This is a genomic window from Vogesella facilis, assembly GCF_042648525.1.
Lineage (GTDB): Bacteria > Pseudomonadota > Gammaproteobacteria > Burkholderiales > Chromobacteriaceae > Vogesella > Vogesella facilis.
The window spans coordinates 231,982-286,809 of sequence record NZ_JBHRXN010000030.1; the positions used below are offsets into that span (position 1 = coordinate 231,982).

General features: G+C 66.9%; 54 protein-coding genes and 1 pseudogene (1 of these 55 only partly in view). 27 read left to right on the forward strand and 28 right to left on the reverse strand.

Annotated elements, in window-relative coordinates; translation table 11 throughout:
- From ACFOLG_RS10885 to bioB, 3 genes and pseudogenes are all read right to left on the reverse strand, one after another.
- A pseudogene (locus ACFOLG_RS10885) lies at positions 1–329 on the reverse strand (diguanylate cyclase); the annotation flags it as partial.
- 104 nt (positions 330–433) lie between these two features.
- Entirely contained in the window at positions 434–1,585 is a 1,152-nt protein-coding gene (bioF, locus tag ACFOLG_RS10890; protein ID WP_386091629.1) for an 8-amino-7-oxononanoate synthase, read from the reverse strand.
- A 110-nt stretch (positions 1,586–1,695) separates the two neighbouring features.
- Positions 1,696–2,679 (reverse strand): biotin synthase BioB, encoded by a 984-nt coding sequence (bioB, locus tag ACFOLG_RS10895; RefSeq protein ID WP_386091631.1) that lies wholly within the window; start codon positions 2,677–2,679, stop codon positions 1,696–1,698.
- 57 nt (positions 2,680–2,736) lie between these two features.
- Here bioB and ACFOLG_RS10900 point away from each other — a divergent pair, with 57 nt between their 5' ends.
- The 4 genes from ACFOLG_RS10900 (at position 2,737) to ACFOLG_RS10915 (ending at position 5,355) form a co-directional block, all read left to right on the forward strand.
- Complete coding sequence (locus ACFOLG_RS10900; RefSeq protein WP_386091633.1) at positions 2,737–3,456, forward strand: ComF family protein; 720 nt, start codon at positions 2,737–2,739, stop codon at positions 3,454–3,456.
- 38 nt (positions 3,457–3,494) lie between these two features.
- The gene (trmL, locus tag ACFOLG_RS10905) at positions 3,495–3,959 is read left to right on the forward strand and encodes a tRNA (uridine(34)/cytosine(34)/5-carboxymethylaminomethyluridine(34)-2'-O)-methyltransferase TrmL (protein ID WP_386091634.1); all 465 of its coding nucleotides are present in this window, start codon (positions 3,495–3,497) and stop codon (positions 3,957–3,959) included.
- Between the two features lie 43 nt (positions 3,960–4,002).
- Positions 4,003–4,860, forward strand: a complete 858-nt coding sequence (locus ACFOLG_RS10910) for a septal ring lytic transglycosylase RlpA family protein (protein ID WP_386091636.1) — start codon at positions 4,003–4,005, stop codon at positions 4,858–4,860.
- Positions 4,861–5,049: 189 nt separating this feature from the next.
- The gene (locus ACFOLG_RS10915; protein WP_386091638.1) at positions 5,050–5,355 is read left to right on the forward strand and encodes a panthothenate synthetase; all 306 of its coding nucleotides are present in this window, start codon (positions 5,050–5,052) and stop codon (positions 5,353–5,355) included.
- A gap of 274 nt (positions 5,356–5,629) precedes the next feature.
- Here ACFOLG_RS10915 and prfA read toward each other — a convergent pair whose 3' ends face one another.
- Together prfA and hemA are read right to left on the reverse strand one after the other, a co-directional pair.
- Positions 5,630–6,706: a peptide chain release factor 1 gene (prfA, locus tag ACFOLG_RS10920; RefSeq protein ID WP_386091640.1), complete on the reverse strand. Its 1,077-nt coding sequence runs from the start codon at positions 6,704–6,706 to the stop codon at positions 5,630–5,632.
- The gene (gene hemA, locus ACFOLG_RS10925; RefSeq protein ID WP_386091642.1) at positions 6,706–7,959 is read right to left on the reverse strand and encodes a glutamyl-tRNA reductase; all 1,254 of its coding nucleotides are present in this window, start codon (positions 7,957–7,959) and stop codon (positions 6,706–6,708) included. Before hemA ends, prfA begins: the two co-directional genes overlap by 1 nt.
- Before the next feature lie 259 nt (positions 7,960–8,218).
- Between hemA and pdxH the strand changes: the two genes are divergently transcribed.
- The 8 genes from pdxH (at position 8,219) to ACFOLG_RS10965 (ending at position 14,311) form a co-directional block, all read left to right on the forward strand.
- Complete coding sequence (gene pdxH / locus ACFOLG_RS10930) at positions 8,219–8,860, forward strand: pyridoxamine 5'-phosphate oxidase (RefSeq protein ID WP_386091644.1); 642 nt, start codon at positions 8,219–8,221, stop codon at positions 8,858–8,860.
- A 223-nt stretch (positions 8,861–9,083) separates the two neighbouring features.
- A complete protein-coding gene (locus ACFOLG_RS10935; RefSeq protein WP_386091646.1) occupies positions 9,084–9,563 on the forward strand; it encodes a YehS family protein in 480 nt (159 codons plus the stop codon).
- Positions 9,563–9,889: a hypothetical protein gene (locus tag ACFOLG_RS10940; RefSeq protein WP_386091648.1), complete on the forward strand. Its 327-nt coding sequence runs from the start codon at positions 9,563–9,565 to the stop codon at positions 9,887–9,889. The genes ACFOLG_RS10935 and ACFOLG_RS10940 overlap by 1 nt, the downstream gene beginning before the upstream one ends.
- A gap of 96 nt (positions 9,890–9,985) precedes the next feature.
- Entirely contained in the window at positions 9,986–10,795 is an 810-nt protein-coding gene (locus ACFOLG_RS10945; protein ID WP_386091649.1) for a helix-turn-helix transcriptional regulator, read from the forward strand.
- A gap of 91 nt (positions 10,796–10,886) precedes the next feature.
- Positions 10,887–11,423, forward strand: a complete 537-nt coding sequence (locus ACFOLG_RS10950; RefSeq protein WP_449369286.1) for a YbhB/YbcL family Raf kinase inhibitor-like protein — start codon at positions 10,887–10,889, stop codon at positions 11,421–11,423.
- Between the two features lie 74 nt (positions 11,424–11,497).
- Positions 11,498–12,679 (forward strand): aminotransferase class I/II-fold pyridoxal phosphate-dependent enzyme, encoded by a 1,182-nt coding sequence (locus ACFOLG_RS10955; protein WP_386091651.1) that lies wholly within the window; start codon positions 11,498–11,500, stop codon positions 12,677–12,679.
- 52 nt (positions 12,680–12,731) lie between these two features.
- Entirely contained in the window at positions 12,732–12,995 is a 264-nt protein-coding gene (locus ACFOLG_RS10960; RefSeq protein ID WP_386091653.1) for a GIY-YIG nuclease family protein, read from the forward strand.
- 89 nt (positions 12,996–13,084) lie between these two features.
- Positions 13,085–14,311, forward strand: coding sequence for a D-serine ammonia-lyase (locus ACFOLG_RS10965; protein WP_386091655.1), 1,227 nt, complete (start codon positions 13,085–13,087; stop codon positions 14,309–14,311).
- A gap of 155 nt (positions 14,312–14,466) precedes the next feature.
- Here the strand turns inward: ACFOLG_RS10965 and ACFOLG_RS10970 are convergent, their stop codons facing one another.
- The 4 genes from ACFOLG_RS10970 to ACFOLG_RS10985 all read right to left on the reverse strand — a co-directional run bounded on the left by ACFOLG_RS10970 (position 14,467) and on the right by ACFOLG_RS10985 (position 17,539).
- The gene (locus ACFOLG_RS10970) at positions 14,467–15,018 is read right to left on the reverse strand and encodes a hypothetical protein (RefSeq protein ID WP_386091657.1); all 552 of its coding nucleotides are present in this window, start codon (positions 15,016–15,018) and stop codon (positions 14,467–14,469) included.
- Positions 15,015–15,557 (reverse strand): metal-dependent hydrolase, encoded by a 543-nt coding sequence (locus ACFOLG_RS10975; RefSeq protein WP_386091659.1) that lies wholly within the window; start codon positions 15,555–15,557, stop codon positions 15,015–15,017. The genes ACFOLG_RS10970 and ACFOLG_RS10975 overlap by 4 nt, the downstream gene beginning before the upstream one ends.
- A gap of 277 nt (positions 15,558–15,834) precedes the next feature.
- On the reverse strand, positions 15,835–16,707 hold the full coding sequence (locus ACFOLG_RS10980) for a LysR family transcriptional regulator (protein WP_386091660.1): 873 nt from the start codon (positions 16,705–16,707) through the stop codon (positions 15,835–15,837).
- A 10-nt stretch (positions 16,708–16,717) separates the two neighbouring features.
- On the reverse strand, positions 16,718–17,539 hold the full coding sequence (locus ACFOLG_RS10985; protein ID WP_386091662.1) for a class I SAM-dependent methyltransferase: 822 nt from the start codon (positions 17,537–17,539) through the stop codon (positions 16,718–16,720).
- 99 nt (positions 17,540–17,638) lie between these two features.
- Between ACFOLG_RS10985 and ACFOLG_RS10990 the strand changes: the two genes are divergently transcribed.
- The 4 genes from ACFOLG_RS10990 (at position 17,639) to ACFOLG_RS11005 (ending at position 20,553) form a co-directional block, all read left to right on the forward strand.
- Positions 17,639–18,289: an MBL fold metallo-hydrolase gene (locus ACFOLG_RS10990; RefSeq protein WP_386091663.1), complete on the forward strand. Its 651-nt coding sequence runs from the start codon at positions 17,639–17,641 to the stop codon at positions 18,287–18,289.
- Complete coding sequence (locus ACFOLG_RS10995; protein WP_386091665.1) at positions 18,289–18,618, forward strand: MGMT family protein; 330 nt, start codon at positions 18,289–18,291, stop codon at positions 18,616–18,618. The genes ACFOLG_RS10990 and ACFOLG_RS10995 overlap by 1 nt, the downstream gene beginning before the upstream one ends.
- Positions 18,619–18,814: 196 nt before the next feature.
- Complete coding sequence (locus ACFOLG_RS11000; protein WP_386091667.1) at positions 18,815–19,597, forward strand: outer membrane protein OmpK; 783 nt, start codon at positions 18,815–18,817, stop codon at positions 19,595–19,597.
- 185 nt (positions 19,598–19,782) lie between these two features.
- Entirely contained in the window at positions 19,783–20,553 is a 771-nt protein-coding gene (locus tag ACFOLG_RS11005; protein WP_386091669.1) for a DeoR/GlpR family DNA-binding transcription regulator, read from the forward strand.
- 85 nt (positions 20,554–20,638) lie between these two features.
- Here ACFOLG_RS11005 and ACFOLG_RS11010 read toward each other — a convergent pair whose 3' ends face one another.
- Complete coding sequence (locus tag ACFOLG_RS11010; protein ID WP_386091671.1) at positions 20,639–22,195, reverse strand: GGDEF domain-containing protein; 1,557 nt, start codon at positions 22,193–22,195, stop codon at positions 20,639–20,641.
- A gap of 134 nt (positions 22,196–22,329) precedes the next feature.
- On the opposite strand from ACFOLG_RS11010, the gene ACFOLG_RS11015 reads away from it, so the two are divergent.
- Positions 22,330–24,213: a ribonuclease catalytic domain-containing protein gene (locus ACFOLG_RS11015; RefSeq protein ID WP_386091673.1), complete on the forward strand. Its 1,884-nt coding sequence runs from the start codon at positions 22,330–22,332 to the stop codon at positions 24,211–24,213.
- Positions 24,214–24,289: 76 nt separating this feature from the next.
- Here ACFOLG_RS11015 and ACFOLG_RS11020 read toward each other — a convergent pair whose 3' ends face one another.
- The 10 genes from ACFOLG_RS11020 to edd form a co-directional block, all read right to left on the reverse strand.
- Positions 24,290–25,114 (reverse strand): HDOD domain-containing protein, encoded by an 825-nt coding sequence (locus ACFOLG_RS11020; protein ID WP_386091675.1) that lies wholly within the window; start codon positions 25,112–25,114, stop codon positions 24,290–24,292.
- 163 nt (positions 25,115–25,277) lie between these two features.
- Positions 25,278–26,174 carry an aldo/keto reductase gene (locus ACFOLG_RS11025; protein ID WP_386091677.1) on the reverse strand — a complete coding sequence of 299 codons (897 nt, stop codon included), beginning with the start codon at positions 26,172–26,174 and terminating at the stop codon, positions 25,278–25,280.
- Positions 26,174–27,283, reverse strand: coding sequence for an ABC transporter ATP-binding protein (locus tag ACFOLG_RS11030; RefSeq protein WP_386091679.1), 1,110 nt, complete (start codon positions 27,281–27,283; stop codon positions 26,174–26,176). The genes ACFOLG_RS11025 and ACFOLG_RS11030 overlap by 1 nt, the downstream gene beginning before the upstream one ends.
- A 4-nt stretch (positions 27,284–27,287) precedes the next feature.
- Positions 27,288–28,145 (reverse strand): carbohydrate ABC transporter permease, encoded by an 858-nt coding sequence (locus ACFOLG_RS11035; protein ID WP_449369287.1) that lies wholly within the window; start codon positions 28,143–28,145, stop codon positions 27,288–27,290.
- Positions 28,138–29,037: a carbohydrate ABC transporter permease gene (locus ACFOLG_RS11040; RefSeq protein WP_386091681.1), complete on the reverse strand. Its 900-nt coding sequence runs from the start codon at positions 29,035–29,037 to the stop codon at positions 28,138–28,140. The genes ACFOLG_RS11035 and ACFOLG_RS11040 overlap by 8 nt, the downstream gene beginning before the upstream one ends.
- A gap of 127 nt (positions 29,038–29,164) precedes the next feature.
- Positions 29,165–30,409, reverse strand: coding sequence for an ABC transporter substrate-binding protein (locus tag ACFOLG_RS11045; protein ID WP_386091683.1), 1,245 nt, complete (start codon positions 30,407–30,409; stop codon positions 29,165–29,167).
- Between the two features lie 309 nt (positions 30,410–30,718).
- Entirely contained in the window at positions 30,719–32,143 is a 1,425-nt protein-coding gene (locus ACFOLG_RS11050) for a sensor histidine kinase (RefSeq protein ID WP_386091685.1), read from the reverse strand.
- Positions 32,144–32,181: 38 nt separating this feature from the next.
- On the reverse strand, positions 32,182–32,859 hold the full coding sequence (locus ACFOLG_RS11055; protein WP_386091687.1) for a response regulator transcription factor: 678 nt from the start codon (positions 32,857–32,859) through the stop codon (positions 32,182–32,184).
- Positions 32,860–34,039: 1,180 nt separating this feature from the next.
- On the reverse strand, positions 34,040–34,666 hold the full coding sequence (locus tag ACFOLG_RS11060) for a bifunctional 4-hydroxy-2-oxoglutarate aldolase/2-dehydro-3-deoxy-phosphogluconate aldolase (protein WP_386091689.1): 627 nt from the start codon (positions 34,664–34,666) through the stop codon (positions 34,040–34,042).
- 122 nt (positions 34,667–34,788) lie between these two features.
- A complete protein-coding gene (gene edd / locus ACFOLG_RS11065; RefSeq protein ID WP_386091691.1) occupies positions 34,789–36,633 on the reverse strand; it encodes a phosphogluconate dehydratase in 1,845 nt (614 codons plus the stop codon).
- 252 nt (positions 36,634–36,885) lie between these two features.
- Between edd and zwf the strand changes: the two genes are divergently transcribed.
- The 5 genes from zwf to pgi all read left to right on the forward strand — a co-directional run bounded on the left by zwf (position 36,886) and on the right by pgi (position 42,812).
- A complete protein-coding gene (gene zwf / locus ACFOLG_RS11070) occupies positions 36,886–38,358 on the forward strand; it encodes a glucose-6-phosphate dehydrogenase (protein ID WP_386091693.1) in 1,473 nt (490 codons plus the stop codon).
- Between the two features lie 190 nt (positions 38,359–38,548).
- Positions 38,549–39,235 carry a 6-phosphogluconolactonase gene (pgl, locus tag ACFOLG_RS11075; RefSeq protein ID WP_386091695.1) on the forward strand — a complete coding sequence of 229 codons (687 nt, stop codon included), beginning with the start codon at positions 38,549–38,551 and terminating at the stop codon, positions 39,233–39,235.
- A gap of 14 nt (positions 39,236–39,249) precedes the next feature.
- Positions 39,250–40,230, forward strand: a complete 981-nt coding sequence (locus ACFOLG_RS11080) for a glucokinase (protein ID WP_386091697.1) — start codon at positions 39,250–39,252, stop codon at positions 40,228–40,230.
- On the forward strand, positions 40,223–41,074 hold the full coding sequence (gene hexR / locus ACFOLG_RS11085) for a transcriptional regulator HexR (RefSeq protein WP_386091699.1): 852 nt from the start codon (positions 40,223–40,225) through the stop codon (positions 41,072–41,074). The genes ACFOLG_RS11080 and hexR overlap by 8 nt, the downstream gene beginning before the upstream one ends.
- 88 nt (positions 41,075–41,162) lie before the next feature.
- A complete protein-coding gene (gene pgi, locus ACFOLG_RS11090; protein WP_386091701.1) occupies positions 41,163–42,812 on the forward strand; it encodes a glucose-6-phosphate isomerase in 1,650 nt (549 codons plus the stop codon).
- 88 nt (positions 42,813–42,900) lie between these two features.
- Here the strand turns inward: pgi and ccsB are convergent, their stop codons facing one another.
- The 3 genes from ccsB to ACFOLG_RS11105 form a co-directional block, all read right to left on the reverse strand.
- Positions 42,901–44,037 (reverse strand): c-type cytochrome biogenesis protein CcsB, encoded by a 1,137-nt coding sequence (ccsB, locus tag ACFOLG_RS11095; RefSeq protein ID WP_386091703.1) that lies wholly within the window; start codon positions 44,035–44,037, stop codon positions 42,901–42,903.
- On the reverse strand, positions 44,034–46,052 hold the full coding sequence (locus ACFOLG_RS11100; protein WP_386091705.1) for a cytochrome c biogenesis protein ResB: 2,019 nt from the start codon (positions 46,050–46,052) through the stop codon (positions 44,034–44,036). Before ACFOLG_RS11100 ends, ccsB begins: the two co-directional genes overlap by 4 nt.
- 75 nt (positions 46,053–46,127) lie before the next feature.
- Positions 46,128–46,748 (reverse strand): c-type cytochrome, encoded by a 621-nt coding sequence (locus tag ACFOLG_RS11105; RefSeq protein ID WP_386091707.1) that lies wholly within the window; start codon positions 46,746–46,748, stop codon positions 46,128–46,130.
- 91 nt (positions 46,749–46,839) lie between these two features.
- Here ACFOLG_RS11105 and yihA point away from each other — a divergent pair, with 91 nt between their 5' ends.
- Both yihA and ACFOLG_RS11115 read left to right on the forward strand, forming a co-directional pair.
- Entirely contained in the window at positions 46,840–47,496 is a 657-nt protein-coding gene (yihA, locus tag ACFOLG_RS11110) for a ribosome biogenesis GTP-binding protein YihA/YsxC (RefSeq protein WP_386091709.1), read from the forward strand.
- 192 nt (positions 47,497–47,688) lie between these two features.
- Positions 47,689–48,558 (forward strand): DMT family transporter, encoded by an 870-nt coding sequence (locus tag ACFOLG_RS11115; RefSeq protein ID WP_386091710.1) that lies wholly within the window; start codon positions 47,689–47,691, stop codon positions 48,556–48,558.
- Here ACFOLG_RS11115 and ACFOLG_RS11120 read toward each other — a convergent pair whose 3' ends face one another.
- Entirely contained in the window at positions 48,559–49,860 is a 1,302-nt protein-coding gene (locus ACFOLG_RS11120; protein ID WP_386091712.1) for an ATP-binding protein, read from the reverse strand.
- Complete coding sequence (locus tag ACFOLG_RS11125) at positions 49,857–50,588, reverse strand: response regulator (RefSeq protein ID WP_386091714.1); 732 nt, start codon at positions 50,586–50,588, stop codon at positions 49,857–49,859. Before ACFOLG_RS11125 ends, ACFOLG_RS11120 begins: the two co-directional genes overlap by 4 nt.
- Before the next feature lie 209 nt (positions 50,589–50,797).
- Between ACFOLG_RS11125 and ACFOLG_RS11130 the strand changes: the two genes are divergently transcribed.
- From ACFOLG_RS11130 to ACFOLG_RS11140, 3 genes are all read left to right on the forward strand, one after another.
- The gene (locus ACFOLG_RS11130) at positions 50,798–51,394 is read left to right on the forward strand and encodes a hypothetical protein (protein ID WP_386091716.1); all 597 of its coding nucleotides are present in this window, start codon (positions 50,798–50,800) and stop codon (positions 51,392–51,394) included.
- Between the two features lie 66 nt (positions 51,395–51,460).
- A complete protein-coding gene (locus tag ACFOLG_RS11135; protein WP_386091718.1) occupies positions 51,461–51,820 on the forward strand; it encodes a hypothetical protein in 360 nt (119 codons plus the stop codon).
- A gap of 83 nt (positions 51,821–51,903) precedes the next feature.
- Positions 51,904–52,362: a hypothetical protein gene (locus tag ACFOLG_RS11140; RefSeq protein ID WP_386091720.1), complete on the forward strand. Its 459-nt coding sequence runs from the start codon at positions 51,904–51,906 to the stop codon at positions 52,360–52,362.
- Positions 52,363–52,518: 156 nt separating this feature from the next.
- Here the strand turns inward: ACFOLG_RS11140 and ACFOLG_RS11145 are convergent, their stop codons facing one another.
- The 3 genes from ACFOLG_RS11145 to ACFOLG_RS11155 form a co-directional block, all read right to left on the reverse strand.
- Positions 52,519–53,493, reverse strand: a complete 975-nt coding sequence (locus ACFOLG_RS11145) for a quinone oxidoreductase family protein (RefSeq protein WP_386091722.1) — start codon at positions 53,491–53,493, stop codon at positions 52,519–52,521.
- A gap of 114 nt (positions 53,494–53,607) precedes the next feature.
- Entirely contained in the window at positions 53,608–54,189 is a 582-nt protein-coding gene (locus tag ACFOLG_RS11150) for a YqiA/YcfP family alpha/beta fold hydrolase (RefSeq protein ID WP_386091724.1), read from the reverse strand.
- 49 nt (positions 54,190–54,238) lie between these two features.
- Positions 54,239–54,828 carry the 3' portion of a substrate-binding periplasmic protein gene (locus tag ACFOLG_RS11155; protein ID WP_386091725.1) on the reverse strand. Its footprint extends 166 nt past the window's final position, so only the last 590 of its 756 coding nucleotides appear in the window; its start codon lies off the right edge, out of view; its stop codon occupies positions 54,239–54,241.

Sequence of the window (54,828 nt, forward strand, 5' to 3'; positions counted from 1 at the left end):
GCGCCGAGCAGATGGCCGGACAGCAGGTAGGCCAGCCGCGAGGTGAGTTCGTCGGCCGCCTTGTGACCGTGCCAAAGCAGCCAGCCCAGCGGGGCGCTCTCGCTGCCCAGCCGGTGCAGGCGGACGTGGTCCGGCAGGCTGGCAGCGGCGTGCAGCTTGTCCGGCTTCGGCAGACAAGCGGTATCGCCCCGTCTGGCCAGGCAATGCCAGACGGTGCCTATCTTCCCCCAGACTGTTGCACCGTCAGGAGCCTGCAAGCGCGCCAGAAAATCCAGCGCCGCTTCGGCAGCTTCTTCCGGTGTAAACAGGAAATCAGCCGTACTGTTCATACAGTTCGTGTAGACCCACTCGTGAGCGTTTGCATGAGGCATCCCCCCATGCACAGTGGCTGTTTTTATATTGGCAGTTTTTTACAACAAATGAAGCAGCAGTTTTAACTAATTACTGATAGTAATGCGGCTAACAACTCTGCGACGTCGTCGCGTGTATGCCCGGCGGACAGCGATACGCGCAAACGCGCGCTCCCTGCCGGCACCGTGGGCGGTCTGATCGCCGGCACCCAGATCCCGCGCGCACGCAGCTGTTCCGCCAGCTTCAAGACTTCCTTATTGCTGCCAATAATAATCGGTTGAATTGGCGAACGGGAAGAGCACAACGACAAAGAAGTTGCCCGCAGCCCGGCGCGCAGCGTTGAAATATGCTCTTCAATTAAATGACGACGCCATTTATCGTCGGCAATCAGCTGCAGACTGCGCAGAATCGCCGCCGCCTGCGCCGGAGGATGCGCGGTGGTGAAGATATAGGTGCGCGCGCTGTTGACCAGCCAGTCGATCAGCTGGCGGCTGCCGGCCACGAAGGCGCCGGCCACCCCGGCCGCCTTGCCCAAGGTGGCCATGTACACCACCCGCGGGTGGTGCAGCGCGTACTCCAGCAGCGCGCCGTGGCCGTCGCCCAGCAGGCCGAAGCCGTGCGCGTCGTCCAGATACAGCCAGGCATCGTAGCGCTCGGCCAGCTGCAGCAGTTCGCGCAGCGGCGCCTCGTCGCCGTCCATGCTGTACACCGCGTCCACCGCGATCAGCCGGGTCTTCGCCGGCGTGTCGCGCAGCAGCTGTTCCAGCTGCGCCAGATCGTTGTGGCGAAAGCGCTTGAACGCGGCGCGCGACAGCAGGCAGCCATCATTCAGCGACGCATGGTTGAGGCGGTCGGCAAACACCGCGTCGCCGCGCCCCACCAGGCTGGTGATCACCCCCAGGTTGGCCGCATAGCCGGAGCCGAACAGCAGCGCCGCCTCGCAGCCGACGAAAGCGGCCAGCGCCGCCTCGGCCTGCTGCTGGATCTCGAAATGCCCGGCCACCAGCGCCGAGGAACCGCCGCCGACGCCCCACTGCTCGATCGCCTGCTGCATCGCCTCACGGATGGCCGGATGGTTGGCGAGGCCGAGGTAGTCGTTGCTGGCGAACGCCAGGTAGTCGCGGCCGTCGATGCTCACCCGCGGCCCCTGCGGCGACTGCAGCGTGGCGCGGCGGCGCAGGCGGTGCTCGGCGGCCAGCGCGCTCAGGGCGGAATCGAGTTCGTCGGGACGCATGCGGCCAACCTTTCAGGGCGATAGTCGATAAAAAAGCACCCGCCGGCGGCAAGGTGCTTGTTCGGTGGCGCAGTGTAGCGCCAACAGCGGCATCTAAGATTGCCGCCGTGTTACAGCGGCTGCAGGCCCAGCTTGTCCATCAGCGCACGGTCGGCGTCGACATCCGGGTTGCCGGTAGTCAGCAGCTTGTCGCCGTAGAAGATGGAGTTGGCGCCGGCCAGGAAGCACAGCGCCTGCATCGCTTCCGGCATCTCGCGACGGCCGGCAGACAGGCGGATGTAGCTCTTCGGCAGCGTCAGGCGCGCCACGGCGATGGTGCGCACGAACTCGGTCCAGTCCAGCGCCTCGGCGCCGTCCAGCGGCGTGCCGGTCACCTTCACCAGATTGTTCACCGGCACCGACTCCGGCTGCGGGTCCAGGTTGGCCAGCTGCAGGATCAGCCCGGCGCGCTGCTCGCGCGTCTCGTTCAGGCCGACGATGCCGCCACAGCACACCGACAGCCCGGCGCTGCGCACCTTGCCCAGGGTATCGAGGCGGTCTTCGTAGTCGCGGGTCTGGATGATGTCGGCGTACTTGTCCGGCGCGGTGTCCAGGTTGTGGTTGTAGTAGTCGAGACCGGCATCCTTCAGCTTCTCCGCCTGGCCGTCCTTCAGCAGGCCGAAGGTGGCACAGGTCTGCAGCCCCAGCGCCTTCACCTGCTGCACCATGTCCAGCGTCTTTTCCAGATCGGCATCCTTCGGCCCGCGCCAGGCGGCGCCCATGCAGAAGCGGCCGGCGCCGTTGGCCTTGGCGTGGCGTGCCGCTTCCACCACCTCGTCCACCGTCATCATCGGCTGGTTTTCCACCGGCGTTTCATGATGCGCCGACTGCGGGCAGTAGCCGCAGTCCTCCGGACAGCCGCCGGTCTTGATCGATACCAGCGTGGACAGCTGCACCCGGCTGGGATCGAAATGCTGGCGATGCACCTCGGCGGCGCGGAACACCAGTTCCATGAATGGCAAGTCGTACAGCGCCTCGACCTCCTGCTGGCTCCACAGAGCTTGTTCCGGGTGCAGTTTGGGCGGGCGCTGGAAAGCGATGGAGGCCTGGGTCATCTGTGCTACCGTCATAAATTAGAGTAAAAACTAGGCAATGTTGCCGGGGGCCGCCGCATGCTGTCAAACCAACTTCGCCAGCTTCTTGACAACTGCGTATTATTTGAGCAGCACTGCCTGCTGTGCGGCCAACGTCCGGCGCCCGCCGGCCTGTGCCCGGCCTGCCGCCCCAGCCTGCGCTATCAAACCGCCGCCCGTTGTCCGCAATGCCAGGCGCTGGTGCACAGCGGTAACGCGCCCTGCGGCGACTGCCAGCGGCTGCAGCCGGCGTTCGAGCGCCTGCTGGCCGCCTACGATTACGACTACCCGCTGGATGGCCTGATCGGCCGCTGCAAATACGGCCCACAGCCGGCGCTGCAGGGCGCGCTGGCCAGCCTGATGCCCAGCCTGCTGCAGCGCCATCCGGCCCTGCCAGCGCCGGACCTGATCGTGCCGGTGCCGCTGGCCGCCGCCAGGTTGGCCGCACGCGGCTTCAACCTGCCGGATGCGCTGGCGGCCAGCCTGGCTGTTACAATGCGCGCTCCCGTGGCTCGCGAGCTGTGTTGGCGCAAACGCAACACCGTGCCGCAAGCGGGTCTGGACCGTGCCGAACGGCTGGCCAACCTGCGCGATGCCTTCGGCGTAAAACACCGCTGTGACGGCCTGTTCCTTGTCATCGTCGATGACGTGGCAAGCACCGGCGCCACCTTGCACGCCCTGTCCAAAACCCTGAAAAAAGCAGGGGCAAAACGGGTGGAAGCATGGGTGCTGGCGAGGGCACATTTTCGTCATGCTTGACCAACCTGTTGATTTACTAGAATATTCGCCCCGCAACGATGTTTACCGTTGTTCTCTACCAGCCGGAAATACCGCCCAATACGGGCAATATTATTCGACTCTGTGCCAACACCGGCTGTGAATTGCACCTGGTCAAGCCACTGGGTTTTCCGCTCGAAGACGCCAAACTGAAACGCGCCGGACTCGACTATCACGAGTACGCCCGCATGGTGATCCACGAGAACTGGGAAGCCTGTCTGGCTCACCTTGGCGAGCGCCGCATCTTTGCGGCCACCACCAAGGGTGCCACCCGGCATGACCGCATCGCCTTCCAACCCGGCGATGTACTTTTGTTCGGTCCCGAATCCCGCGGCCTGCCCGCCGAGATTCTCGACACGCTCCCGTCTACGCGGCGGGTGCGACTGCCGATGCGGCCCGAATCGCGTAGCCTGAATCTCTCCAACGCCGTCGCCGTGCTCGTGTTCGAAGCCTGGCGCCAGCATGATTTTGCCGGAGGAAACTAGCGCGCACGCAACTCACCGTTGGCACAACAGCATAGGAGAGGTGATGAAACCTTTTTACCGATGGCTGTGGCTAGTGTTCATCAGTGCTTTGCTGGTGGCTTGTACCACCGTCAGACCGGCGACTGCCACGCAGACCGCCAAGGTCAGTTACAAAAAATCCGCCGTCAACACGGGAGCCTACTTCCAGAACGACGGCCCGGCTCAGCAAACCCCGGTCAACTTGGACTTGATACCGGACGCCATCCCGCAAAATGAGCCGCTGATCGCCTCGGCGAACAAACCGTACTCCGCGCTGGGCATGAGCTTCCGCCCGGATGCCTCGGACAAGCCCTACCGCCAGGCTGGCAAGGCTTCCTGGTACGGCAAGCAGTTCCACGGTCGCAAGACCAGCTCCGGCGAACGCTACGACATGTTCGCGATGACCGCCGCGCACCCGACGCTGCCGATTCCGAGCTACGCCCGCGTCACCAACCTGAAGAACGGTGAATCGGTGATCGTGCGCATCAACGACCGTGGCCCGTTCCACAAGAGCCGCCTGATGGACCTGAGCTATGCCGCCGCGCACAAGCTGGGCATCGTCAACAGCGGCTTCGGCAAGGTGGTGGTGGAGCGCGTGTTCCCGGTGGAAGGCAGCGAGCGCATCGCCACCAAGCCGCCGGCGCAGCAGCGTGCGGCCAACGGTGACAACTTCTACCTGCAACTGGCGTCGTTCAGCCGCCTGGCCGCCGCCGAGGCCGAGCTGAAGACCCTGCTGGCCGATCCGGCCAACGTGCATGACGAAAAGCTGGGCATCGTGAACCAGGACGGCCTGTACCGCGTCCGCATGGGCCCGTTCGGCGACGACCATGAAGCGCTGCAGGCCGCAGTGGCGCTCAACGTCTCCCCCGTCATCACCCGCTAGGCCGGCTAGCGACACGGTAAACAACAACGCGAGGCAGCTGCCTCGCGTTTTTTATTTGCCCGCCGCCTCGGGTTTCGCCGATGGCATACGACAACCCCGGAAAATACCCCGCCGCCACGCGGCAAATGGCCTATGCCTCTAGCACGGGCGGGCAGCGCTGCCCGCCGTTAGCCACACTGGAGACAAGCCATGAAGATGCTACTCACCGTGGACATCCCCCACGAACCGTTCAACTCGCTGGTGCGCAGCGGCCAGGCCGGCGCCATCCTGGAGCGCATCATGGACGGCATCCGTCCGGAAGCGGCCTATTTCACCGAGCAGGACGGCCACCGCTGCGGCCTGTTCGTGGTGGAGGTGGCCAAGCCGTCCGACGTGCCGGCGCTCGCCGAGCCGTTCTTCCTCAGCTTCAACGCCGACTGCAAGTTCCGTATCGTGATGACGCCGGCCGATCTGCAGCAGGCCGGGCTGGCGGATATCGGCAAACGCTGGGGCTAGCCGCGCGTCAGCACGCCCTTCCGTTACGCGCCAGGTCTTGGCCAAAAGCACCAGGCCAAACCGCATGGCTTGCCGGCTGCAAACACCGGCCTTGACCGCTACCCGCCGGACCCGGCCAAGCCGGGCCGCTGCTGCCGGGTCATGGCGTCGGCAGCCTCACCATTCACACCACCAAGCCCTGGCGCTGCGCGCCACAACTTTGCCAAAAGCACAAGGGCAAGCCGCATGGCTTGCCCTTGTTGTGTCCGCTGGCGGCCAACGTTGGCCGCAACGCTTACTCCGCCAACTGCGCCAGCAGCTCGGCCTGGCGTTCGGCCAGCAGCGCTTCGGTCAGCTCCACCATGTCGCCGTCCATCACGTAGTCCAGCTTGTACAGCGTCAGGTTGATGCGGTGATCGGTGATGCGGCCCTGCGGGTAGTTATAGGTGCGGATGCGCTCGGAGCGGTCGCCGGAGCCGATCAGGCTCTTGCGCTCCGCCGCCTCCTTCTGCTGCTGCGCGCGCAGCTGGATATCGTAGATGCGCGCCGCCAGCACGCGCATGGCGCTGGCCTTGTTGGCATGCTGCGAGCGGCCGTCCTGGCACTCGGCCACGATGCCGGTGGGCAGGTGGGTGATGCGCACCGCGGAGTCGGTCTTGTTGATGTGCTGGCCGCCGGCGCCACTGGCGCGGTAGGTATCGATGCGCAGGTCGGCCGGGTTCAGCACCACCTCGGCAATCTCGTCCGCCTCCGGCATCACCGCCACGGTGCAGGCGGAGGTATGGATGCGCCCCTGGGTTTCGGTGGCCGGCACGCGCTGCACGCGGTGGCCGCCGGATTCGAACTTCAGCCGCGAATAGGCGCCGTCGCCGGCGATGCGCACGATCACTTCCTTGTAGCCGCCGAGGTCGGATTCGCTGGCGGACAGGATCTCCGCCTGCCAGCGGTTGCGCTCGGCGTAGCGGGTGTACATGCGCAGCAGGTCGCCGGCGAACAGCGCCGCCTCGTCGCCGCCGGTACCGGCGCGGATTTCCAGCAGGATGTTCTTGTCGTCGTTCGGGTCCTTGGGCAGCAGCAGTTTCTGCAGCTCCACTTCCAGCGCCGCCATGCGCTCGCGCGCTTCGTCGATCTCGGCCTGGGCGAACTCCTTCATCTCCGGGTCGGCCAGCAGCTCGCCGGCGGTGTCGATATCGGCCTCGCACTGGCGGAAGGCCTGAAACGCCTCTGCCACCGGGGTAAGCTCGGCATGCTCGCGGGTGAGCTTGCGGAACGCGTCCATATTGGCGGTGGCGTTTTCGGCGGCCAGCAAATGGGTGACTTCTTCCAGCCGCTCGCAAAGCGTGGCCAGTTTCGCCGCAATCGACGGTTTCATTACTGCTCCGGGTGTAAGCGATACAGACGCGCGATCAGTTCGACCTGCGCATCGTGCGCCGCGCCGCTGCCGGTGGACAGCGCCTGCGTCGGCGGGTGCATCAGTTTGTTGGTGAGCTGCAGCGACAACGCTTCCAGCACTTTTTCGGGGGCGTCGCCACGCGCCAGTTGCTTCAGCGCCGCGTCCAGGGTGTGGCGGCGGATGCGTTCGGATTCATCGCGCAGCGCGCGGATCAGCGGCACCGATTCGCGGCGCTTGAGCCAGTCGACGAACTCCACCACGCGGTGGTTGATGATGGCCTCGGCCTCTTCCGCCGCCTGGTTGCGCGCCTGCTGGCCCACTTCCACGATGCTGGCGATGTCGTCCACGGTGTACAGGAAGACATCGTCCATGCGGCCAACTTCGGCCTCGATGTCGCGCGGTACCGCCAGATCGAGCATGAACATCGGCCGGTGGCGGCGAGCCTTGATGGCGCGCTCCACCATGCCCTTGCCGATGATGGGCAGCTGGCTGGCGGTGGAACTGACCACCACGTCGTAGTGCTGCAATTGCTCGGGCAGCTCGGACAGGGTGATGGCATTGCCGCCGAACTCGGCGGCCAAACGTTGGCCGCGCTCCAGCGTGCGGTTGGCCACGGTGATCTTTCTGGGCTGGCGGGCGGCGAAGTGCGTCGCCACCAGCTCGATCATCTCGCCGGCGCCGATGAACAGCACGTTCAGCTCGCTCACCGAGGCAAAGATCTGCTCGGCCAGCTTCACCCCGGCGGCGGCCATCGATACCGAACTGGCGCCCACCGCGGTCTGGCTGCGCACGTCCTTGGCCACCGCGAAGGTCTTCTGGAACAGGCCGTTGAGCAGGCTGCCCATGGTGCCGGCGCGCTCGGCGCTGCGCACCGCGTCCTTGATCTGGCCCAGGATCTGCGTCTCGCCCAGCACCATGGAATCCAGCCCCGAGGCCACGCGGAAGGCATGGCGCGCGGTTTCGGCGGCATCCAGCTGGTACAGGTACGGCGCCACCTCGCCCAGCGCCATATCGTGATAGCCCACCAGCCAGCGCAGCACTTCCTCCGGCTGGGTGGTGGCACAGTACAGCTCGGTGCGGTTACAGGTGGAGACGATGGTGGCTTCGCGCGCGGCATGCGATTCCACCAGCTGCGCCAGCGCCGCCGTCAGCGTCTCGGCCGGAAAGGCCAGACGCTCGCGGATGGCGAGCGGAGCGGTGTGGTGGTTCAGACCGATGGCAAGCAGCTGCATGGGCAGGGTATAGAGCTATCCACGATCTCGCGAGCTAGAGCGAGACAAGGCGAAAACGACTGAGGGAGCGGAGTTTACAGATAGTAAATGAGCATCCCGAAGGCGTTTTTAACGCCGTATCGCCGAAGCGCAGCAGATCGTGAACGCACTCATTGAGGCGCGCAATTGGAAAGCGGGCATTCTATACCAGCTAGCGCGCCGGGGCGACGTGCCGGCATGCCCGCCTGCAGGTATCATGTCGCCAGTCAAGGAGATGCCCATGCCGCTGAATCTCGCCGATATCCGCCTGGAATACAGCAAGAAAGAACTATCCCCCGACGACTGCCTGCCCGATGCGGTGGCGCAGTTCGAACTGTGGCTGCACGAAGCCATCGCCGCCGAAGTCATCGAGCCCACCGCCATGCACATCGCCACGGTGGACGAACACGGCCGCCCGTCGGCGCGCATCGTGCTGCTCAAGGGCGTGGAAAGCGGCCAACTGGTGTTCTACACCAACTATCACAGCCGCAAGGGTCGCCAGCTGGCGGCCAACCCCTATATCGCCGTCACCTTCTTCTGGCCGGAGCTGGAACGCCAGGTGCGCATCGAGGGCAAGGTACAGCCGGTGGCGCCGGAGGTTTCCGACGAGTATTTCGCCAGCCGCCCCTACACCAGCCGCATCGGCGCCTGGGCCAGCGAGCAGAGCAGCGAGATCGACGGCAAGAGCGTGCTGGTGACCCGCGCCGCCACCTTCGGCCTGAAACACCCGCTGAACGTGCCGCGCCCGCCGCACTGGGGCGGTTACGCCATCGTGCCGGACCGGGTGGAATTCTGGCAGGGCCGCCCCAGCCGCCTGCACGACCGCGTGCTGTACACGCTGCAGGAGGATGCCGGCTGGCGCCGCAGCCGGCTGGCACCCTGAGAACCTGCTTACGATCTGCTGAGCTTTTTTCGATCAGCTACGCTGGGGCGATACCGCGTTGAATTCGACTCAGTGATGCGCATTGACCTCATGTCAATTCCGCGCCCCTCACGTTTTCGCCTTGTCTCGCCCTAGCTCGCGAGATCGTAAACAGGTTCTACAAATCATCCGGTGCCCCGCACCCTGGCCGCACTCGCGGCCTGTTTTCATTGAACGGACCCCCATGCTCAACAACGACATCCTGCGCAGCGTGCGCTTCATCCTCAATATCAGCGATGCGCACCTGCTGGCCATCCTGCAGCACGTGGAGCCGTATGCCGACGACGACTTTGCCGCGCTGCTGAAAAAGGAAGACGAAGCCGGCTTCCTGCCCTGCAGCGACGAGCTGCTGTCCGCCTTCCTCGACGGCCTGATCATCGAGCGCCGCGGCCGCCGCGACGACGCGCCGCCGCCGGCGCCGCTGCTGCGCCTGGCCAACAACGACATCCTGAAAAAGCTGCGCGTGGCGTTCGAGCTGAAGCAGGACGACATCGAGGCGCTGCTGGCACTCACCGGCTTCAAGGTGTCCAGCGCCGAAGTGGGCGCGCTGTTCCGCAAGCCCGGCCACAAGAACTACCGCCAGTGCGGCGACCAGTTCCTGCGCTACCTGCTCAAAGGCCTGGCCATCAAGCTGCGGCCCGGCGCGCAACCCAAGGGCGCCTGATGCTGCCGCTGGCCTGCCTGTACGGTTTTCATGGCGCCGGCGGCACCCTGCTGGAGGTGAAACGGCTGGACTTGCCCGCCGGCAGCGAGCCGGACGCGGTGTACCACTGGCTGTGGCAGCCGGCGGGTGCTGGCGGCTGGCAGAAGCTGAGCTTCGCCGCCATGGCCAGCGAGCCGCAGCCGTACCGCCGCTTTGCCGAGGGCGAGCTGTGGTTCGATGCCGATTCCGCCCGCCTGCAACTGGGCGGGCAGCTGCACACGCTGGCCGCAGGCCGCCCCGATGACTGGCAAGCCTCGGTCTCGGCGTGGCTGCAGCGGCAGCACTGAACCGCAACGCGCAAGCACTGCCCCCGAACGCTCACGCCACTGGCCGCGCACCGGCCGCTGCGGCAGCATGAGCGCATTCCCGCCCGAGGCCGCCCCATGTCCGACCTGCCGCTGTTCATCTTCCGCTGCCTGCAGCGCCAGCGCCTGGCGCAGGTGCCGGTGCTATCCACCCTGCTGATCGCGGTGGAGCACGGCGAGAAACAGCTGGTCACCCGCAGCGGCAGCTGGCATTGCCCGGCCGGCAGCTGGCTGATTATCCCCGGCGGCCAGACGGTGGAGATCATCAACCAGCCGGGCGCCGGCAGCGGCTACCGCGCCTGGACCCTGGTGCAGCCGCAGCACTGGCTGCAGCGGCTGCTGGCGCAATACGGCCCGCAGCTGCCAGCGCTGCCATGGCCGGACAACGGGCCGGTGTTCCAGCCAGACAGCGAAGCACGCCAGGCGCTGGCCCGGCTGCAGGCGCTGCTGCCGGCGGCACAGGCCGGCACCTTGGGCGCGGCGCAGGCCGAGCATGCCTGGCAGGGGCTGATGCTGGCGCTGGCCGCGGCGCGCCAGGGCGCCGAACTGTTCCGCCTGCCGCGGCAGGATGTCCGCGCCAAGGTGCAGAGCCTGCTGGCCTTCGACCCGGCACGCGACTGGCAGGCCGGCGACATCGCCAGCGGCCTGGCCATGAGCAGCGCCACGCTGCGCCGCAGGTTGGCCGCGGAGGCCACCTCGTTCTCCACCCTGCTCAATGAAGTGCGCATGGAGCGCGCGCTGGGCATGGTTAATGCCGGCGAGCAGCCGCTGACCCTGGTAGCCGCCGCCTGCGGCTACCAGTCGCCGTCGCGCTTTGCCGCCGCCTTCCGCCAGCGCTTCGGCGTCAGCCCCAGCCGGCTGCGGCTGCAGCGCGACAGCGCAGGCTGAGCATTTGCGCACAGCCGCTGCACCCTCGCGGCGCGCCAGCGCGCTTGCGGCCAACCATACTGTCCTTGTCACCACCACAAGGAGCCGCATCATGACCCGCCTTCTGCTTTCCACCCTGCTGCTGGCCGCGCTGCCGGCCATGGCCTTCGAAGTCGACAGCCCGCAGCTGCAAGCCGGCCAACCGATGGCCAAGGCGCAGGAATACAACGGCTTCGGCTGCAACGGCGGCAATGTGTCGCCGGCACTGCACTGGCAGCACGCGCCGGCCGGCACCAGGAGCTTCGCCGTTACCGTCTACGACCCGGATGCCCCCACCGGCAGCGGCTGGTGGCACTGGGTGCTGTTCAACCTGCCGGCCGGCACCAGCAGCCTGCCCGCCGGCGCCGGCAACCCGGGCGGCGCGCTGCCCGCCGGCAGCATGCAAAGCCGCACCGACTACGGCACACCGGGCTTCGGCGGCGCCTGCCCGCCGCCGGGCGACAAGCCGCACCGCTACATCTTCACCGTGCATGCGCTGAAGGTGGACAAGCTGGAGCTGGGCGCCGACAGCAGCCCGGCGCTGGTGGGCTATATGCTGAACGCCAACAGCCTGGGCAAGGCCACGCTTACCACGCTCTACGGCCGCTGAGCACGGCGGCGCGGCTTGACAGCCCGCCGTCACGCCACCAGCATGCGGCACGATCCCCCACGCCGGAGCCTGCCATGCCCCACGCCCCCCTGCACCCCGCCACGCTGGCCGTCCGCGCCGGCGAGGATGCGCACCGCCCGCACGACGCGCTGGCGGTACCCATCGAATTCGGCATCGCCCACGGCTACCCGGACGTGGACAGCTGGGAGCAGGTGGCGCGCGGCGAGGCCCCCGGCCCGCTGTACGCACGCAACACCGCCCACCCCACCACCCTGGCGCTGGAAGCCAAGCTGGCGGTACTGGAAGGCGCGGCGGCGGCGGTAGCTTTCGGCAGCGGCATGGCCGCCATCAGCAGCACCCTGCTGGCGCTGCTGCAACCCGGCGCCCGCGTAGTGGCCGGCAAGGACACCTACGGCGGCAGCCATTACCTGTTGCAGCACACCCTGCCGCAGTGGGGCGTGCAGGTCACGCTGTGCGACACCACCGATGCCGACGCTTTCGAGGCGGCACTGGCCGGCGGCTGCCAGCTGCTGTATCTGGAATCCCCCACCAACCCGCTGCTGAAGGTACAGGACATCCGCCGCCTGGCCGCCGCCGGCCATGCCGCCGGGGCGCTGGTGGTGATCGACAACACCTTTGCCACCCCGCTGAACCAGAACCCGCTGGCACTCGGCGCCGACCTGGTACTGCACAGCGCCACCAAATTCCTGGGCGGCCACGCCGACGCCATGGGCGGCGTGGTGTGCGGCAGCCAGGTGCTGACCGGCCGCATCCGCCACTACCGCGAGATCCACGGCGCCTGCCTGGACCCGATGAGCGCCTTCCTGCTGCTGCGCGGCATCAAGACCCTGGCGCTGCGCATGCGCCAGCACAACGACAACGCGCTGGCGCTGGCACAGTGGCTGGCACAGCAGCCGGCGGTGGCGCGGGTGAACTACCCCGGCCTGCCGACCCACCCGCAGCACGCCATCGCCCGCGAGCAGATGCAGGGCTTCGGCGGCGTGCTCAGCTTCGAGCTGGCCGGCGGCGACGCCGCGGTACGCCGCCTGCTGCCGCGCTGCCGGCTGCTGATCCGCGCCGCCACCCTGGGCTCGGTGGACACCCTGCTGGGCGTGCCCAGCACCACCAGCCACGTGGAATGCAGCGAGGCGGAACGCGTGGCGCTGGGCATTCCCGGCGGGCTGGTACGCTGCTCGGTGGGCATCGAGGACATCCGCGACATCATCGCCGACCTGCAACAGGCACTGGCCGAGTGAGCCCCGCAGCACAAAACGTTGGCCGCACGCCTTGCGGCCAACCTTTCGCCTCATGAGCTGGTTCCTGTACGTGCTGGAATGCCGTGGCGGCAGCCTGTACACCGGCATCAGCAACAACGTGGACAAGCGCTACGCCGCGCATGTGGCCGGCAAGGGCGCGCGCTACACCCGCAGCTTTCCGCCGGAGCGCATCGCGCTGGTACTGCCGTTTGCCGACAAGGGTGCCGCGCTGCGCGCCGAACTGGCGGTAAAGGCGATGAGCGCGGCGCAGAAGCGCAGCTGGCTGGCGGCGCAGCTGAGCACAGCAACCTATTAGCCAGGCTAATCAAACGCAGCAGTAATGCTGGCTTGCCGCCGGCGTGCCGGCGGCCCACACTGCCAGCCATTGCCGAACCGGAGTCCGCCATGTCCCACCTCGACACCCTGCCCGCCGGCCTGCGCCAGGCGCAGCCGCTGCTGTGGCACAACCCCACGCTGCGCCCCGCCGCCGACGCACTGGCTGCCTGCGCCTATGGCCGCGCCGACATCGAGGCCGCCATCGCCCGCTGGCAGCGTTTCGCGCCGCTGCTGGCGCGACTGTTCCCGGACAGCGTGGCCGCCGACGGCCGCATCGATTCGCCACTGCTGCCGCAAACCGATACTTGCGGCCAACCCTTGTGGGTGAAGGCCGACCACGCGCTGCCGATCACCGCCTGCATCAAGGCGCGCGGTGGGGTGTATGAAGTGCTGTGCCATGCCGAGGAGCTGGCGCTGGCCGCCGGCCTGCTGCCACCCGGCAGCAGCTACACCGTGCTGGCCGGGGCGCCGGCGCGCGCACTGTTCGCGCGGCACCGCATCCTGGTGGGCAGCACCGGCAACCTCGGCTACAGCGTGGGGGTGATGGCGCGCGCGCTGGGACTGGGGGTGGAAGTGCACATGTCGCACGACGCCAAGGAGTGGAAAAAGCAGCGCCTACGCGCGCTGGGCGCCGGCGTGGTGGAGCACCAGGGCGACTACGCGCTGGCGGTGGCCGCCGCCCGTGACAGCGCCGCCAGCGATGAGCACGCCTATTTCATCGACGACGAAAGCTCGCTGCTGCTGTTCTTCGGCTATGCCGCCGCGGCCTGGGATCTGGCGCCGCAACTGGCCGCCGCCGGCCTGCGGCCAACGCCCGAGCAGCCGCTGCGCGTCTACCTGCCCTGCGGCGTGGGCGGCGCGCCGGGTGGCGTGGCCTTCGGCCTGAAATGCCTGTTCGGCGACGCGGTGCAGTGCGTGCTGGTGGAACCGGTGGCCTCGCCCTGCTTCCTGCTGCGCCTGGCCAGCGGCGACGATGCGCTGTCGGTGTACGACATCGGCCTCGACAACCGCACCGTGGCCGACGGCCTGGCAGTGCCGCGCGCCTCGGCCACCGTGGCCGGCATCGTCGGCCCGCTGATCGACGCGGTGGTCACCGTCAGCGATGCCAGCCTGCTGGCCGAACTGCGCCACCAGTGGCGCCAGCACGGCCTGCGGCTTGAGCCGTCCGCCGCCGCCGGCTTCGTCGCCCACCAGCTGGCAGCGGCGCAATGGCCGGGCGCGGCGACCCCGGTGGTATGGACCACCGGCGGCAACGGCCTGCCGGACGAGGTGTTTTTACCGCTGCTGGCGGAGTAGACACCGCCCCCGAAGGAGACGGCATGAAAAAGGTTGGCCGCAAACCGTTAGGGGCTTGCGGCCAACCTTTTGCCGTTTGATCGTGGCCAACGCCCGCTTGCATGCTTCCCGGCGGCGCATCACAGCTGGCCCCCTGTGTGGCGGCGAAAGTCTCGTCAGTCGACAAACGACAGACAGTGCAGACCACAAGCCTGCGCCAGATCGACCAGCTTCTGTACCTTGTCGCGCGAGTGGAAAAAGGCCACGTTGGTATCGTCCCACGACTCGCAGTAGATGCAATCAAATTCGGGCAGCAGCACCAGCTGACGAGGGGCAAGCAGCGGGTTGAAGCGGCATTGCTGCAGAAAGAACGCCCGGTCCCGGTACTGTTTCAGCTGCAAGCGCTGCTTATGCGGCCAACGTCCGCGAGGCCGCACGGTATACACCTCGGAGGCATCAAACAGCGCCTGCCAGTGCGCCTGCCATTTGCGGTCGCGAGCAATCCGTTCCGGCCCGTGAGAGCAATCAAGCAGCGGCCACTCGTGGCTGGAGCGCAGCCAATGGTCGAACACCGAGATGGCCAGGCGCGCCATGCCGCTATCCCCGTTTTCCCGCACGTGCGCCAGCGCCGGGAACTGGGCAAGCATGGCCTCCGCTTCGGCCTTGGGCAGCGTGCGCAGCCTTTTTTCTTTCCCTTGCATCCTGTCCGCCTCCTCCACCGTTTTCAATCAATCGCCCCCCGCAACAGGCGCCGCCGCCACAACGCGATCAGCAGCCCCAGCGCAATGGCGGGCAGCCATACCCACTGCAACTCGGAGATCAGCACCGCCAGGCCGCGCTCCGACAAGAAGCGGCCCACGCCGATGGGCGACACGCGGATGAACTGCAGCGGCGCGAAGAAGCGCTGGTCGCTGAACGGCCACAACAGCGCCACGCCCTTGCCGCCGGTGGTCAGCGTATCCAGCAGGCCGTGCGAGGCCATGGCGACAAACTGATAGCCAGCGGCCAGCCAGGCGTTGGCCGCATGGCGCCGGCAATACCAGCCGAGCAGCAGCGCCAGCAGCGCCGAGGTGAACAGCGCGTGGCTGAAACCGCGATGGCCGAAGGCATCACCGTAGGGAATGCCGAGGCGGAAGGCGAGCACATCCAGATCCGGCAGTATCGACAGCAGCACGCCGGCCAGCAGCAGCGGCCGGGGAATGATGCGGCTACCCAGCCCCAGGCCGATGGCCAGCGGCACTGCGGGGTGGGAAAGAATGGAAGGCATGCGGACTCCTTGGGTTATCCGGTCAAACAAGCCGTTGGCATGTTAGCAGAGCACCCTGGCCTCGCAGCGGCATGCATGCGTCGCCCGGATAAGCCAACGCCACATCCGGGGCCGACATACCCACCGTTTCCCCGGATGCGCTGCGCTTGTCCGGGCTACCCGCCCCTCATTGTGGGGTCAGTCAAAAAAAGGTTGGCCGCAAGCGGTAAACAGCTTGCGGCCAACCTTTGCCATGTCATTGCAGCTAACGCCGGACGTAGGGTGGGCAAAGGCCACCCTACCCCCGCTGCATCTCGCCGCACAGCCAGTCCGCCAGTATTTGTGCGGCTTCGCTCGCACCAACTGGATACAGCGCGTAGTAGCCCAGCAGCAGCGGCGGATGCTCATCCAGTCGGCACAGGCTGCCATCCTGCAGGTAGCGCGCCACCAGCAGCTGGCGCCCCAGCGCCACGCCCTCGCCGGCCTGGGCGCTGCGGTAGGCGAGCTGTGCCTGGTTGAAGTGGCGCTCGCCGGCAGTGCTGCCGCGTGGTCGGCCGTATGCGGCCAACCATAGCGCCCATTCGCTGCCGGCCGGCGCCGGGCTGCTCCATGGCGCATCGTCGTGCAGCAGCTGGCCAGCAATCAGGCCTGGCGCCGCCACCGGAAAACCGTATTCGGGCAGCACGAAGGCGGCATCCTGCGGCGCCTGCGGCAGGTAGCGCAACGCCAGGTCGATGCCGGCCTGGCGCATGGCGCTCTGGCTATACGGCTGGTTGTCGGCCAGCAGATCGACGCTGATTTCGGGGTGCAGGCGGGCGAAACGCCCCAGCCGCGGCAGCAGCCATTCCAGCGCCAGCGACGGCGGTGCCGCCAGCCGCACGCTGGCCGGCGCCGCCTCGCGCTGCAATGCGGCCAACGTGGTGGCCACGGTATCGAAGCCGCTGTCACAGGCGGCAAACAGCTGCTGCCCGGCGGGGGTGAGCTGCAGCGTGCGACCGCCGCGCTGCAGCAGGCGCAGCTGCAGGCGGGCTTCCAGCCGCTGCACGCGCTGGCTCACCGCCCCCTGGGTGACGGCCAGCTGTTCGGCGGCACGGCGAAAGCCGCCGCACTCCGCCACGGCGTGGAAGAACCACAGGTCGGCCAGCAGGCTGGCATCCAGTCGGCGCACCATTACTGCCGCCTCAGTAGGCGAAGCGCTCGCGCAGCTCTTCCAGGTTCAGCTCACGCAGGATGCTTTCCTGCCGTTCGCGCGCGCTCTTTTTCGCGCCGCCGACCTTCTTGGCGATGATCAGCTCGTTCTTCATCGAGTGCTCCCAGCCCACCAGCTCGGTAACGGTTACCTGGTAGCCGCGCGCCTCCAGCTGCAGGCAGCGCAGCACGTTGGTGAGCTGACTGCCGAATTCGCGGGTGTGGATCGGGTGGCGCCACAGCTCGGACAGCGGCGTCTTGCCGAAGGTCTCGTTCTTCTTCTGCCGCAGCACGGCGGCCACCTCGGCCTGGCAGCACGGCACCAGCACGATGTACTTGGCGTCCTTGGCCAGCGCGAAGCGGATGGCGTCGTCGGTAGCGGTGTTGCAGGCGTGCAGCGCGGTGATGATGTCCACCTGCGCCGGCAGCTCGTCGGAAGTAATCGACTGCTCCACGCTGAGGTTGAGGAAGCTCATGCCGGCAAAACCCAGCCGCTGCGCCAGGTCTACAGATTTATTCACCAGCTCCTGCCGCGTTTCCACGCCGTAGACGTGGGCGGCCGCCTTGTCCTTCAGGAACAGGTCGTACAGGATGAAGCCGAGGTAGGACTTGCCGGCGCCGTGGTCGGCCAGCGTCAGGCTGCCCTTGCTGGCCAGCACGTCGGCCATCAGCGGCTCGATGAACTGGTACAGGTGGTACACCTGCTTGAGCTTGCGGCGGGTGTCCTGGTTGATCTTGCCGTCGCGGGTGAGGATGTGCAGTTCTTTCAGCAGTTCGATGGACTGCTGCGGTTTGATTTCCGGGATCAGGCTCATGATGTTTTCTCGATTTTCACTGCCGCTATTGTAGCGCCTTGGTCAAGGGGCCGGCCGGCTGGCTTACAATGCGCTATTCCCGTTTTCAGGTAGCAGATCATGGCCTTGCAGCTTCACGTCATTCCGGTCACCCCGTTCCAGCAGAACTGTTCCGTGCTGTGGTGCGATGTCAGCAATGAAGCGGCGGTGGTGGATGCCGGCGGCGACATCGCCCGCATCCGCGCCTTTATCGACGCCAAGGGCCTGAACGTGAGCAAGCTGCTGCTCACCCACGGCCATATCGACCATGCCGGCGGCGCCCGTGCGCTGGCCGATGCGCTGGGGGTGCAGATTGAAGGCCCGCAGCGCGCGGAAAGCTTCTGGCTGGACCAGCTGCCGCAGCAGGGGCAGATGTTCGGCTTTGCCCCCAGCCCGGCGCTGACGCCGGAGCGCTGGCTGGAGGAAGGCGACACCGTCAGCATCGGCAACGAGGTGCTGGAGGTGCTGCACTGCCCCGGCCACACCCCGGGCCACGTGGTGTTCGTCAGCCGTGCGGCCAACCTGTGCGTGGTGGGCGACGTGCTGTTCCAGGGCAGCATCGGCCGCACCGATTTCCCGATGGGCAACCATGAGCAGCTGATCGCCGCCATCCGCGGCAAGCTGTTCGCGCTGCCGGACGACATGACGGTGGTGCCCGGCCACGGCCCGTTCACCACCATCGGCGACGAGCGCCGCAGCAACCCCTTCGTGGCCGACCGCCGCTACGGCTGATGGACGCCGCCTTCGAACGCGCGGTGCTGGCGCAGCTGCTGGCGATTCCGCCCGGCCAGGTCAGCACCTATGGCACGCTGGCGGCGCTGGCCGGCTACCCGCGCCATGCCCGCCACGTGGGCAAACTGCTGGGTAATGCGCCGGCAGGTAGCGGCTGGCCGTGGTTCCGCGTCCTCAGCGGCAGCGGCAAGGTGGCGCGCCCCGGCACGGCGGAGGCGGATTACCAGATCCTGCTGCTGGAAGAGGACGGCGTGGAAGTCGGCGCCGGCGGGCGGGTGAACCTGAAACGCTACGGCTGGCTGGCACAATTTTTTATTCCAAAATCATGAAACATTGTCATTAAATGTCTGCTTCACGACAGTAATGCGACAGTTTTCATGCAAAAACCGGCCAATAGCGCCGGTTTTTTGCTGGCTTCTGCTATGCTCCGCGCCCCGCGGCGCCAGGCAAACAAGTGTTTGCCCATCAAACATCATGCTCTGGCGCCGCGCGTTTTCTCCACCACGCAAGCAATAGAAGCACACCATGAACACTCGCACTACCCTGCTCGCCCTGGCACTGGCCTCCTGTGCCGGCTTCGCCCACGCCGACTACTCCTTCAGCAACATCAGCGCCAACTGGCTGGACTGGTCCGACGGCACCCAGGAACGCACGCAAAAAGGCCCGTTCGGCGGCAAGAACGATTTCGGCTACCTGGAAGCCGAAGGCGGCATGGGCGGCAACTGGGGTGAGCTGTACGGTTTCGTCGACATCGAGAACCCGGACAAGAGCACTCACGAAGACGCCGGCCAGAACCGCCGCTACGCCTCCAAGCTGGTGGCGCGCGCCAACCTGGCGCAGATCGGCCAGCTGCCGGTGCAGCTGTACGCCCACGTCTACGACTTCCGCGATGCCGACTTCTACGACCAGAACCGCGTGCTGGGCCTGGGCACTGCGCTGTCCAGCGGCAACTTCTGGATCAAGCCCTTCCTCGGCGCGCACCAGGAGTTCAAGCAGGGCGTCGGCGCCCACCGCAACGGCATGATGGGCGGCTGGGTGCTGGGCTACAGCTTCCAGCTGGCCGGCCAGTCGCTGATGCTGACCCAATGGCACGAGATCGAATTCGCCCGCGAAGACCAGTACCTGGCCATGGCCAAGGACGGCGAAGTGGTGCGCGCCCGCAAGCTGGCCAACAACGGCGCGGTATCGCTGTGGTGGAACGCCAGCCAGGCGATCACCGCCGGCGTGAGCTACCGCTACGCCGACCACAAGCTGGGCGCCGCCAGCTACCAGAACGCGCTGATCTCCACCCTGAAGTACAACTTCTAAGCGCCGACAGGCCGCGAAAACCACAGCTGCTTGCTTTTATTTTGCAATGCAACAAAAACGCCAGTGCCTTGATGTACTGGCGTTTTTTGCGTTCTACGACTTTCGTTTATGACGCTGAGAAGTTGCCTGATGCGCAATTAGTGTGATAAAGACTAAGGATAATTTTCGCTTTCGAACTCGCCGCCATGAGCCGATCACCCAGACACGACAAAATCCTGCAGTTGGTACGCGAAAACGGCTTCATGCCGATCGAAGAACTGGCACGCCTGCTGGACGTGACGCCGCAGACCATCCGCCGCGACATCAACCAGCTGTGCGAAGCCAACCTGCTGCGCCGCTATCACGGCGGCGCCGCGCTGGGCAACAGCGTGGAGAACGAGGACTACTTCTCGCGCAAGGGCAAGCTGCAGAGCGAGAAGGCGCACATCGCCGACATGATCGCGGAAAACATCCCCGACCATGCCTCGCTGTTCATGAGTATCGGCACCACCATCGAGGCGGTGGCGCAGGCACTGACCGCCACCCACAAGGGGCTGCGGGTGATCACCAACAATATCCACGTGGCGTCGATCATGTCGGCCAACCCGGATTTCACGGTGATGATCACCTCCGGCGTGGTGCGCGCCTCCGACGGCGGCATCACCGGGGTGGCGACGCTGGACTTCATCAACCAGTTCAAGGTGGATTACGCGGTGATCGGCGTCTCCGGCATCGAGACCGACGGCTCGCTGCTGGACTTCGACTACCGCGAAGTACGCGTGGCGCAGGCGATGATGAACAACGCCCGCCACCGCTTCCTGGCCGCCGACCACAGCAAGTTCGGCCGCAATGCGCTAGTGCGCATGGGCCACATCAGCGAATTCAACGCCATCTTCACCGACGCGATGCCGCCGGAAAGCCTGAAGAAGCTGCTGGAAGACCACGGCGTGCGCATGTACCTGGCCGACCCGCTGTAAAGGTTGGCCGCATGTAAAAACAAGGGCGCCGCTGGCGCCCTTGTTGTTTGCCGCTGCCGCCACTGCCGGCGGCCGGGTCCGATGCCTATTCCCGCGGCCAGCTCGCCACGCCGTTGCGCCCGGCCGCCTTGGCCTGGTACAGCATGCTGTCGGCACGCTGCACCAGCGCCACCACGTCCCACACCCCGTCGCTGCTGCATACCCCGGCGCTGAAGGTCTGGCGGAAGCGGCCGCGCGGCGACACCTGCTCCAGCCGCGCGAACGCCTCGCGCAGGTCGTCCAGCAGCCGCGTCGCCTGCTCCAGCCCCATACCCGGCAGCACGATGGCGAACTCCTCGCCGCCGTAGCGGCCGATCAGGTCGCTGCGGCGCAGCCGCTCGCGCAGGAAGCGCGACAGGCTCACCAGCACCTCGTCGCCGGCCTGGTGGCCGTAGCTGTCGTTGACGCGCTTGAAGTGGTCCAGGTCCAGCATCACCATGCTCAGCGGCCGGCGTTCGCGCTGCGCGCGGGCGAATTCGTATTCCAGCCGCGCAAACAGGTGGCTGTGGTTGAGCAGCCCGGTCAGGCTGTCGGTGGAGATATAGGAGCGCAGCTGGCGGTAGCGGCTGGCGCGGGTGCTCACCGTCACCACCAGCTCCTCGCTGGACACCGGCTTGGTCAGGTAGCCATCCACCCCCAGCGCCAGCGCGTCCAGCTGCATGTGCGGCCGCTTCTCCATGGTCAGAAAGATGATGGGAATGCCGTCCATCAGCCGCTGCTGGCGGATGATGCGCGCCAGTGCCTGGCCATCGCACTCCGGCATGTACAGGTCCATCAGGATCAGGTCCGGGCGGAAGCGCTCGATCGCCTCCAGCGTCTGGCTGGGACGGGTGATCTCCTCGGTCACCATGCCGTGCCGGTTCAGCACCGCCGCGTACAGTCCGGCCAGCGAGCTCATGTCCTCCACCAGCAGCACGCGCAGCGGGTTGCGCCGGTCCGGCGTCATCGGCAGCGTCAGCGCGTCCAGCAGCTCGCGCACCACCAGCGGCCAACCCAGGAAGCCCTGCCCGCCGGCGCGCACCGCCTGCAGCCGGGCGGCGAAATCGCGGCGCGGGCTGGTGAACAGCAACGGGCAGGCCGGCGGCGACGCCAGCGCGGCCACGCCGTCGGCGTCGAACTCGTCGTAGACGATCAGCGCGCCCGGCTCGTGCAGGAACAGCGCCTGCTGCAGCGTGTGCGCATTGTCGAACACGTCCAGCACGTAGCCGAAGCAGGCCAGCTGCTCCTGCAGCCCCGGCGCCGGCGCCTGCCCCGGCGGCAGCAGCAGGAACAGGCGGTGGCTCTGCGGCACCGGGCCCGCCCCCGGCGGCGGAAAGCTGGGCAGCGGCAGGCTGGCCAGCTGTGTCACCAGCGACAGATGCTGGCGCAGCGCCAGGATGTCGTCGTTGCCGTGGCGGCGCTTGCCCCAGTTGCGCAGCAGGGTGGCCAGCTCCTCGTTGGCGCGCTGCAACGGCTCGGCACCGGCCTGCTCGGCCAGGCCCTGCAGGCACTGGCTCAGCGCGCTGAAACGGCGGGCCAGCTCCGGATCCCAGCGCAGCAGCAGCTGTTGGCCGGCGTGGTCCATTTCCTGGGCCAGGCTGACCAGGGTTTGCGAAACGGGCATCGACATGCGAGTAAGAAACTATTGCAACAGAATCACCGGAGTATAGCCGGCGGCCGCCGGGCGAAGGGGCTCAGCTGCTATAATTGCCCGTTTTCACCCTCGGACAGGGCAGAGCCTGGCTCTGCAACGGCAGCATGAACGTCTTTTACGAAGAAAGCGGCAGCTTCAAGGTAGGCAGCGTGGTTTCGCGCGCCGAAGCCAGCCTGCAGATCGACACCCAGCACGGCAAGCGCACCAAGCTGAAAGCGGCCAACGTATTCCTAGAATTCAGCAGCCCGCTGCAGGACTTCCTGCCGGCCGCCGAAGCCATCGCTGCCGACATCGACGTGGATTTCCTGTGGGAATGCTGCGGTGTAGACGAGTTCGGCTTCGAGGCGCTGGCCGCCGACTACTTCGGCCACGCCCCCAGCGCGCTGGAGAACGCCGCCATCCTGCTGCGGCTGTACGCCGCGCCGATGTACTTCTACAAGAAGGCCAAGGGCAGCTTCAAGGCCGCGCCGGAAGAAACGCTGAAAGCGGCGCTGGCCGGCATCGAACGCAAGAAGCGCGAGCAGGAACACATCGACCTGCTGGCCGCCGAGCTGGCCGCTGGCGCGCTGCCGGACGCCATCCGCAGCCAGCTGATGACGCTGCTGTACCGCCCGGACAAGAACACGCTGGAATTCAAGGCCTTCGACCAGGCCTGCAAGGCCACCGGCCTGCCGCCGCTGCGCCTGGCCGACAAGGTAGGCGGCATCAGCTCGGTGCCGGACTACCTGATGGCCGGCTTCACGCTGGAGCACTTCCCCAAGGGCACCGGTTTCGGCAACTACGCGCCGGCCAGCCTGCCGGACGCGCTGCCGCTGGCCGCGGTGCAGGCGTTCTCCATCGACGACGCCGCCACCACCGAGATCGACGATGCGCTGTCGGTGCAGTGGCTGGACAACGGCAATATCCGCGTCGGCATCCACATCGCCGCGCCGACGCTGGGCATCGAACCGGGCTCCGAGCTGGAAAAGATCGTGCACCAGCGCCTGTCCACCGTGTACTTCCCCGGCGACAAGATCACCATGCTGCCGGACGACGTGGTGCAGACCTTCACCCTGCAGCAAGGCCAGAACTGCCCGGCGCTGAGCCTGTACGTGGAGGTCTCCCCGGCGTTCGAACTGCTGGACTTCGACAACCGCATCGAGCTGGTGCCCATCGCCGCCAACCTGCGCCATGACCAGCTGGAGCAGGTGTTCAACGAGGAAACGTTGGCCGCAGACGGCTTCGGCCCCGACTACGCCTTCAAGCGTGAACTGGTGTGGCTGTGGCAGTTCGCCACCGCCCGCGAGGCGTTCCGCGGCAAGACCCCGGATCCGAACCGCCCGCCGCAGGTGGACTACAACTTCAACGTGGTGGACGGCAAGGTGCTCATCAGCGTGCGCAAGCGCGGCTCGCCGATGGACAAACTGGTGTCCGAGCTGATGATCCTGGCCAACAGCGAGTGGGGTCGCATGCTGGCCGAGGCCGACATCCCGGCCATGTACCGCGCGCAGAGCATGGGCAAGGTGCGCATGACCACCCGCCCGGAACCGCACGTCGGCCTGGGGGTGCAGCAGTACGCGTGGAGCACCTCGCCGCTGCGCCGCGCGTCCGACTTCATCAACCAGCGCCAGCTCACCGCGATGATCCGCGGCGAAACGCCGCAGTACCAGCAGGGCGACGCCATGCTGTTCGCCATGCTGCGCGACTTCGACGCCGCCTACAGCGCCTACCTCGGCTTCCAGGACAAGATGGAACACTTCTGGTGCCTGCGCTGGTTCAGCCAGCAGGGCATCAGCGAGCCGACCGCCAGCTACATCAAGGAAGACCTGGTGCGGGTGGACGGCGTGCCGCTGCGGCTGCGCATCGGCGGCCTGCCGGAATTGAGCAACGGCGACCGCATCCAGCTGCAGATCGTGCGCATCGACGAGCTGCAACAGGAGCTCGAGTGCCGCTACCTGGCGGTGCTGGAGCGCAAGACGCTGCCGCAGGACGAAGCCGAACAGGCCTAAGCGTTGCGGCCAACGTTGGCCGCAACGGACGTGACCAGGCCCCGCCATGGCGGGGCCTGGTCACGTCGGCAGCCGGCTACAGCAGGCTGTCCACCGTGGTGCTGACTTCCTTCAGGTGCGGCAGCGCGTCCGCCATCTTCTCCGCCGCCACCCCCAGCTCGGCCAGCAGCGCCTGCGGCAGCGTGGCCTGCATTTCCGCCTCGCTCATGCCGTGGTTGAAGCCGGCCACGATGTAGGACGCCAGCCCGGTCAGCAGCGCGTAGGGCGACACCTGCGACGGCTCGGCCAGCTGGTGCTGGTCGCGGATCGCCTGCTGGATGGCGTCCGGGAAGTTCCAGCGCCGCGCCAGCTCGGCGCCGACCTCGGTCAGGTCCATGCCCAGCACCATGCGCTCGGTGGCCAGCCGCTCGGCGCCGCCGGCCACCACGCGGTCGATGCGCACCGCCTGTTCCGGCTCCGCCACATGCAACACCAGCTCGCCGATATTGGCCAGCAGGCCGCAGGTATACGCCAGCTGCGCATCCTGCCCGGCCACTTTGGCCAGCACCTTGCCGGTATTGGCCATCTCGAAGCTGCGGCCCCAGAAGCTTTTCATGTCGAAGCCGGGAATCGCCATGCTGGCGCCGGCAATGCCGGAGGCGATCACCAGCATGCGCACATTGTCGAAGCCCAGCATCACCACCGCGTCGTGCAGCGAGCCGATGCTGCGGCTGCCGCCGAAGCGTGCGCTATTGGCCAGCCGCAGCACGCGCGCGCTCAGCACCTGGTCGTGCACCACCTTGTCGATGATGTCGTCGATATTCACGTTCTGATCCTGGAAGCTGGCGATCAGCTCCTGCACCACCTTGGGCACCATCGGCAGCCGCCCGGCGGCCTGGTCGAACAGTTCGGCTACTTTCATGTCGCACACCCCTTCCATCACTTGTTGTTGGCATTACCAGATGAGCTTAGGCAATGGTATTGGGATGTACAGGGGAAATCGTCGCCCGTGGCGCGGGCAGAAAAAAACGGCCCGCAGGCCGTTAAGGAGAGTCGCTCCTGCAGGCAGGAGATACACGGAAATCTCAGGCCACCTCGTGGCCCTGTGCCGCCTGCAGCAGCGCGAACCACTGCTGGCGGTCCAGCTGCAAGCGGCAGGCGGCGGCCGCGTCGTCCAGTGCGGCCAACTTGCGCGAGCCGACGATGGGCAGCGGCCGGCACGGGTGGCGCATGAGCCAGGCCAGCGCCACCGCCGCAGTGCTGACGCCCAGCTCGGCGGCCTGCAGGTTCAGCGCCGCCGCCAGCGCCGGCTTGGCCGCCGCGTCGAACAGCCGGCCGCCGGCCAGCGGCGACCACAGCATCGGCCGCACGCCCAGCTGCAGACACTGGTCGAAGCTGCCGTCGAACAAGGGCGCGGTGTGCAGCAGCGAAGCCTCGATCTGGTTGGTCACCAGCGGCGTGCGCGCGGCCAGCAGCGCGTACTGGCTGGGGCTGAAGTTGGAGACGCCGAAGTGGCGCACCTTGCCGGCGGCGCGCAGCCGCTCGAAGGTTTCCGCCACTTCGTCCGGCGCCAGCAACGGGTCCGGGCGGTGGATCAGCAGCAGGTCCAGGTGGTCGCTGCCCAGCTTCTGCAGCGAGGCGTGCACGCTGGCAGTGATGTGCTCGGCGCTGCAGTCGTAGTGCTTCAGCCGCCAGCCGCGCGCCGCATCCGGCGGCTTGATGCCGCACTTGCTCACCAGCTGGATGGCGTCGCGCCGCGACGGATTGGCCTTCAGCCAGCGACCGAACAGCGCCTCGCAGCGGAAGCCGCCGTACAGGTCGGCATGGTCGAAGGTAGTGATGCCGAGGCTGATGGCGTGTTCCACCCACGCCGCCAGCGCGGCATCGTCAAAGCCCCACTCGTCCAGCCGCCACACGCCCGCCGCCACCGGCGACAGCAGCGGGCCGTCTGCGGCCAACCTTTGCAAGCCCAGCGCGCTCATCAGGCGATGCGCTGCTCGGTCTGCGGGTCGAACAGCACCGCCTTGGACACGTCGAATACCAGGTCCATGCTTTCGCCCGGATGCTTGGCCTCGGTCGGGTGGGTGCGGCAGCACACCTTGGTGTTGTTCAGCGACACGAACACCAGCGTGTCCGGGCCGGTCGGCTCGATCACGTCGATATGGCAGCTCATTTCCGGCAGGCCGTCGCGGTGCGCGGTGCGCGCATCGGTGATCTGTTCCGGGCGGATGCCGAAGATCACTTCCTTACCCACCCAGTTCGCCAGCTTGGCCTTGTCGTGCGGCAGCGGCAGCACCACGCAGCCCTTGTCGTCGCACACTTTCACGCCGATCTGGCTGCCGGCTTCCACCACCGTGGCCGGAATGAAGTTCATCGACGGCGAGCCGATGAAGCCGGCCACGAACAAGTTGGCCGGGTTGTCGTAGATGTCCTGCGGGCTGCCGAACTGCTGCACGATGCCGTCCTTCATCACCGCGATCTTGTCGCCCAGCGTCATCGCTTCAATTTGATCATGCGTCACGTAGACGATGGTCGATTTTAGCCGCTGGTGCATCAGCTTGATTTCGGTGCGCATCTCCACCCGCAGCTTGGCGTCCAGGTTGGACAGCGGCTCGTCGAACAGGAAGATGGCCGGGTTGCGCGCCAGCGCGCGGCCCATTGCCACCCGCTGACGCTGGCCGCCGGACATCTGCCCCGGCTTGCGCTCCAGCAGGTGGGTGATCTGCAGCATCTCGGCCACGCGCTTGACGGTGGCGTCGATCTCGGCCTTGGCCACCTTGCGGATCTCCAGGCCGAAGCTGATGTTCTCGCGCACCGTCATCGACGGGTACAGCGCGTAGCTCTGGAACACCATGGCGATGTCGCGATCCTTCGGCGACAGCTCGTTCACCCGCTGCTTGCCGATCACGATGTCGCCGCTGGAGATATCGTCCAGGCCGGCGATCATGTTCAAGAGCGTGGACTTGCCGCAGCCGGACGGGCCAACCAGGATCAGGAACTGGCCGTCCTCGATGGCGATGTCGATGCCCTTCAGCACATCGGTGCCGTTGGCGTAAGTCTTGTATACGTTGTTGATGGAAAGAGCGGCCATCGCATTAACCTTTCACAGCACCGGCAGTCAGACCGCGCACGAAATAGCGGCCGGCTACCATGTAAACGAACAGGGTCGGCAGGGCGGCAATGATCGCCGCCGCCATATCCACGTTGTATTCCTTCACCCCGGTGGAAGTGTTCACCAGGTTGTTGAGCGCCACCGTGATCGGCTGCGACTCGCCGGCGGCGAACACCACGCCGAACAGGAAGTCGTTCCAGATCTGGGTGAACTGCCAGATGATGCAGACCACGAAGATCGGCCCGGAGATCGGCAGCAGGATGCGGCCGAAGATGGTCCAGAAGCCGGCGCCGTCGATGCGTGCAGCCTTCACCAGCTCGTCCGGCACGGTGATGTAGAAGTTGCGGAAGAACAGCGTGGTAAAGGCGGTGCCGTACACCACGTGGGTCAGCACCAGGCCGGTGGTGGTGTTGGCGATGCCGAGCAGGCCCAGCAGTTGCGCCATCGGCAGCAGCACCACCTGGAACGGGATGAAGCAGCCCACCAGCAGCATGGTGAACAGCACGTCCGAGCCCTTGAAGCGCCACATCGACACCACGTAGCCGTTCACCGCGCCGAGCATGGTGGAGATCAGTACCGCCGGCACCGTCATCTTCACCGAGTTCCAGAAGAAGCCCTTCATGCCGTTGCATTCCACGCCGGTGCAGGCCTCGGCCCAGGCCTTGGCCCAGGCACCGCCTTCCCAGGCTTGCGGCAGCGACAGCATGTTGCCGGCGCGGATGTCGTCCAGGCTCTTGAACGAGGTGGTGAGCATCACGTACAGCGGCAGCAGGTAGTAGATGGCCATCAGCAGCAGCGCGGCATACACCAGCGCGCGGCCGGGTGTCAGGTTCTTAAACACGTTTGGCACTCCTTGTTTCCATGTACATCAGCGGCACCAGCACGGCGACGATGGTGAACAGCATCATCATCGCCGAGGCGGCGCCCTGCCCCAGCTGGCCGCGGGTGAAGGCGAACTGGTACATGAAGATGGCCGGCACGTCGGACGAGGTGCCCGGGCCGCCACCGGTGAGCGCCATCACCAGGTCGAAGCTCTTGATGGCGATGTGCGACAGGATCAGCAGTACGCTGAAGAACACCGGGCGCAGGCTGGGAATCAGGATGCGGCGGTAGATGGTGGGCAGCGAGGCGCCGTCCACCTGCGCCGCCTTGATGATGGAATCGTCGATGCCGCGCAGGCCGGCGAGGAACAGCGCCATCACGAAGCCGGAGCTTTGCCACACGCCGGCGATCACCACGGTGTAGATGGACATGTCCGGGTTCACCAGCCAGTCGAAGGTGAAGTTGGCGAAGCCGAGGTCGTTCATCACCTTCTGCAGGCCCATGTCCGGGTTCAGCATCCATTTCCAGGCGGTACCGGTGACGATGAAGGACAGCGCCATCGGGTACAGGTAGATGGTGCGCAGTGCGCCTTCGGCACGGATTTTCTGGTCCAGCAGCACCGCCATCAGCAGTCCCACCATGAGGCAGATCAGGATGAACAGGCTGCCGAAGATGCCAAGGTTGGCCGCAGCGGTCCACCAGCGCTCGTTTTCAAACAGCGCCTGGTATTGCACCACGCCGGCCCACTCGAAGCGGGGCATCAGGCGGGATTCGGTAAACGAGAGCCAGCCGGTAAAGGCGATAAAGCCGTAGACGAAGATCAGGCTGGCAGCCAGCGTCGGCGACAGCACCAGCTTGGGCAGCCAGCGGTCGGCCAGCGCGCGCAGGCCTTGAGTAGCGGAGGCAGACATGTGAGTTCCTTGCTGTCTCGGATCAAGCGGCACCGTTCACGCTGCCGGGCGGCAGCGCGGGCGAACGGCGAGAGCAGGCAGCCGCCCCCGCCGCAGGGCGGGGACGGGATACCGTTACAGCGTCAGATCAGCGTACCGCGCTGGCCTTGGCCAGGCGTTCGGTGGCCTGCTGCGCGGTCATGTTGGAGTTCATGAACTGCGAGATCACGTCCACCATGGCGCCTTCGGTAGCCGACGGCATCGCCATCTTGTGCGCGAAGCTCGGCACCAGCTTGTTGCTCTTGGCGGCGGCGTTCATGTCGAAGTTGGACTTCTTGGCGCAAGCGTCGAACTTGGTCAGCGGGGTGTCCAGGCGCGCCGGGATGGAACCCTTGTTCAGGTTGAATACTTCCTGGAACTGCGGGCTCATGATGGTGGCGGCCAGGTCGGCCTGGGCTTTCACCGCGGCCGGAGATTTCTGCTGGAACATCGCCATGGAGTCGATGTTGAAGGTGAAGGCATTCTGGGTGCCCGGTGCATCCACGCACAGGAAGTCCTTGCCCGGTACCTTGCCGGCGGCGGTGAACTCGCCCTTGGCCCAGTCGCCCATGAACTGCATGCCGGCCTTGCCGTTGATCACCATGGCGGTGGCCAGGTTCCAGTCACGGCCGGCGGCACCCTTGTCGATATAGGTCTTGATCTTGGCCATGGTCTCGAACACCTTGACGGTGGTCGCGCCGCCGACGGTGGCCTTGTCCAGCTTCACGAATGCCTTCTGGTAGTAGTCGGCACCGCCCACACCCAGCGCTACCGATTCAAACAGGGTGGCGTCCTGCCACGGCTGACCGCCATGGGCGATCGGCTGGATGCCGGCTTTTTGCAGCTTGTCGGCAGCCACGAAGAATTCCGGCCAGGTTTTCGGTACGGTGGCGCCGGCTTTCTTGAATGCTTCCGGGTTCACCCACATCCAGTTCACGCGGTGTACGTTCACCGGCGCGGCCACGTATTTGCCCTTGTACTTCATCACGCTGCTGACTACCGCCGGCAGCTGCTTGTCCCAGTTGCCGGCCTTGGCCACCGCATCGATGTCGGCCAGCACGCCCTCGGCGCCCCACTCCTGGATCGCCGGGCCCTTGATCTGCGCGGCGGTCGGCGGGTTGCCGGATACCACGCGGGTCTTCAGCGCGGTCATGGCGTTGTCGCCACCGCCACCGGCCACGGCGAAGTCTTTCCAGGTGTGGCCCTTGGCGGTCATCATTTTCTTCAGTTCGGCGGCGGATTTGGCTTCGCCACCGGAGGTCCACCAGTGCAGCACTTCCACATCACCTGCCATCGCGGCGGCCGGCAGCAGGGTAGCGGCCAGTACGGCCACGGTCAGACGCTTCAATTCCATGTTCCATCTCCTGTCGTGTTGTGTGCCGCCCGGCGCTGAATTTTTGGCTTTGCGGGCGACGAGCCCTGCGGGGCAACTCTCCTTGCCCATGCCGCAGTTGGCTGCACTATAGCCGCGAGATGTAAGTTTTGCGTAAGTTTTTGGCGGGATTGCCGTAAGGAAACGCGGCGCCGTGGCTGCGTCGCGTCATGACAATGCGCTGAAATGGCGTGAAATTGGGCAGGCAGCCTTTATTGCAGTGCAATAAAAACGAAAAAAGTAGTGTCTCAACTACACACTACTTTGCGGGCAAACTGTTGCCGGAGGCGTTCAGGGCGGCTGCGTGGCGGCCAGATTCAACTGCAGGCACACCCGCAGACCACCGCCCGGATTGTCGTCCAGGCGGACGCTGGCGCCATGGCGGCGGGCGATCTCCTGCACGATGGCGAGGCCCAGGCCGCAGCCCTTGCCCTTGCCTTCGGCGCTGCCACGGTAGAAGCGCTCGAACACCCGCTCGCGCTCGGCTGCCGGGATGCCCGGGCCGTTGTCGCGCACCTCCAGCCGCACCTGCCGCCCTGCCGCGGCCAGCCACAGCGTCACCTCGCCGCCGCGCGGGGTGTAGCTGATGGCGTTGTCCAGCAGGTTGGCCACCAGCTCGCGCAGCAGGCCGGCATGGCCCTGCACCGGCAGCGCGCCCTCCTCGCCTTCCACCCCCAGGTCGATGCCGGCGGCCAGCGCACGCGGCACCGCCTCGGCCGCCACCTCGCGCGCCAGCGCCGCCAGATCCAGCACCGCCAGCTGCAGCCCGGCCTCCGGCTCGGCGCGCGCCAGCGCCAGCAGCTGGTTCACCAGGCGGATGGAACGCGCGACGCTGGTTTCCACCTGCCCCAGCTGGCGCTGTGCCAGCGGCAGGTCCGGCGCCGCCTCGGCCAGCTCGGCCTGCACCAGCTCGGTCTGCGACTTCAGCCCGGCCAGCGGCGTACGCAGCTGGTGCGCGGCGTCGGCGATGAAGCGGCGCTGCTGCGCCACCTGCGCGTGCACCTCGTCCAGCAGGGTGTTGATGGCGGCGGCCAGGGTGCGCACCTCGGCCGGGGCGTTGTCGATCTCGATTGGCGCCAGATCGCGCGGCGTGCGGTCCTCCACCGTGCGGCGCAGGCTGCGCAGCGGCGACAGGCCACGGCTGACGCCGGCCCACACCAGCACGCTGGTAAGCAGGATCAGCAGCAGCAGCGGCAGGCCCATGTCCAGCAGGATGCGGCGCGCCAGTTCCGCCGACAGGTTGCGGCTCTTGGCCACCTGCACCAGCATCAGCTCCGGCTTGTCCGGCGTGCCGGCCGGCAGGTACTGCGCCGCCACCCGCACCTCCAGCTTGCCGAGCTTGCCGTTGTAGAAGAAGGTCTCGCCCACCGGCGCGCCGCTGCTGGCCGGCGGCCGCGGCATCGCCGCCTCGCCGAGCAGGAAGGCCTCCGGCGGCGAACTCACCATGTAGTAGACGCGGTCGTCCGGGTCCTGCTCCAGCACGTCGCGCGCCGCACGCGGAAAATCGACGTAGAAGCCGTTGCCGAACGGCTTCACCTGCCGCGCCAGCGCGCTGCTGGACTTGGCCAGCGTGCGGTCGATCACCTCGTTGGCGTAGGCCAGCGTCAGCTTGTAGGCGAGAAACGCCGCGCCCAGCCACAGCACCAGCTGCGGCAGCAGCAGCCACAGCAGCAACTGGCGGCGCAGCGACAGCTGGCGCGGGCGGTTAGCACTCATGCGGCCAACCTTTCAAGGCCCCACCCTGCCGCGGCCATCTACTGCTCCGCCGCCAGCAGGTAACCGAGGCCGCGCACTGCGCGCACGCCCACGCCGCTGCCGTCCAGCTTCTTGCGCAGCCGGTGCACGTACACCTCCACCGCGTTGGCGCCCACCTCCTCGCCGTCGCCGGACAGCTCGCCGGCGATCTGCTCCTTGGTCACCACGCGGTCGGCATGGCTCAGCAGGATGTCCAGCAACTGCAACTCGCGCGCCGACAGCTCCAGCGGCTGGTTGTCGGCCCAGGCGCGCTGGCCGCCACGATCCAGCCGCAGGCGGCCAAAGCGCAGCTCGTCGCGCTGCGGGCTGTCCGCCACCCGGTGCCGGCGCAGCAGCGCACGGATGCGCGCCTCCAGCTCGGGGAATTCGAACGGCTTCACCAGGTAGTCGTCGGCGCCGGCATCCAGCCCGGCGACGCGGTCTTCCATGCTGTCCAGCGCGGTGAGGATCAGGATCGGCAGCGCCGGCTTGTGCACGCGCACATTGCGCAGCACCTGCAGGCCGTCCAGCCCCGGCAGGCCGATATCGAGGATCACGGCGTCGAAATCGCCGGCCAGCAGCTGCTGCTGCGCCTGCGGGCCATCGGCGGCATGGGCGGTATCGAAGCCCAGCCGCGCCAGGCGGGTGAGCAGGGCGTCGGCCAGTACGGTGTCGTCTTCGGCAATGAACAGCTTCATGGCGTGGTAAGCGGTTAAATAACGATGGCTGATGGTATGCCAAAACCGTGGGTGGCGGCAGGGTGCCGTGCGGCCTGGGGTTGGCGGGGGATGCGGCCAACGTTGGTGCCGTCGTCCGGACTGGGGCGGGCTGATGGTCATAACGCGTAGCTTGGGTTGCGCGCAGCAAAGTCCAACGTTTACCGCGTCTGGGTTTGTATCCGCTGCGCGGATACTGTTTGAAGTCGCCGGTTCCGCCCGGCGCACGGGGAGGGGGCGTATCGCCGCCCCCCTCCACCCCCGCTCGCCCCCACGTGCCGCGAAACCCCGCCAAAACCGGCAGCCGCAAGGCGCGGCCGAACTCGTCCTTCGCTAACGGCTCAGGACTCAAACAAAGCGGCCGCTTAATACCTTGCAACTACCGGTTTTGCCGGCGCGGCCCAAGGGGGCAATCGGGCGCGGCACAAGGTTGGCCGCCTGCTTTGCAGTGGCTTGATACGGCCAACGTTTGCACGCCTCTTTGCCATTCAATCTCGCACGTCCAACTTGTAGAGCCGCACCAGCTTGCCCCCTCCCGTTGGCGCGAGCCGGGCAAAACGGTGCGCCCCAGGTGTTAAGCCGCCGCCTGTCTGAGCCGCGCGACGTTTGCGCGCGGCGAGTTCGGCGGCGCCTGGGGCGTGCCGTTTTGCCCGGGGTTTCGAGCAGCCCCCTTTTTTATATCCAGTTGGAGCCGGGGATTGTTAAGGGGGCCGCGGTGGCCCCCTTAACCTGTCCGCCGGGCGGCACCGGCAACTTCAAATATCATCCGCGCAGCGGATGCCACACCAGACAACACCACGCAAGCCAGCCCGGTAAACGTTGGGCTTCGCTACGCTCAATCCAACCTCCACCTTACCAAGCAGCACCGGCATCCCAATCATCATCCGCGCAGCGGATACCAAACCAGCTACGCGACAGCTGCCCCGGATGCGCCCACGGCTTATCCGGGTTGCGCCACCCGCGCAGCGGACAAAAAAAAGGGCGTGCCGGGGAGAGTCGGCACGCCTTCAAACGAAACGAAAAGCAACAAAACACACCATCCCGCAGCGCGTGTCTGACGGAAAGGATCAGGTGGCCACCACCAGCCGGCTGCCAGACGTCCAATCCGGGACAGCCGGGCCGGCAGCAACCGCCGGCGCGTTGCCGGCAAAACGTGTGCGCCTCAGCGCTTGGCCAGCTGGCTGGCTTCCAGCGCCAGCGCGGTGATCTTGTCCCAGTCCTGGGCGGCGAGTGCCGCTTCCGGGGTCAGCCAGCTGCCACCTACTGCCAGCACGTTCGGCAGTGCCAGGTAGTTGCCTGCATTGGAGGCATCGATGCCGCCGGTGGGGCAGAAACGCAGTTCCGGCAGCGGGCCGGCCAGCGCCTTGAGCAGCTTGATGCCGCCCACCGCCTCGGCCGGGAACAGCTTCAGAATGTCGAAGCCCTCGTCCTGCGCGCGCATCGCCTCGGAGGCGGTGGCCACGCCGGGGATGAACGGCACGCCGGAGGCGCGCGCGGCGGCGGCCAGTTCCGGCGTCAGGCCCGGGCTGAGGCCGAACTGCGCGCCGGCATCCAGCGCCGCTTCCAGGTGGGCACGGGTGCGCACGGTGCCGGCGCCTACCAGCGCATCCGGCACTTCGTCACGGATGCGGCGCATTGCCGCCAGCGCCGCCTTGGTGCGCAGGGTGATTTCCAGGGTGCGGATGCCACCGGCCACCAGGGCGCGGGCAAGATCAACCGCTACCGCGGCGTCGTTGACCACGATCACCGGCATTACCGGGCTTTGGCGAAGCAGATTCAAAGCGTCCATGTCTATCCTTGTCCTTTCGAGCCGCCGGCCGCATGCCTGTATGGGTTCAGGCGCGCGGCGAGGTTTGCTTGGTGGCTCATGTTAGTGGCTGGCTTGCGGCCAACCTTTGCGCTATTGCGTGATTAACGGTCGCCCTGCTGCCACAGCGGGTGGGAGAAGCTCATTGCGCCCTCTTCCGCCGCGGTGGCCAGCTGGCGCATGCCGGCGAACAGGTCGCGGCCGGTGCCGAACTGCTTGTGCGCCAGGTCGATCTGCGCCGGCTGGCGCGCCGCCCATTCGGCCGCCGGCACCAGCACGGCAAGTTCGCCCTTGTCGGCATCCAGCCGTACCAGGTCGCCGTCCTGCACCTTGCCGATATCGCCGCCCAGCAGCGCTTCCGGCGACACGTGGATCGCCGCCGGCACCTTGCCGGAGGCGCCGGACATGCGGCCGTCGGTGACCAGGGCCACTTTGAAACCGCGCTCCTGCAGCACGCCCAGCGGCGGGGTGAGCTTGTGCAGTTCCGGCATGCCGTTGGCGCGCGGGCCCTGGAAGCGGATCACCGCCACGAAGTCCTTCTCCAGCTCGCCGCGCTTGAACGCCGCCAGCAGTTCGTTCTGATCGTTGAACACTACCGCCGGCGCTTCCACCACGCGGTGTTCCGGCTTCACCGCCGAGACCTTGATCACCGCGCGGCCGATATTGCCGGCCAGCACTTTCAGGCCGCCATCGGCGGAGAACGGGTTGGCCGCAGGGCGCAGCACGCTGTCGTCGCCGCTGGTCTGCGGCGCCGGGCGGAAGGCGGCCTCGCCGTCGTTCAGCCAGGCTTCCTGGCTGTGGGCGCGCAGGCCCTTACCCATGATGGTGGTCACGTCGTCGTGCAGCAGGCCGGCATCCAGCAACTCGCGGATCACGAAGCCCATGCCGCCGGCGGCGTGGAAATGGTTCACGTCGGCCTTGCCGTTGGGGTAGGCGCGCACGATCAGCGGCACCACGCCCGACAGCTGGTCGAAGTCGTCCCAGTTGATGCTGATGCCGGCGGCGCGCGCCATGGCCACCAGGTGCATGGTGTGGTTGGTGGAGCCGCCGGTAGCCAGCAGGCCGACGATGCCGTTGACGATGGCTTTCTCGTCGATGACCTCGGCAATCGGGGTGTAGCGGCCGCCCTGGGCACTGATCTCGGTAGCCACGCGTGCGGCCTTGCGGGTCAGCGCCTCGCGCAGCGGGGTATTCGGGTTGACGAAGGCGGCGCCCGGCAGGTGCAGGCCCATGATCTCCATCAGCATCTGGTTGCTGTTGGCGGTGCCGTAGAAAGTGCAGGTGCCCGGGCCGTGATAGGAGGCCATTTCCGAGGCCAGCAGCGCGTCGCGGCCAACCTTGCCCTCGGCAAACAGCTGGCGCACCTTGGCTTTTTCGTCGTTGGCGATGCCGGTGGTCATCGGGCCGGCGGGCACGAACACCGCCGGCAGGTGGCCGAAGGACAGCGCGCCGATCACCAGGCCCGGCACGATCTTGTCGCACACCCCCAGGTACAGCGCGGCGTCGAACATCTGGTGGCTCAGGGCGATGGCGGTGCTCATGGCGATCACGTCTCGCGAGAACAGCGACAGCTCCATGCCGTCAAAGCCCTGGGTAACGCCGTCGCACATTGCCGGCACGCCGCCGGCGAACTGCGCGGTGGCGCCGGCTTTCAGCGCCTCTTCCTTGATCAGCGCCGGAAAAGCTTCCAGCGGCTGGTGCGCCGACAGCATATCGTTATAGGCAGACACGATGGCCAGATTGGGGCGCACGCTGTCCTGCAGGTGGATCTTGATGCCGGCCGGCATGGCGGCAAATGCGTGCGCCTGATTGGTACAGGACAGCTGGGTACGCTCTACCTTGCCCTGGCGCATGGCGGCGCGGACGTGATCCATATAAACGGTGCGGGTAGCACGGCTGCGTTCGACGATGCGGTCGGTAACGGCTTTCAGAACGGGGTGCAGAGTCATGGTGGTGGCCCGTGTTGCGGTAGTCGAATGGTAGTTTTACTACAGTTTGTTGGCAAGGCATTACGCCACATTTGCCGCAAAAAAAGCGCACCACGCCCAGTTAAATCCATACAAATCAAGCAAATGCAGCATTGTTGGCCGTCAACAACACCTGAGATGCTCACAATGAAAAGCTGGCTACGGCCATAGACAAGTGACTGTCGTTTGGTAATATAACTACATCACAAGCTACCCCGCGAGAGAACAATCAGGATGGACAACGCTAATCTGCACACCCCGGCCTTCGACATGGTGCTGTTCGGGGGTACCGGCGACCTGGTGATGCGCAAACTGCTGCCGTCGCTGTACCAGGCGCATGCCGCCGGCCTGCTGAACGAAGAAGGCCGCATCCTGGCGCTGGGCCGCCGCGACATGGCGCGCGAGGACTACCTGGCGATGGTGGAAAAAAGCGCGCGTATCCACATCAAGGAATACTTCTCCGACGCTGCCTGGCAGAGCTTCGTCGCCCGCGTGGACTACCTCAAGGTAGACGCCGGAACACCGGAACACTACCCGTCGCTGGCCGAAGCGCTGAACCAGCACGGCAACCGCGTGGCAGTGTGCTACCTCGCCACCGCGCCGGACCTGTTCGAAGGCATCTGCGACAACCTGGCCGCGGTGGGCCTGAACCACGACAAGGTGCGCGTGGTGCTGGAAAAACCGCTGGGCCACGACCTGGAATCGTCCAACGAGATCAACGAAGCGGTGGCGCGCCACTTCAGGGAAGAGCAGCTGTACCGCATCGACCACTACCTGGGTAAGGAGTCGGTGCAGAACCTGCTGTCCATCCGCTTTGCCAATGCGCTGTTCGAGCCGCTGTGGCGCCGCGAGTGGATTCACGACGTGCAGATCACCATTGCCGAGGAACTGGGCGTGGGCAGCCGCGGCGACTTCTACGACAGCACCGGCGCGCTGCGCGACATGGTGCAGAACCACCTGCTGCAGCTGCTGTGTATCGTGGCGATGGAGCCGCCGGCCAACCTGGGTGCCGACGCGGTGCGCGACGAGAAGCTGAAGGTGCTGAAGGCGCTGCGCCCGTTTACCGAGCAGGACGTGGCCGGCAAGACCGTGCGCGCGCAGTACAAGGCCGGCGCCGTGAGCGGCCAGCCGGTGGTGGGCTACCTGCAGGAGCAGGGCATTCCCGCCGGCAGCCAGACCGAGACCTTCGTCGCCATCAAGGCCGAGATCGACAACTGGCGCTGGGCCGGCGTGCCGTTCTACCTGCGCACCGGCAAGCGCATGCAGGAGCGCGTGGCCGAGATCGTGATCAACTTCCGCGACGTACCGCACCACCTGTTCCCCAGCCCGATGGGCCTGAACACCGCCAACCGCTTGGTGATCCGCCTGCAGCCGGAAGAAAGCATCCGCCTGTACTTCCTGTCCAAGGAGCCGGGCGATACCCAGCGCCTGCAGCCGGTGCACCTGAACCTGGACTTCCACGAATCGTTCAAGGTACGCCGCGCCGACGCCTACGAGCGCCTGCTGCTGGACGTGATCCGCGGCAAGCTGGCGCTGTTCATGCGCCGCGACGAGCTGGTGGAAGCCTGGCGCTGGGTGGAGCCGATCATGGACCACTGGCAGCACAGCACCACCCCGCCCAAGCAGTACACCGCCGGCACCTGGGGCCCGGCCGCCTCCAGCGCGCTGTTGTCGCGCGACGGGGTGTCGTGGCACGAGGAGTGCTGAGCCGTTAACGCCCTGCTGCGCGTCGGCGATACGGCGTTGGTTTCGATGCGGTGATGCGCGTTGACTGCATGCCAATCCCGCGCCCTCACGCTGTGCCGTAGCTCGTAAACATGCAGTCAAGTCTGCGGCCAACCTTAGCCCCCGAAAAGGTTGGCCGCAGCGAATAAGAACAGACTCAACGGATACAGAGATGAATTTGCACGCATTTGCCTCCGCGGCGGAAGCCAGCGCCGCACTGGCGCAGGCCGTGGCCACCGATCTGGCCGCCGCCATCGCCGCGCGCGGCCAGGCAGTTCTGGCTGTCTCCGGCGGCCGCTCGCCGGTACCCTTCCTGCAGGCGCTGGCCGCGCAGGACATTCCCTGGCAACAGGTCACCGTTACCCTGGTGGACGAGCGCGTGGTGGCGCCGGATCACGCCGACAGCAATGCCGGCCTTGTGCGCGAGCACCTGCTGCAGGGCCGCGCCGCCGTGGCCGCCTTCCTGCCGCTGGTGAACGATGGTGCCGATGCAGCCGCCGAGCTGGCCGCCGCCGCCGTACTGTGGCGCACGCCGGACGTGACGGTGCTGGGCATGGGCGAGGACGGCCATACCGCCTCGCTGTTCCCGGCCGCCAGCAACCTGACCGAAGGCCTGGCTGCGGCCAACCCTGCCGCACTGCTGGTGGTGGTGCCGCCGGCCGCGCCGGCCGCGCCGCACACCCGCATCAGCATGACGCTGGCCGAGCTGCAGCGCAGCGGCAAGCTGTACCTTGCGATTGCCGGCGAGACCAAGCGCCGCGTGCTGGACAATGCCGCCGCCGCCGTCAGCGATACGCTGCCGATCAGCCACCTGTTGAGCGCCACTGCCCGTCCGCTGGACGTGTACTGGTCCGCCTGAGCGAGGGATATCCCATGAGCAGCCTGCACCCCTACCCGCGCCTGCTGGCCGACATCGGCGGCACCAATGCCCGCTTCGCGCTGGAAACTGCGCCCGGCATCATCGAAGACATCGATGTGCTGCCCTGCAACGACTACCCGACGCTGGCCGACGCCATGCGCGCCTACCTGCAACGCGCCGGCACCCGCTCGGTAAGCCATGCCGCCATCGGCATCGCCAACCCGGTGACCGGCGACTTCGTGCAGATGACCAACCACCACTGGGCGTTCTCCATCGAGGCCACCCGGCAGGAACTGGGCTTCGCCACCCTGCTGGTGCTGAACGACTTCACCGCGCTGGCGCTGGCGCTGCCGCACCTGCCGGCTGCCGAGCTGGCACAGCTGGGCGGCGGCGAAGCCCGCCACGGCGCCAAGGCGCTGATCGGCGCCGGCACCGGCCTGGGCGTCTCCGGCCTGCTGCCGCACGGCGGCAGCTGGGTGGCGATTGCCGGCGAAGGCGGCCACGTATCGTTTGCCGCGGTGAACGACGAGGAAGCCGCCATCCTGCACTACGCGCAGGGCCGCCTCGGCCAGCACGTGTCCTGCGAGCGTTTTCTGTCCGGCCCCGGCCTGGAGCTGATTCACGATGCGCTGGCAGTGGCGGACGGCGAAGCCGCCGGCCAGCTGTCGGCGGCGCAGATCAGCGAGCGCGGCCTGTCCGGCCGTGACACACGCTGCGAAAAAGTGCTGGCGCACTTCTGTGCCATGCTCGGCACCGCCGCCGGCAATCTGGCGCTGACGCTGGGCGCGGTTGGCGGGGTATATATCGGCGGTGGTATCGTTCCGCGCTTTGGCGACATGTTCGCCCGCTCCGCCTTCCGCGAGCGCTTCGAAGCCAAGGGCCGCTTCCGCGACTACCTGGCCGCCGTGCCGGTGTATGTGATTCACAGTGCCTACCCGGCGCTGACCGGCGTGCAGGCCGCGCTGGCCGACCACCTGGGGGACCACCATGCTTGAAAAAATCCGTGCAGACCTGGACAAGCTCTCCGGCGCCGAACGCCGGGTGGCGGAACTGGTACTGGCCCAGCCGTATACCGTGATGCAGTCGGCGGTGTCCGACATTGCCACCAGCGCCGGCGTCAGCCAGCCGACGGTGATCCGCTTCTGTCGCAGCATGGGCTTTAGCGGTCTGTCGGATTTCAAGCTCAAGCTCGCCGGCATCCTGGTGGGCGGCGTGCCCTATGTGCACTCCAGCGTGCGGCCGGAAGACCCGGTGTCGGAGATCACCGCCAAGGTGTTCGACAACACCGTCACCGCGCTGCTCAAGTGCCGCAACGACATCAACCCGCAGGCGGTGGACGCGGCGGTGGATCTGCTGGCCGGCGCGCGCCGCATCGAGTTCTACGGCCTGGGCAACTCCGGCATCATCGCCGCCGATGCGCAGCACAAGTTCTTCCGCTTCGGCATTCCCACCGTGGCCTACGCCGACAGCCACATCCAGATCATGGCCGCGGCGGTGTTGGGCGAAGGCGACGTGGTGGTGGCGATTTCCAGCTCCGGCCGCTCGCGCGAGCTGATGGACGCGGTGGAAATGGCACTGTCCACCGGTGCCAAGGTGATTGCCATCACCGTGCCGGACACGCCGCTGGCGGAAAAAGCCACCGTGACGCTGGAAGTGGATTCGCCGGAGGACAGCGAGACCTACAGCCCGATGCTGTCGCGCATCCTGCACCTGGTGCTGATCGACATCCTCACCGTGGGCGTGGCGCTGAAGCGTGGCCCCGGCGTGGTAACACAACTGGAAAAAGCCAAGCGCAGCCTGAAACAGAAACGCCTGCGCGGCGACGAAGAGCATGACTAAGCCCGCGCGTGCCCCGCGCGGCAAACGCACACCAGCCAGCCCGGCAGAGGTTGGCCGCGACAAAATGACAAAGAGACCCGGAGCCATCATGAGCAAACTGACGCAACTGCCCGCCTGGAACGCGCTGTGGCAGCACTTCGCCGAAGCCAAACAGCTGCACATGCGCGAGCTGTTCGAAACCGACCCGCAACGCGCCGAGCGCTACTCGCTGGAAGTGGGCGGCCTGTTTCTCGACTACTCCAAGAACCGCCTCACCGACGACACCCTGAAGGGGCTGATGGCGCTGGCACGCGAAGCCGGCCTGCCGGCGCGCATCAAGGCCATGTTCAAGGGCGAGAAGATCAACAGCACCGAGAACCGCGCCGTGCTGCACGTGGCGCTGCGCAACCGCACCAACTCGCCGATCATGGTGGACGGCGAGGACGTGATGCCGAAGGTGAACTCGGTGCTGGCGCGCATGGGCAAGTTCGCCCACGCGGTGCGCAGCGGCGACTGGCTGGGCTACACCCACCAGCCGATCACCGACGTGGTGAACATCGGCATCGGCGGCTCCGACCTCGGCCCGCTGATGGTGTGCAGCGCGCTCAAGCCCTACGGCCACCCGCGCATGAACATGCACTTCGTCTCCAACGTGGATGGCGCGCAGCTGAAGGAAACGCTGAAGAAGGTGCACCCGGAGACTACGCTGTTCGTGGTGGAATCCAAGACCTTCACCACCCAGGAAACGCTGACCAATGCGCTGACCGCCCGCGAGTGGTTCGTGTCGCGCGCGCGTGACGAAAAGGCGGTGGCCAAGCACTTCGTGGCGGTGTCCACCAACAAGAAGGCGGTGGCCGAGTTCGGCATCGACCCGGCCAATATGTTCGAATTCTGGGACTGGGTCGGCGGCCGCTACAGCCTGTGGTCGGCCATCGGCCTGCCGATCATGCTGTACCTGGGCGAGGAGAACTTCACCGAGCTCTTGAACGGCGCCCACATCATGGACCAGCACTTCTACAACGCCTCGTTCGAAGAGAACATGCCGGTGCTGCTGGCGATGATCGGCATCTGGTACATCAACTACTACGGCGGCGGCAGCCACGTGATTGCGCCGTACGACCAGTACCTGCACCGCCTGCCGGCCTTCATCCAGCAGCTGGACATGGAGTCCAACGGCAAGCAGGTGTGCCTGGACGGCGCGGCGGTGAACTTCGAAACCGCGCCGATCATCTGGGGCGAAACCGGTATCAACGGCCAGCACGCCTTCTTCCAGCTGCTGCACCAGGGCACCCACATTTCGCCGATCGACCTGATCTGCTCGCTGGAGAACCGCACCAGCCTGCCGGGCCACCACGAGATTCTGCTGGCCAACGTGTTCGCCCAGGCCGAGGCCTTCATGCGCGGCAAGACCGCCGACGAAGTGCGCGCCGAGCTGACCGCCCAGGGGCTGGCGGAAGCGGCAATGGAGGCACTGGTGCCGCACAAGGTGTTCGGCGGCAACCGCCCCACCAACACCCTGCTGATGGACCGCCTCGACCCGCGCAACCTCGGCAGCCTGATTGCGCTGTACGAGCACAAGATCTTCGTGCAGGGCGTGATCTGGGGCATCAACAGCTTCGACCAGTGGGGGGTGGAGCTGGGCAAGCAGCTGGCCAAGACCATCCACGCCGAGCTGTCCGGCAAGCTGAAGGACGCGCCGCACGACAGCTCCACCAAGCTGCTGATTGAGCGCTACCGCCACGCCAACCGCCACCAGTAACCGCGGCGCGGGCAACAAAAAAACCGGACAGTGCGAACTGTCCGGTTTTTGTTTGCGGCCAACGTTGGCCGCATGGCGCCCGCCGCGCCTACAGCGTGCCGTAGGAATGCAGACCGGTGAGGAACATGTTGACGCCGATGAAGGCGAAGGTGGTCACCAGCAGGCCGATCACCGCCCACCACGCCAGCGGCTCGCCGCGCCAGCCTTTCACCAGCCGCACGTGCAGCCAGGCGGCGTAGTTCAGCCACACGATCAGCGCCCAGGTCTCTTTCGGATCCCAGCTCCAGTAGCCGCCCCAGGCATCGGCCGCCCACATGGCGCCGAGGATGGTGGCAATGGTGAAGAACAGGAAGCCGACCGAGATCGCCTTGTACATCATCTCGTCGATGATGTCCGGCGCCGGCAGCTTGCCGGCCAGGATGCCGCGCCGCGCCAACAGCTGCGCCACGCCCAGCATCGCCGACAGCGAGAAGGCGCCGTAGCCGACGAAGTTGGCCGGCACGTGGATCTTCATCCACCACGATTGCAGCGCCGGGATCAGCGGCTGGATCTGGTGCGCCTGGCGGTCGAAGGTGTACCACAGGATGAAACCGACCGCGGCGCTGATCACCAGCAGCACGAAGGCGCCCAGCTGGCGCGCGGCGAACTTGGCCTCGTAGTACAGGTACATCAGCGCGGTGATCAGACAGAACAGGATGAACACTTCGTACAGGTTGGATACCGGGATGCGGCCAACGTCCGGCGCGATCAGGTAGCTCTCGTACCAGCGGGTGAACAGCCCGGCCAGCGCGAACGCCGCCGCCGCCCAGGTGAGGCCGCGTGCGATGCGCGCCAGCAGCGCCGAGCGCGACAGCAGCGCCCCCCAGTACACCACGGTGGCGAGGAAGAACAGCGTGCACATCCACATGAACGACGACTGGCTGGACAGCAGGAACTTGAGGCCGAAGCTTTCGCCGGCGCGCGCCAGGTTGTGGTCGTACAGCGCGATGGCCAGCTGCGACATGCCGCCGGCCAGCGGCAGGAACCAGCGCCAGCTTTTCCAGAACCAGCCCAGCGCAATCAGGCCGACGGCGCTGCCGGCCAGGATCAGCTGCTCGTAGTAATCCATGGCGCTGCCGTACAGGCTGAAGCTGTAGCCGGCCACGGCGACGATCAGCGCGGCGAACAGCCAATCGGCTGCAGCCAGACGCTTGTAGAACGGTTGTTGCAGGGTCATTTCCATCATGCTTCTCCAGTGCGGCTTTGCAGCGTGCCGACGACTTGCGCGAAATCACGATCCAGATCGCGGTTGTGACGGTTGCTGCTCATCGCCACCCGCACGCGCCCCGGACGCAACACTAGCCACAAGCGCACTTCGCGGATATAGAACATTAGGATGATGCCGATCACCAGCAGCAGCGAACCGAGGTACACCAGGTTCTTGCCGGGCGAACGCGTCATCTGCAGGCCGGAGGCCTGCACCTGGTCGAAGCCGCTCAGCTCCAGGTACACCGGCGCGGCGTAGTCGTTCAGTGCGCTGATGCTTACCAGGCTGTCCAGCAGGAAGCGGTAGTGCTTTTCGTCCTGCGGCCACGGCGCCTGGCCGGCTTTTTCCTGCGCCACCGCCATCACATCAATAATGGCACCCTGCAGGATCTTGATATAGGTCTGCGCGATGGCCTGGCGCTTGTCGGCCGGCACTTTCTGGTCCAGGAACTGTTCCAGCGCGGCAAAGCCGCCGGCGCTGAAGCGCCCCAGCACCCAGCGCACACTGTCGGCGAACTGCTGCTGCATCGCCGGGCTGATCGCCTTGCCCTGCAGCGCCTTGGCGGCGGTGCGCTGCGCCATTTCCTGGTACCACGCCGGGTTGTTCAGCGCCGCGCGCAGGCGCATGAAGCTGTCGATCTTCAGCTGGTCGTCCAGCGGGATGCGCAGGTACTGGAACGGCTGCGACACTTCGCTGCGCACGCCGGCTACCTGGTACATGGCGCCGTCCTGCTGCATCGGTGCCATGTAGTGCTGGTACTCGCGCGCCTGGCCCTGGCTGTCGCGCAGCTTGAAGGTGACCGACGGGCCGACGTTCTTCAGCTGCTTGTTGTCCTGCCGCACTTCGCGCGCGTCCTGCATGCGCTGGCCGAGGCTCTTGCTGCCGTCCGGCGCCTTGCCCATGTTCTCGACGTTGAACACTCGCAGTTCGCCGAATTCCAGCTGGTAGTCCTTGCCGTTGGCTTTCAGCGGCTGCGCCGCCAGCGACACGCCCTTGATCTCCACCGGCGCCTGCTGCGGCGCGGCCAGGTTCCAGGCGCGCAGCTGCAGCGGCGAGCCGCCATCGCCGAAGCTGGCCTGGTAGATGGCGACGCCGTCGATGATCAGCGGATGGTTGACCTTGATGGTGGCCGGGGTTTCCTTGCCGCTTGCCTTGTCGGTGACCACGATGTCGCTGGCGAACAGCTTGGGCATGCCATTGCTGTAGTAGTCGACGTGGAATTTCTTCAGCGTGACGATGAACGGCAGCTCCTGCACCAGGTAGCCATTGCCGCTGTTGAGGAAGATCACGTCGGCGCTCTTGTTCTCGGCCACGGTGACGTTACCGCGGAACGACAGGTTGGCCGCGGTCAGCCGGCTTTGTGCCGGAATCTGGCTTTGCGGCATGTCGCGCGTTTCCGGCACGATCTGGCCCAGCAGCTCACCGATCTTCAGCGGCAGGTTGCCGTCCAGCAGGCCGCCGATGCAGATCACCACCATGGCGATGTGGGCGAAGAAGTAGCCCAGCTTGTTGGCGGCGCCCTTCTTGGCCGCCAGCACCACGCTGCCGTCCTCGCGCTCGCGGCGCTTGTAGCGCATGCCCTGCGCCTGCAGCAGCGCCACGGCGGCCGGCTCGTCCAGCGTCAGCGCCAGCTCCTGGCTGTGCTTCATCGCCGCCAGCGAGTTGTCGCTGGCCTTTTCGCGGTAGGCGCGCATCTCGTGCAGGAAGCCGGGGCCGTTGCGCACGATGCACAGCGTGGTGGAGGCCACCAGGAAGGCCAGGATGGTGAGGAACCAGGCCGAGTGATACACATCGTACAGGCCCAGCACTTCAAACGCCTTGAACCAGAACGGGCCGAACTCGAAGGCGTAGTTGGGATAGGGTTCGTTCTGCTTGAGCACGGTGCCGATCACCGAGGCGATGGCGAGGATGGTCAGCAGGCCGATGGCGAAGCGCATCGAGCTGAACAGTTCGTACAGCTGGTAGCCGGGAGAAGTGCGTTTTTTGCTGGTCATTTTTCTAGTTTCGGACGCGACAAAGGGGGCGCGAAGCCCCCTTTGGAATACCGCCGCGCAAAAAAGTTGCGCCGTTTAGCGGAGGCCGGAAATGTATTCGGCAACCGCCTTCATTTCGGCATCGCTCATGCGCATGGCAATGTCGGCCATGGTCTGGTTCTTGCGATCGGCACCTGCCTTGAAGGCATTCAGCTGCGCCACCACGTAGCCGGCGTGCTGGCTGCCCAGCGCCGGGTACTGGTCCGGCAGACCGCGGCCGGCCGGGCCGTGGCAGGCCATACAGGCCGGTACCTTGGTGGCCGGGTTGCCGGCGGTGAAGATCTTCTTGCCCAGCGCCATCTGGCTCTTGTCCGCGGCTTCGCGCGGCTTCACCTTCTGGCTGCTGAAGTAGGCGGCGACATTGCGCATATCGTCGGCGGACAGCGGAGTGGCCATGCCCAGCATGATCGGGTTCTTGCGCTCGCCCTTCTTGAAGGCGGCCAGCTGGTTTTCGATGTACTTGGCATGCTGCCCGGCCAGGGTCGGGTTGGCAGAGGCCACGCTGTTGCCGTCTGCACCGTGACAGGCGGCGCACACCTGATCCACAATGACTTTGCCCTTGGCCGGATCGGCCTTGGCAGCCGGAGCCGGGGTGGCGGCCATCGCGCTGGCTGCAAAGCCTGCAGCGGCGATAGCCAACAGCATCTTACGTTTCATGGTCGCTCCTAGTGAGAGATAGCGTAAATATCTGTAAAGGTGGCAATTTCAAACCTGCTATTCTATATCAATTGACTTTGCCCTTACTACTATGTCGATTTTTCAGAAAGCGCAGTTTTTTACCACGGTAAATCATTTGCGGGACCTGCCGCCCACCCGTTGCGAGGTGGCCTTCGTCGGGCGTTCCAACGCGGGCAAGTCCAGCGCCATCAACACCCTGTGCAACCGTACCCGCCTGGCCTATGTATCCAAGACCCCGGGACGTACCCAGCATATCAATTTCTTCGATCTGGGACAGGAGCGTTTTCTGGTCGACTTGCCGGGCTACGGCTATGCCGAAGTGCCGGAGGCGATTCGCACCCACTGGGTGGAACTGCTGGGCCGCTACCTGCAGACCCGCGACAGCCTGGTGGGCCTGCTGCTGATCATGGACTCGCGCCATCCGCTGAAAGAGCTGGACTGGAAAATGATCGAGTTCTTCCATGTCACCCAGCGTCCGGTGCACATCCTGTTGTCCAAAGCCGACAAATTGTCGCGCCAGGAGCAGCAAAAGGTTCTGTCCTCGGTCAAGAAAGAGCTCGCCGACTACCCGAATATCAGCATCCAGCTGTTTTCCAGCTCGAAAAAGACCGGCACCGAGGAAGTCGCCCGCGTGGTGGAGGACTGGTTTGCCGCCTGCCCGCTGCCGGAGGCGGAAGACTTCGACGCCCCGGAAAACTTCGACCACCCGGAAACTTTCGGCGACTGAACCGTCAAAGCAAACAGGAGCAACGCGCTTCTTCCCGCTTCACCTCCCTGAGCGGGAGCCTGCAAAGGCATTCACCCCGGTTACCGTAACCGGGGTTTTTTCTTGCCCGCCCGGCTGGCAACGCAAGAAACGGATCGCGCTGCCGGCGCCGGCCACCTACACTGCGGCATCTTCCTCCGTTCCACATTTGTCATGAAAACTGATCACTGGCTGCTGTTGCTGCTGGCCGCACTATGGGGTGGCTCCTTCCTGTTCATGCGCGTGGCGGTGCCGTCGCTGGGGCCGTTGCCGCTGATCGAACTGCGGCTGGCGCTGGCGGCGCTGGTGCTACTACCGGTGCTGTGCTGGCAGGGCGGGCTGGCGCAGTGGCGCGCGCACTGGTGGCAGATCACCGTGTCCGGCGTGTTCCTGTCGGCGCTGCCGTTCTGCCTGATTGCCTGGGCCACGCTGACACTGCCTGCCGGCGTGGCCTCGGTGCTGAACGCCACCACGCCGCTGATGACCGCGCTGTGGGCGATCCCGCTGGCCGGCGAAAAACTGACACTGCCGCGCGGCGGCGGCCTGCTGCTGGGTCTGGCCGGGGTCACCGTGCTGATGCTGGGACGCGGCGCCGGCTTCGATGCCGGGGCGCTGCTGCCGGTACTGGCGATGCTGGCGGCCACCGCCTGCTACGGCTGGTCCGGGCACATGACCCGGCGCTGGCTGCACGGTGTACCGCCGCTGGTGATCACCACCGGCATGCTGGTAAGCGGCTCGCTGCTGCTGTTGCCGCTGGCGTGGTGGCAATGGCCGCACGGCGCGATTGCGGCCAACGTGTGGGGCGCGGTACTGGCGCTGGCGCTGGCCAGCACCGCCTTTGCCTACCTGATCTTCTACCGGCTGATCGCCCGCCTCGGCGCCACCCGCGCCAGCGGCGTCACCTACCTGGTGCCGGTGTTCGGCGTGCTGTGGGGGGCGTTGCTGCTGGGCGAGGCCATCAACGCCGGCATGCTGCTGGGCGCGGCTCTGATCCTGGCCGGGGTGGTGCTGCTGGGCTGGCAGCCGGGCATGCTGCGGCGCTGATCACAGCGGCAGCAAGGGCAGCGTCACCCGCACATCGAAGCCGCCCTCTGGCGGGTGCGCGAACTGCAGCCGCCCGCCGTGCTGCTTGACGATGCGCGACACGATGGCCAGCCCCAGGCCGCTGCCGCCGTCGGTGCCGCGGTGTGCGGCCAACCTTTCGAACGGCGCCAGCGCCGCCTGCTGCAGCTCCGGCGCGATGCCACTGCCGCTGTCATGCACCTGCAGCGTGACCTGCTGCCCGGCGGTGTGCAGGCTGACGGCGAACGGTGCCGCACCGTAGCGGCGGGCGTTCTGCAGCAGGTTGGACAGCAGCCGCTGCAAGCCGAGCGCATCGCCGTTCACCGTGGCATCCTGGCGCTGGAAGCTCACCGTCATGCCATCGCGGGCGAACTTGCCCAGCACGCTTTCCACCAGTTCATCCAGCGCCAGCGGCGACAGCGGCCGCGGCTCCTCGCTGCGGGCAAAGTCGATGAACTGGCCGACGATGCGCGACAGCTCGTCGATGTCGGTGAGCATGCCGTCGCGCTCGCGGTTGTCGTCCTGCAGCTCCACCGCCAGCTTCAGCCGCGTCAGCGGCGTGCGCAGGTCGTGCGACAACCCGGCCAGCATCAGCCGGCGCTCGCTGGCGGCCTTTTGCAGCGCGCTGGCCATGCCGTTGAAGCGCTCGATCAGCAGCTGCACCTCGCGCGGGCCGCTGGGCGCCAGCGGCGGCGGCGTGCGCCCGGCCTCCAGCTCGCGGGTGGCGGCCAGCAGTTTCGACAGCGGCCGCGTGGTGCGCCAGGCCAGCGCGAACGCTGCCAGCACCGACAGCAGCGCCACCAGGCCGGCGGCCTGCAAGGTTGGCCGCAACGACGGCGGCAGGTAGCGCGCCAGCGGCATCACCAGCCAGTAATGCTCCGCCAGCATCGGTACTTTCAGCCACAGCTCGTGGCGCTCGCCATTGGCAAAATAGACTTCCACCGGCTCGCCCAGCGCGTTGCCGAGCGCCTCGGCCAGCTCGCGTCCCATGCCGGGCACGCGCGCCTCGCGCCGGGTGGCGTCGTCCAGCGGCAGCAGGCGCGGCAGGCCGATATGGTCGTTGGCGCGCAGGAACGGCGCGCGCTGCGCCGGCGGCATCGCCTCCAGCACGCCTTCGTAATCGGCCAGCGTGTCCACCACCTGCGCGTATAGCTGGCGCGACAGCAGGCGGTTTTTCTGCTGCACTCCCAGCCACAGGGTGAACACCTGGCTGGCCAGTACCGCCAGCACCACCAGCCCCGCCAGGCGGCTGAACAGCGTGCCGCGCAACGCCGGCCACTTCATCCTGCGTCCCTGCTGCTGCCGTCCGGCACGAACACGTAGCCGTAGCCCCATACCGTCTGCAGGTAGCGCGGCGGGCCTTCCGGCTCCTCGATAACCTTGCGCAGCCGCGACACGTGCACGTCGATGCTGCGGTCCTGCGATTCGCCGCCGCCCTTGCCCATCGCCAGCTCCATCAGCTGCTCGCGCGTCAGCGGCCGCCGCGGGTGGCTGGCCAGCGCCAGCAGCACCGCGTACTCGGCGGTGGTCAGCGTCACCGGCGCGCCGTCGCGGGTCAGCTCGCGCCGCGCCGGGTTCAGCACGCAGCGGCCGAAGCTCAGCGGCTCGGCCTCGGCCAGCTGCGCCGCCACCACCGGAGTGTGCTCGTAGCGACGCAGTACCGCGTTGATGCGCGCCAGCAGCTCGCGCGGGTTGAACGGCTTGGCCAGGTAGTCGTCGGCGCCCATTTCCAGCCCCAGGATGCGGTCCACATCCTCGCCGCGTGCGGTCAGCATCACCACCGGGATCGGCTCGCCCTGCGCGCGCAGGCGGCGCACCACCGCCAGGCCGTCCTCGCCGGGCATCATCACGTCCAGCACCAGCAAGTCCGGGCGGTTGCGCGCCAGCTTGCGGTCCAGGTCGCGCGCATCCGGCAGCGTGTCCACGGTGTAGCCCTGCTGGCTGAGATAGCGCTGCAGCAGTTCGCGCAGCCGCACATCGTCATCTACCACCAGTATTTTGCGTTGCTCCATAGGGTTTCCGTTAGCAGCCTTGAGTTCAGTGCAAAGCGTACCCTGCGGCACCGCCCGCGTCAGCCCTGGCGTAAAGATTGATTAAGCCGGCAGCCGGCGTTAACAGCCGTTAACACTCTGCCGCCGGCGGCACAAAGTTGCGCAACACCCGGCGCCTACAGTGCAGACATCCACAACGGCCCACGTGGCCACCAGCCAGGAGCTGCCCGATGAAGACCCGAACCCTGCTGACCGCTGCCGCGCTTGCCGCCATCAGCGCCCTGTCCGCCACCGCCATGGCCTGCGGCCCCGACATGGATGCCGGCGGCAAACCGCCGCGCGCCGAGATGCAGGCTTTCCGCGCGGCCGTGATGTCCGGCGCGCTGAGCGATGCCGAACTGGCCACGCTGAAGAAAGACCGCGACGCGCTGCACGCGCAAATGGAAAAACTGCGTGCCGACGGCAGCCTGAGTACGGCGGACCGCGACAGCCTGCAGAAGTTGCAGCAGAGCATGCGCGACAAGGTGCAGAGCCTGATCGCCAACAACGAGCGCAGCCAGCCGCGCAGCAGCTGGCCCAGCCAGTTGCTGCCGGAGCCGGGCCGCCACGGCCAGCACCATGGCGGCCGCGACGGCGGCCAGGAGCACTGGGGCAGCCGTGACGACATGCGCGCGTTTCATGCCGCCGTGCAGTCCGGCGCGCTGACCGACGCCGAGATCGCCAGCCTGCGCCAGCAACAGCAGGCACTGCACGCCAAGCTGCAGGAGTTGATTGGCAACAGCGACCGCACCCAGCCGCGCCCGCTACCGGCCGCACCCAAGCCGTAACGCCATGACAGCGTGCCATGCACCCCCGGCATGGCACGCCGTCGTCACGCAAGATAGAATGTGCTTATGAATCGGCTTTTCCCGACGCTGCTGCTCTGCATCGCGGCCAACCTTGGCAGCGCGGCCCTGGCCGCGCCGCCGTTCTTTGCCGGCCCGCCGCAGTTCCGCGACCAGCAGGACGGCATCGACAGCCAGCGCCTGCGCGAACTGCGCCTGCGCGAGGCGATCGACCGCGGCGAGCTGAATCGGGAAGAAGCCAAACGCCTGCGCCAGTATTACCGCCGTCACGAGGCGCTGCGGCCGTATCCGCCGCAGCCCGGCATGGCCAGCCAGCCATACGGCCGGCAACCCGGCGAAAAGGACTGGCGCCGCTGGCGTAAAAAACAGGATAGGCTGAACGCACTGCCGTTTGCCGCCCCGGACTAGCAGCGTGCCGCAGCGGCCAGCCGTCTGGCCCGGCCGGCGGCGTCCGTGGCGCTCGGCATCACACTACATCTGGGGGGATGGGCATGAGATGGCAACGCTGGGCATGGCTGCTGGCCGCAGGGCTGGCCGCGTCACAAGCCTGGGGCGCGGCACCGGCCGCCTGCCGCGGCGCGGCGGACAGCCCGGCCTGCCAATACGCGCAGGCGGGCGCAGCCAGCTGTAGCGACGTGACCCTGCCCGACCGCCCGGCCTGCCACCAGCAATTCACCCCGCCCGCCAACTGCCGCCGCGAACGCGACCGTGCCGCCTGCATCGCGCTGCAACAGGCGCAGTACCAGTGCAGCCAGCTCTTGGGGCTGGCGCGCCGGCAATGCCTGGCCGCCGCGCTGCCGGCGCCAAGCTGCCGCCCCGGCACGCCACCGGAACGCTGCCGCGCGCTGCAGCTGGCCGCCAAGCGTTGCGGCGCGCTGTTCGGCAGCCAGCGCCGGCAATGCCAGCACCAGATCATCCAGCAACAGGACGACGGCTCGGCGCTGCGGTGACGCGCCACCCGCCACGCCCAGGCCGCCCGTCGCCGACCGGCGGCCTTGTCATTTGCTGGCGCAGCGCCGCGACACCCGCGCCGTAACCGGCAGCAGCAAGGCCGCCGCTCTCGCGAGTGGCGGCCTTGTCGTTGCGGCCAACGTTGGCCGCAGGCCTTACGGCAGCAGGATGATGGAGCCGGTGGTGCGGCGCGCTTCCAGGTCGGCATGGGCGCGGGCGGCATCGGCCAGCGCGTAGCGCGCCGACGGCTGCACCTTCACCGCGCCGGCGCGGATGCGCTCGAACAGCGCCTCGGCGCTGGTTTCCAGCTCGGCGCGGGTGGCCACGTAGTCGCCCAGCTTGGGGCGGGTGAAGAACAGCGAGCCCTTCTGCGCCAGCAGCAGCGGCGCGAACGCCGGCACCGCGCCGGAGGCGTTGCCGAAGCTGACCAGCATGCCGCGCGGCGCCAGGCAGTCCAGCGAGATGTCGAAGGTGTCCTTGCCCACCGAGTCGTACACCACCGGCACGCCCTTGCCGTCGGTGATCTCGTTCACCCGCGCCACCACGTCTTCCGTGCGGTAGTTGATCACGTGCTTGCAGCCCAGGCGGTGGGCGATGGCGGCCTTGTCGGCGCTGCCGACGGTGCCGATCACCTGCACCCCCAGCGATTTGAGCCACTGCACCGCGATCTGCCCCACCCCGCCGGCGGCGGCGTGCCACAGCACGGTCTGGCCGGCTTCCACCGCGAAGGTGCGGCGGATCAGGTACTCCACAGTCATGCCTTGCAGCATCACGCAGGCGGCGGTGTCGTCGGCGATGTCGTCCGGCAGCCGCACCAGCGGCGCGGCGTTCATCACCCGCCGCTGGCTGTAGGCGCCCTGCGCGCCGCCGGCGTAGGCAACGCGGTCGCCCACCGCCAGGTGGCCGACGCCGGCGCCCACCGCCTCCACCACCCCGGCGGCTTCGGAGCCGAGGCCGGACGGCAGGGTGAGCGGGTACAGCCCGCTACGATGGTAGGTGTCGATGAAATTGACGCCGATGGCGCTGTGGCGCAGCAGCACCTCGCCCGGGCCGGGACTGCCGGGGTCGCTCTGCTCCAGCTGCAGCACTTCCGGGCCGCCGGTGGCGTGAAAACGGATGATCTGGTTCATGGAAACCTCCTGTCGGTGGGCGCGCTCCGGCGCCGCTGGCGGCATCTTGCAGCAAAGTCGCGCCGGCGCCACGCAACAGGCTGTTCTGCAGACAGAACCGCCCGGTGCCGGCCGCTAGTACGCCGCCGGCAGCCGGCCGGACAACTGCAACAGTGCGGGCAGGCATTGCGGCCAACGTTGCAGCCGGTGGTCGTCGCCGTTGAACACCGTCTGGCGCGCGCCGGCGTAATGGCAGGCGGCCACACGCCAGTCCAGCACCTCGTCGGCGGTGCCCAGCAGCAGCCAGTAGTTGGCCGCATGCAGCCGTTCCGGGCGCATGGCCGCCAGCTCGGCCATGTGCTGCTCGGTCAGCACGTAGTCCTCGCCGGTGTAGGGGTTGTGCTGCGGGCCGAGAAAGCGCGCCAGGTCGTGCTCCGGGTACACCGCCGGGTTGATCAGCATCGCCGGCAGCTTGAAGCGCTCGGCCAGATGGCTGGCGTAGAAGCCGCCCAGCGAGCTGCCGATCAGCACCAGCGGCTGGCGCTGCGCGGCGATCAGGCTGGCGGCCTGGGCGATGGCGCTGGCCGGGTACGGCGACAGCTGCGGCGCGTCGAAACTGTGTCCGGCGCCGCTGGCGGCCAGGAAGTCGCGCGTCTCGCGCGCCTTCAGCGATTGCGGGCCGGACTGAAAGCCGTGCAGGTACAGGTAATGGGTCATGATGGCAGGCCGCGGGAACGATGCCGCAGTGTACGCCAGCGGCCGGCGCTCAGCGCGGCTTCCACTGGTAGCGTTGCAGGATGCGCTGCACCTCGCCGTTGCGCTCCAGCGCGGCGATGGCGCGGTTCAGCTGCGCCACGCTGTAGCGCGCCTTGGGCGCCACCGCGCAGTAGGTCTGGTGGCTGGACACCAGCCACGGCTGCACCTTGATGCGCTGCGCCGCCGCCGCGTTGTTGCGCGCCCAGCCGGCCAGCTCCAGCTCGGAGGTGATGGTGGCGTCCACCGCGCCCAGCCCCAGCGCCTTGAGGCTGGAATCCAGCCGCGGGTGATCCACCCGCATCGCCTCGCCGTCCTGCCACAGCGGCTGCAGCGTCGGGTAGTGATAGCCGCGGATCACGCCGATGCGCAGCCCGGCCAGATCCTGCAGCGTGGCCACCTGGCGTGGCAGGGTGTTGCTGGTGACCACGCGCTCGATCTGCGGGTAGACGTCGCGCGTCCAGCCCAGGCGGCTGGCGTTGCCGAACCAGGTCGGGTTGGCATTGCAAACGATGTCCACCGCGCTGCTCTCCACCGCCGGCTCCACCCGGTTGCGCGACAGCAGGTAGAAATGCGCGCCGGTGGCCAGCTCGGCCGCCAGGG

Bases quoted from the DNA above. Each gene is read 5' to 3' on its own strand.
- ACFOLG_RS11135 (WP_386091718.1), top strand. From the start codon at position 51,461: ATGAATCGGCTTTTCCCGACGCTGCTGCTCTGCATCGCGGCCAACCTT.
- ACFOLG_RS10980 (WP_386091660.1), bottom strand. From the start codon at position 16,707: ATGGTGCGCCGACTGGATGCCAGCCTGCTGGCCGACCTGTGGTTCTTC.
- ACFOLG_RS11000 (WP_386091667.1), top strand. From the start codon at position 18,815: ATGAACACTCGCACTACCCTGCTCGCCCTGGCACTGGCCTCCTGTGCC.
- ACFOLG_RS11130 (WP_386091716.1), top strand. From the start codon at position 50,798: ATGAAGACCCGAACCCTGCTGACCGCTGCCGCGCTTGCCGCCATCAGC.
- ACFOLG_RS11020 (WP_386091675.1), bottom strand. From the start codon at position 25,114: ATGAAAGTAGCCGAACTGTTCGACCAGGCCGCCGGGCGGCTGCCGATG.
- ACFOLG_RS11045 (WP_386091683.1), bottom strand. From the start codon at position 30,409: ATGGAATTGAAGCGTCTGACCGTGGCCGTACTGGCCGCTACCCTGCTG.
- ACFOLG_RS11080 (WP_386091697.1), top strand. From the start codon at position 39,250: ATGAGCAGCCTGCACCCCTACCCGCGCCTGCTGGCCGACATCGGCGGC.
- zwf (WP_386091693.1), top strand. From the start codon at position 36,886: ATGGACAACGCTAATCTGCACACCCCGGCCTTCGACATGGTGCTGTTC.
- ACFOLG_RS10950 (WP_449369286.1), top strand. From the start codon at position 10,887: ATGACCCGCCTTCTGCTTTCCACCCTGCTGCTGGCCGCGCTGCCGGCC.
- ACFOLG_RS11010 (WP_386091671.1), bottom strand. From the start codon at position 22,195: ATGCCCGTTTCGCAAACCCTGGTCAGCCTGGCCCAGGAAATGGACCAC.
- ACFOLG_RS10965 (WP_386091655.1), top strand. From the start codon at position 13,085: ATGTCCCACCTCGACACCCTGCCCGCCGGCCTGCGCCAGGCGCAGCCG.
- ACFOLG_RS10995 (WP_386091665.1), top strand. From the start codon at position 18,289: ATGGACGCCGCCTTCGAACGCGCGGTGCTGGCGCAGCTGCTGGCGATT.
- ACFOLG_RS11140 (WP_386091720.1), top strand. From the start codon at position 51,904: ATGAGATGGCAACGCTGGGCATGGCTGCTGGCCGCAGGGCTGGCCGCG.
- pgl (WP_386091695.1), top strand. From the start codon at position 38,549: ATGAATTTGCACGCATTTGCCTCCGCGGCGGAAGCCAGCGCCGCACTG.
- ACFOLG_RS10910 (WP_386091636.1), top strand. From the start codon at position 4,003: ATGAAACCTTTTTACCGATGGCTGTGGCTAGTGTTCATCAGTGCTTTG.
- bioF (WP_386091629.1), bottom strand. From the start codon at position 1,585: ATGCGTCCCGACGAACTCGATTCCGCCCTGAGCGCGCTGGCCGCCGAG.
- hexR (WP_386091699.1), top strand. From the start codon at position 40,223: ATGCTTGAAAAAATCCGTGCAGACCTGGACAAGCTCTCCGGCGCCGAA.
- ACFOLG_RS10900 (WP_386091633.1), top strand. From the start codon at position 2,737: ATGCTGTCAAACCAACTTCGCCAGCTTCTTGACAACTGCGTATTATTT.
- ACFOLG_RS11005 (WP_386091669.1), top strand. From the start codon at position 19,783: ATGAGCCGATCACCCAGACACGACAAAATCCTGCAGTTGGTACGCGAA.
- ACFOLG_RS10915 (WP_386091638.1), top strand. From the start codon at position 5,050: ATGAAGATGCTACTCACCGTGGACATCCCCCACGAACCGTTCAACTCG.
- ACFOLG_RS11030 (WP_386091679.1), bottom strand. From the start codon at position 27,283: ATGGCCGCTCTTTCCATCAACAACGTATACAAGACTTACGCCAACGGC.
- ACFOLG_RS11120 (WP_386091712.1), bottom strand. From the start codon at position 49,860: ATGAAGTGGCCGGCGTTGCGCGGCACGCTGTTCAGCCGCCTGGCGGGG.
- ACFOLG_RS10960 (WP_386091653.1), top strand. From the start codon at position 12,732: ATGAGCTGGTTCCTGTACGTGCTGGAATGCCGTGGCGGCAGCCTGTAC.
- hemA (WP_386091642.1), bottom strand. From the start codon at position 7,959: ATGCAGCTGCTTGCCATCGGTCTGAACCACCACACCGCTCCGCTCGCC.
- ACFOLG_RS10990 (WP_386091663.1), top strand. From the start codon at position 17,639: ATGGCCTTGCAGCTTCACGTCATTCCGGTCACCCCGTTCCAGCAGAAC.
- ACFOLG_RS10935 (WP_386091646.1), top strand. From the start codon at position 9,084: ATGCTCAACAACGACATCCTGCGCAGCGTGCGCTTCATCCTCAATATC.
- ACFOLG_RS11100 (WP_386091705.1), bottom strand. From the start codon at position 46,052: ATGACCAGCAAAAAACGCACTTCTCCCGGCTACCAGCTGTACGAACTG.
- ACFOLG_RS11145 (WP_386091722.1), bottom strand. From the start codon at position 53,493: ATGAACCAGATCATCCGTTTTCACGCCACCGGCGGCCCGGAAGTGCTG.
- edd (WP_386091691.1), bottom strand. From the start codon at position 36,633: ATGACTCTGCACCCCGTTCTGAAAGCCGTTACCGACCGCATCGTCGAA.
- ACFOLG_RS11125 (WP_386091714.1), bottom strand. From the start codon at position 50,588: ATGGAGCAACGCAAAATACTGGTGGTAGATGACGATGTGCGGCTGCGC.
- ACFOLG_RS11015 (WP_386091673.1), top strand. From the start codon at position 22,330: ATGAACGTCTTTTACGAAGAAAGCGGCAGCTTCAAGGTAGGCAGCGTG.
- pgi (WP_386091701.1), top strand. From the start codon at position 41,163: ATGAGCAAACTGACGCAACTGCCCGCCTGGAACGCGCTGTGGCAGCAC.
- ACFOLG_RS10975 (WP_386091659.1), bottom strand. From the start codon at position 15,557: ATGCCTTCCATTCTTTCCCACCCCGCAGTGCCGCTGGCCATCGGCCTG.
- ACFOLG_RS11025 (WP_386091677.1), bottom strand. From the start codon at position 26,174: ATGAGCGCGCTGGGCTTGCAAAGGTTGGCCGCAGACGGCCCGCTGCTG.
- ACFOLG_RS11150 (WP_386091724.1), bottom strand. From the start codon at position 54,189: ATGACCCATTACCTGTACCTGCACGGCTTTCAGTCCGGCCCGCAATCG.
- ACFOLG_RS10945 (WP_386091649.1), top strand. From the start codon at position 9,986: ATGTCCGACCTGCCGCTGTTCATCTTCCGCTGCCTGCAGCGCCAGCGC.
- ACFOLG_RS11040 (WP_386091681.1), bottom strand. From the start codon at position 29,037: ATGTCTGCCTCCGCTACTCAAGGCCTGCGCGCGCTGGCCGACCGCTGG.
- bioB (WP_386091631.1), bottom strand. From the start codon at position 2,679: ATGACCCAGGCCTCCATCGCTTTCCAGCGCCCGCCCAAACTGCACCCG.
- pdxH (WP_386091644.1), top strand. From the start codon at position 8,219: ATGCCGCTGAATCTCGCCGATATCCGCCTGGAATACAGCAAGAAAGAA.
- yihA (WP_386091709.1), top strand. From the start codon at position 46,840: ATGTCGATTTTTCAGAAAGCGCAGTTTTTTACCACGGTAAATCATTTG.
- ACFOLG_RS10985 (WP_386091662.1), bottom strand. From the start codon at position 17,539: ATGAGCCTGATCCCGGAAATCAAACCGCAGCAGTCCATCGAACTGCTG.
- ACFOLG_RS10940 (WP_386091648.1), top strand. From the start codon at position 9,563: ATGCTGCCGCTGGCCTGCCTGTACGGTTTTCATGGCGCCGGCGGCACC.
- ACFOLG_RS11105 (WP_386091707.1), bottom strand. From the start codon at position 46,748: ATGAAACGTAAGATGCTGTTGGCTATCGCCGCTGCAGGCTTTGCAGCC.
- ACFOLG_RS11115 (WP_386091710.1), top strand. From the start codon at position 47,689: ATGAAAACTGATCACTGGCTGCTGTTGCTGCTGGCCGCACTATGGGGT.
- trmL (WP_386091634.1), top strand. From the start codon at position 3,495: ATGTTTACCGTTGTTCTCTACCAGCCGGAAATACCGCCCAATACGGGC.
- ACFOLG_RS11050 (WP_386091685.1), bottom strand. From the start codon at position 32,143: ATGAGTGCTAACCGCCCGCGCCAGCTGTCGCTGCGCCGCCAGTTGCTG.
- ACFOLG_RS11060 (WP_386091689.1), bottom strand. From the start codon at position 34,666: ATGGACGCTTTGAATCTGCTTCGCCAAAGCCCGGTAATGCCGGTGATC.
- ACFOLG_RS10955 (WP_386091651.1), top strand. From the start codon at position 11,498: ATGCCCCACGCCCCCCTGCACCCCGCCACGCTGGCCGTCCGCGCCGGC.
- ACFOLG_RS11055 (WP_386091687.1), bottom strand. From the start codon at position 32,859: ATGAAGCTGTTCATTGCCGAAGACGACACCGTACTGGCCGACGCCCTG.
- prfA (WP_386091640.1), bottom strand. From the start codon at position 6,706: ATGAAACCGTCGATTGCGGCGAAACTGGCCACGCTTTGCGAGCGGCTG.
- ccsB (WP_386091703.1), bottom strand. From the start codon at position 44,037: ATGATGGAAATGACCCTGCAACAACCGTTCTACAAGCGTCTGGCTGCA.